Here is a 57,671-nt window from a genome sequence, read left to right as displayed (position 1 = left end):
GCCTGTAATTACAGCGACTTTATTTTTTAACTTATTCATGATTTTTGTGATTTAATTAACATACCCAAAGATGCGGCCTCTTAAGGGGCTGGATCTTGACTTTAGTCATTAAATACACATGATAAAAATCAATTTATTTCAAAGCGTTCTTCCTTATCCTGCTTAAAGTCTCGGGAGATAATCCCAGGTAAGATGCGATCATATTTTGTGGAAACCGCTGTAGAAAATGTGGATATTCATTAATCAATTCCTGGAAACGCTGTTCGCCTGATTGGCTTATAGCAGACTGCATCCTTTTCTGTGCCGCAATAGTATAATTTTGACTAATCACGTTCTGCATTGCCGCAAAAGCTGGAATAGGCTTTATAAACTCATCCACAAGCGCATTCGTTATCTGAAGAATTTCCATGTCCTCCAGTGCCTGGATATTAAACCGACTTGGTGTTAATTGGTAAAAGCTTTCAAAGTCGTTCAGCCACCAATTCTCGACACTTAATTTTAGAATATGTTCGTGCCCTTTTTCATCAACTGTAAAGGTTCTGGCCGATCCTTTTACAACAAACCCTGTATACTTACATACATCTCCTTCTTGTAAAAAATATTGTCGCTTTTTTAGTTTCTTAGACTTGAAGTGCCTCATAAAGATTTGTTTCTCGTCAGCTGAAAGTACTTTACCAGAAAGTTTCTCTACATAATCAAAAAGCGGTGTAAAATCGGACATCATATAAATACCTATAGGAATGAGATCAAAAATAGCCTTTTTTGATCTCATTCCTATAGCATTCTGTCAGGTGTTAAAAACAGTACCCCGAAAAATCATATCCTTGTAGGGTTTGGTAAACATTGAATTCTTTTTAATTATCTTAAAAATCTCCTTTTTCAGTTTAATTACTTCAGTGCTTGCTAAATTTTTATCCTTCTGGCCGTATATAACCAAAGGAGACATGAAAAACAGGAAGAAATGTAAGTGATTACATTTTTTTAGGAAACTCTATAAAAAATGAAGTGCCCACGTCCTCCTTGCTTTCACACCAGATTCTGCCACCGTGCCACTCTACAATTATTTTCACTATCGATAAGCCGAGACCAATAGTTGGTTCGCCCTCTAAACCCGGCCTGCCGGCAACGGTAAACTTATCAAATACATTAGGCAATAAATGCTTAGGAATTCCAATACCATCATCTTGAAAAATCAATCTAAAGAAATCGCCATGATCTTCCAACATTAAAAATATGTTCCCTCCCGCCTTGGTAAATTTAAGTGAATTGGAAACCAGGTTATTCATGATCTGCATAAATTTAGCTTCATCTAAATCTGCAAAAAGTTGCCGTTGTGCAGCATGTAAAACAAAGTTCCTTGCTGCTGTCCGGGATGATAGACGGCATTCCTCCAGATATTCTGTCAGCTTTAATACAACATCAATATTTTTTTTAACTACAGAGGTTTCGAGCGTATCTAAAAATTCTCTTGAAACGAGGTCTGTAATCAGGCCTACACACTGTTCAATAATTGCAGATATATGTTGCGTTTTATTCACAATAGACGCATCAGTAATTCTATCTTCCATAGATCTGATTAACGAACGCGCGATGTTTAAAGGCCCTCTTAAATCATGGGCAAGCATCTGCAATACGGAGTTTTTCTTATTGGCATATTTGGCCACAGCAGTCTGGTTATCCACCTCGTCAGTTATTTCATAAAAACTACCAAAAATGATTTTCCCCTCGGGCTGCATATCTGATAAAAAAGGAGTTACTGAATACCACCGCTGTGCATCCGTGGTACCCAATTTGAATCTAACCACACCAAGAAATTCGCCGTTTAAAAGACGAATGTAACTTTCCTTAATGTGAATTAGATCTTCGGGATAAATTCGTTCCAAAATCGCATCTAAGGAAAAATTTTCAGCTGATAGGCCAAATGATTGCAATATTGTGTCTGCTATAAAATCAAATTTTCCTTCTTTCAGATCATATGCAAAATGAACATTTTTCAAGCTTGCTTTATCCTTAAAATTTATCATAGGATGTACTATTTCGTTTTTTAATATAATCGTCCCTTTATGCTCATAAATTAATATTAACGGATAAATCTTCTTTTTTGTTTTCGCATTACACGGGTAAGTTTTACCACAAAAGCTGGAGCAGATTCATAAACCATGAGCTTAGCTACTTCCGCTTTTACAGGTTCATTAGGACATATAGGAAAGTGATTTATTTAAAACCGCCATAGCGATGCTAGGGCTATTTCCTACAAATCACTCATACGAATTTCACCAAATTTTGTTAACAAGAAAAACAGTTCTTCCAGTTGTTTGGTCAGTGACATCAAGATCACATTACGCATCAATTTTTTCCCAAAGGCAGTATCTTTTTCAGATTTCATTGCAACCAGACTATAAGTTCTTGCTAAAAGGTCACAACATCTTTTTTTAAGTGCAAACTGTTCATCAAGCATCGTATTTGGATCTGCTACCAGGCGCATTCTGATCAAGTTTTTAATCATCGAACTGGACATTTCTATGCGGTCTACTTCCTCATCGGCTTGATAGGGTAAATCTTTTTCTATAACATCTAATAGCGAATCAAAATAATCTAGCTCAGTCATTCGGGTTTAAATTTAGGTAGAAATTGTTGTTAAGTTAAATACGTCACTTTAAGATTGCAAACTTCGCTACATTTTGGCCAGGTTGACTTGCCATTTTTGTATTGAATTCGCTCTTTTACAAAAAATCCAGATAATATCTACACGAATAATTCATTTATTTTCATGTTTTCATTAATCACTTCAATTCTAAAACGCCTGATTAGATGCTGTCAAACTATTTTGTTTCCTATATTTTCTTATTGACCGCTGCAAATAAAAGCAATAAAGCCAAACTGCTAATGATAGCATAAAAGTTGCCACAAGATATTTCACCGGGAAAAGAGGCTTAGTAGTAAGATCAGTGAAATAGTAAATTAAACATATGAAAGAAAATGGAGCAGCAAAGCCGCTCATCCCCATTATTCCCGCAGATATCATTTCTTTGGCCTTCAGATTTTTCATAATGATCAGGTTGGTTTTCTAAAGATAGTAATTATTTAAAACGAACAGTTATAATCCATTAGCATGCCAAGGCCATTATATTCAAGAATGTTACCTGACCAATCAGATTGGTTATGCTTGAACAAAGCATCGGCAACTTCATCTTCCGCCCCATAAAGCCTGGCTGCCGGATATCTGTTGTGCAGGATCTGCTCGCGTGACGATGCATAGAATTTTGCGTACAGGTTAGGCCCAACCAATTTGTCGCAAACCTTTTTTAAACACTTTTTGATGGCGGTTGTTAGTAAGCCTAACCTAAATTAAAAATATCATGGCAGACAACAAAACGAAACAAGATGGCAGAGACGACAGTAAAATCGATGCCAATGACAGTAGCGAAGTCGCTTACGCAGCAAAACAATTCGGTGTAACCAGCGCTGAAATTAAAGCAGCTATTGAAGCTGTAGGAAACTCCAGAGCGGCCGTTAAAAAGCACCTCGGTGGAAAATAAAACTCAGGCCCTGATTTCCAGGGCCTGTTAAAAATGAAACCTGATAAACATATCCTATCCATTTTTGTTAAACCTAAAACAGCTAACGTATGGAACAGTTTAGAATAGAAATCGCAGATGGAACACAGGGTCAATTCTTCGAGATTACAAATTTAGGAAATACACGCTACCAGATCTTTAAAGACGGCGAAAGCCTTGGAACCATACAATTAGATGAGCAAGATCATGCCCATTGCGAAAGCCAGGGTTGCGAACTGGATTTGCCTATACTCAATTCTATACGGGCAGCGATACAAAATTATGAGGATTGGAACCCCAGGGCATAAGGATAAAGCGGTTGTTTTTCGCCATAACAAAGTTCGCTCTCCAGTAAAGTACCCTGGTAGATCTGAAAGCGATAATACAAATCCGGATCTCCGAATTCCCCATATAAATGCCCAATGTGCCTGTCCAATTGTTGAATACTTTCAGCAAAAGGTTGGACATTTTTAAGCCGGATTATAAAATTTGCTGGAGATATGGATTCTAAAGTATCCAATTGCTGGCAGTACAAAGGCAGTACGCGTTTTAAAATTACAGCAAAGTCACGCTTTTTACTCGTTTTCTTCATCTCCTTTTCTGATTCTCCCGATAATATTCAATGACTTTATTCAAAAATGCCTCACCTTTATTGGTCAGTTCATTCAATTCCTGATGATATTGCTCGGTCTTCTGACGGATGGCTTTTTGAAATGCAGTATTTCCACCGCGGGGATCCCGGATGACCATATTTTCAAGCATCTCTCTAATTTCATAATTGTTGTATTCCTTTTCCGCAAATTCTGCCTGAAATTCTTCAGGCGTGTACCAGTTTCCATTTTGCTTATTATAAAGCCAAACCTGGTGCAACATAGCCTCTTTTACAATTGGCATGAGCCTTTTGAAATCTCCGCGCTGCTGGTCAGTATAACTTAAGTTCGGACTTGATCCTGTGTATTTCTTATTCATGATTTCATTTATGCTAGCTCTAACTCTTTCATGATACCTGTATTTATGTTTTACAAAGCTAGTTCAATTCTAAGCGTAAATGCAAATTAATTACTAATATTTTTAGCTTATTTATTTTCGATATTACTAATGTTATTAGCATAATATAAGCATATTATAACCCGTTAAGATGTTTGCCAAATAATGTCATGGAGAGGCGTTCGACTGTTCTTCAATGATTTACATAAAGTTTAAACGGTATTGAAGTTTAAGATGTGTTAAACCAAACGCCTCAATATCCATGTAACATCGACATTTTATTTTCACTTTTTGTCCATAATTTTCTATCTCTAAGCGCATTAAAAAATAAAAAGATGTAGATTGACGGATACCATTTCTAAAATGTGAATAGAATGCCTATATTTCAAATCTGTATATTTATGGAAAGAAACAAAAAAGAATCCTTGGTAAAACTTTTCGCAGGTAACCTGCCCAATCTAAAATTATTCAAATTACTTTTTTTTGGAGCGCTTCTATTCATAACATTTGGTTTTCAAAAAAAAACGGTTATTATTCCAAGCAATATAATTAAAGGGTCGACAGCTAAATTCTCCAGCCCCCCTGAAATTGAGGTTATGACTAGCCAGCAGTTATTTGTAACTGACTTAGTTAAAGTTAATAAAAACAAAGTCAATGTAAAATCAAAGCTCATGGATGCATTTAGAGCTATACGTTACAATACCGACTCAACTAAAGACGATACAGGCTGGCTATTGGTAGATACAGCAAGAAGGTTTACAGCAGGCAGCTACCCTCTTGACCATGAGAACTATGACGAATTAGACTCTTTAATATCAAAAGTAGTTAACATGAAGGCTACATCTTCAAACAAAAAAACTAAGGATCATGATTAGCATAAATTGCTAATCATGATAAGTGTAAGCTGAACTTTTCAAAATCCAAAACCATGAGGTTTTCAAAGCGCCCGAAGTACAAGTATTTATTATGGATGGAGCTAGAGAAAATATTGTATGAAAAAGGACAAGACTTTGATAAATTTTACGATCTGGAAATCGTGGAGAAGTTACCCAATAGAACTTACAAAAAGAATAAAGTTAATTTGTCTATCGTAAATACGGCAATCACATATTAGATTTATGAAGAGATTAGCATCTATATCACTTATTCTCGTCTTTTGCCTATGCACCCAATTAAAAGCGCAAACAGACGAAAAATCTATTGAGCAAACTATTGTCAATTTTTTGCACTGGCATAAAAATCCGGGAATTGATAGTTTAAATAAACACTATGCAATTGTAAAAGAGATTCCGATAAATCAGAAATTAAAACGTCAAACGATAGATAAAAAAGGAGTTGAAAAATACCTGTTATTTTTAAAAAGAAGTAATTATTTATCTGACGCTTATTTAAATAACTTAAGAGGCTATTTTTACAAGATAGGCGAAGGTCTAGATAGGAACCCTGCGATACCGAAAAGTGCTATTGTAAAAATCGATGGTATGGATCTCGATTTCATTCTTCAAACTTTTGAACCGGAGGAAATCTTAGATTTTATAGATCATGGGCTATTTAAGCAAATTGCAATTGTAAGCAATAAAGCAATAGCTCAATTTTATATACCTGATAGTTCAACTAAGTTACTGTTCACATTAACAAAAGTGAATGATAAATGGCTAATTGATGATGTTGGCTACTACATTCAGTTAAAGCGTTCATTATCAGCTTTTTGTTGATCAATTAGCCCATCAAATAGATTCTGGATAATATTGATAAATGTAAAATTGCTGTGCCGAATTGGAACAATTCTAAAGTTCTATGATGTTCTGTTATTACCTCTAATAAAGATTGACCAAATAAAATAAGACAGCCACCCAATTGTTATTTATAGTTTTTCGAAGATGGATGCGAAACTCTTGGTCCATTCTTTTCAATCCATAATTTTAATTCATTAAGTACAATCGGAGAGAATGTCTGATCAATTGTACCATATTCATCAGGTAAACCAGTCACGCTCTCCTGAAAAAGATGGTTTAAATGAGGAATTTCCAAAATATTAAAATTTCGATTTTTAGCTATTGTTAATGAATATTTCTTTACCTAACAGAACGCTGATGGCTGGAAAAGCGAAACCAATGAGTCAGATCAAACAATTATTACGCCTGCACAAACAAGGCCATTCAATTAAAAGCGGTGCCCGTAGCCTGGGTATCAGCAAGAATACGGTAAAGTCGTATTTGATAAAGCTAGCTACTGGTAAACTACCACTTTCAGAGTTGCTGGATCTGGAAGATCCGGTGCTGGAAAACAATATCTTGTGCGTGAGTAATCGAAAATGAGACAGTTGCTACTAGTAACAAGCCCAAAATTATTTTATTCATAGATTCTTTCTTTACTTAACATATTTGTTGTTATCAACTGCGTGATCTTAAATAAGATTCAGTAATTAAAAATGTTAAAATAAGAGTTATAAAAGTAATGCCCAGAAATAATATTGCATTTAGCAATCCCATATTTGGAAAAATAACAATAAATAGTACTTTTTGGATAACTAAAGTCCCGAAGCCTAAAACCATAATTGTTGAAGAAATTCTATTCCCATATTTCCAGGACTCTTCATCTTTCATAGAATTATTTGTTCTATAGCCATAAAATGAATTGATATTTTTTGGCGGAAAAATTCTAAAAATGAGACTAATTACAAAAAGTAATGAAGAAGCGATTAACAACTGAGTATTTCCATCCATAAGGCGATAATTTGATTAATACCCTAATATAGAATAAAATAGAGCTATATTATAATCTGATTGCCCACCCCAGCCTCAATTGATCCAAGCTCCTTTATAAATTCATCTTCGGTTTGGTATGGATTGACGGTAACACTGAAATTGACTTTGGTAAATGAAGTATTTGTATCCTGATCGGTTTCAGATGGTATAAAAACATGGATTACATCATCAATTTTCATTACCCATAACGCTAATGCGATGCCAACAAAAGACAGACCCAACCTTGACAGTGGAGCAATAGCAAGCAAGGGAACATCAAGCGATGCCGCATAAGATTGCTCGGACTGTTGTTCAGGCGTCTTGATCGATATCGTACGCGCTGCACCGCTTTCCTGATCAAAATAATCTTTAAGCAACCCATCATTAAAATCTGCGATCTGCTGCATTGATTTTATAACAGAGTTCCTGGCAGCCATTAGAAAATCATGAAGACTGATCACTTTGCCCATTATTATTACTTTGTTTTTTTGATGTTCTCAAGCTTTTGTACGGCTTTTTCGACAATGGTATTTGACTCAGTGGCTAAACCAATTTTAGAATGGCAGTTCGGACATTCAAAATTCACCCCCAACAACAGTTGGGCGGTATCAAATGGAATTAAGGTTGAGCAATTTGGACAGGGAATTCGTTGTTCTACTTTCATGACATGATACTATTGTGGAAGATTAATCGGCGAAATACTTTGGCTAAAAGCCTCAATCAACGCATTTACACCTCTAGGTAATGGCAATTGCGCAGTATGAATGGCAAATGAAAGTATTGGCCTACCTGCAGCCTTTTCGCCAGACACGATTCCATAAAGTTCTTCTCCACCCTTGCCCCCCTCATTCATTACACCTTTTACTTCTACGTCAAAATTCAAAGTTATTTCATTTACGGCCAAGCTATTCAAAGGAACAATCGTTAGCAACGGTATACTGAACCTGGTGTCTATATTTTGAATGGTTGGTTCAGAATTTTCAGTTGTACCCGCAGCAATTACCCCGCGCGTTAATGTCATTTCAATCATAACAGGTTTATACTGACCCGCATCATCTTTAGTGAAACAAGTTTCAAGCATGAAATCTGTTTGTGCTTTAGCCATTTTGTTATTGGCAGCAATTGCAGCAATAAGCGGTTCAGTTATTAAACCAGATAATTTCTGAGGGCTGTTTTGAAGGTGTTCTTTTTCTTCCATAGTAAAGCGTTATATAAGACGAACATACGGAATTATTAGATCAGTTGGCATTGAATTAGAAGAAGCTTCAACTTGTGCAAAGTTTGCACAAGTTCAAACTGAAGTTTCAAGAACTATTAAAAGAGAAATTAGTCATTACAATCTCGATTTGATCATCTCTGTCGGTTATAGCGTAAATTCGTAGAAAGATTAGAAGAATTAAGAAAGCAAAAAGAAAACCTGCTCAATAACGAGCCCAAGCCCAACGACCAGGTGCTATAAGCCCACTATCAAACCAAAATCACGCTTCACCAAGCTCATTCAGCGGCGGCAGATATTCGGTACCAGGATTCGTTCCATCAGAATTAATACCCAGATCCTCATCTTCATGCCCCTCACTTCCCGCTCTATTTAAGTCCTCATCAAGCGGATACAAATTGGAACTTTTGCGTACACCATCCAGATCAACCTCAGCACCAGATGGACCAGGAATCTGATCAGAAAAGCCAGCCTTTAAATTTGAATTTTGTATTCCCATAACCTATAGATTTTAGTTGCATTGGGAGAACATCAGCAACCATAGAATGTTTTAAAATCAGACTTGTTTTTGAGCAGTATATTCAATCCAACCAGCTGCTAAGAAATAAATTCCATTAAAGAAATAGTAGGTATTATAATCTTTTGAGAAATTGACGAACAGGTTTGAATTGATTGAAATAAGGCTCGCTACAACAATGAGTAAAATGAAGATCAACATCATACAGCCCCCTCTAGTGGTATTTCTTGCAATTTGCTTTTTATCGGCAAAAAGCAAATGATAGGCAAGGTTTATGTAGCTTGCTACAATGATGTATAAAATTTCTGTTGTAGGATTAAAAATATAAAGACCAATTATAAAGACAGAAAAGGCCACAGTTAGAAAAATGGCTCCCAATCTGCCCAAATTTTCATTACTGGCTGCATCAGGGACCAAACGTAAAGTGCTTGAAAAAAATAATATCCCAAAATACGAAAACTGTACCCCATCACCTTTATTCATTGTTGAAAAGCATAGATAAAATTGGATTACTGCCAGGATAATTAAGCTGACTATTACTTTATAATCTACCTTGATTGTTTTTTGTAAGGCTATATCTCTTCGATATTGTTTTTTAACAAGCTCCATAATTAAGTGCTTATCCAATAGCTTTTTTATTCCAACGCCGATAATTACTGCAATGATTATCACAGGAACGAGATAGATCCAATTGCCAATTACCTGTATGATTTTATTTCCTGATAGAAAATTATTCGCTGGTAAAAGAAGGAAAACTATTGCTATAAAAGCCAGGAATCTAAAAATGGTTTTATTCTGCTGATCCAACTTATTTTCTGCTTTTTAATCGTTTTATGAAAATTACTATTTGTATAACCCAATTGCTTCCTGCGGCGCTTTTGCCGTTATTTATTTCCAGTCAGACTTTTATTTTGGATCTCGCTCATTCGTCCTTGTCAATGTCCTCAAGAGAGGTATGCCCGGAGCTTGTCGATTTTTTGATTACCGTAAGTTCACCATTCAGCTCCATGATGACTGCTTCCACCTGATCGACGTCAAGCATTCGGTACTTACGGATTTCTGAGTAAATTTCCTCGCGGGTCAGAACTTCTTTTTTCATAGCCTCCTCTAAAAATTCACCACGATAAAAGACCATTGTTGGAGAGGAATTGATGATTTTTTCCAGGGTACTGGATTCTTTGGCCGTCCAGGCCAAAATATACTGGAGGCCGATGATGATGGCGAGTGCTGCCGCACCTTCGGCTAATGTAACTTTTCCCAATACCATAGAGGACAAAGTGGAGCCTAGCGTGACAGTCACCACAAAATCAAAGGCGGTTAGCTTAGCGAGCGTTCTTTTGCCGGAGATACGGATAAATAAAAATAAAATTAAATAGGCCAAAAGCGCGCAAACAGCTACGTGCCATAAACTTTCCCAATCCTTAAATAGTAATTCTTTCATAGGCTTTTAATATTTGATAAGATCTTTGCCCTGATCTCATCAATATTTATCTTTTGATGTTTTATTGTAGCTGCAGTACATTTGCGCATAAGTACTGAAGGAACAAATCAGCAGCAATAAAAAATAGGTATGTTTCATATCTGTTTATTATTCGGATTTAAGACTTACCCAGCTAATGGCTTCACCGAGTTCGGACAATTCAAATCCCTTCGCATCACCCGGACTCACGTAACTGAAAAGGTCTGTAAATTTTTCTACAGCTTTCTGATCGGTAACAATGGCCATTTTCTTCCAACTAGATAGGTGTTTAATCCCAGCCACCAGATCCTTCCACCAAGCTCCGGCAGTAAAATTTTCCACTGGAGTCTCTAACACCAGCAGGTAATAAATCTCACCATATCGGTCAGTCAAATCTTTCAATCCTGGAAGCAACACATTATCCAGATCATTTTTATCTACTTCGCCGGTAGCGCGAACGCCTAAAACGTATTCAGGCAGGTTATCAATTTTCGTTAACATAGGATGCTCTTTATAAAGGAACAATATTTAGGGACGATGGTTTTAACCCCATCTATTATTGGAGCAGCCCAAATCCCAATCTAAGCTTCAAACAAAAGAAATGGCTAATAAGTAGCGCTGGTTATAGCTCAAAAGGATAGTTAAGCAATAACAGCTCACTGAGCGCATTCAACCTGCTCCGGTACTCCTGCCTAAGCCCTTCACTGATTTCATTTTCCATGTCGTAAATAATATCCAGTTGCTTGTTCAGTTGGGCAAACTGCAACCAGCGTCCAAAATTCAAACCCAGATCTAAAAAATTGTTTCGGCACATTTGCTCCAGGTTATGGTCAAAAAAATAAACTTGATCTTTTTTGTCAAATAACCAAAGATCCCCCTGCCCATTTTGTCCGAACACCCAAAACTCAGCAATTTCCTCAGATGACGACTCTGCTGACCAATAATCCGGATCAGCAAAACCCATCGTTTCGTTATACGACTGCACACTGTCAAACAAAATACACTCCGAAGAAATCTCTACAGTTTTAATGTGCGTAGCAATTTCCCGGTACAGCTCAACAAAAGGAAAATCCAGCAATCTCGGAAAATTCCTAGAAACCTCATGATTTACCAAAAGGTCAATCTTAATATCTGTTATGGGTCGTATGCTAAACATGTTTAAAGATATCATTTAAACACCCCCAACAACAATCAGTTTTGAAAAGTTTAGATTATTCAAGGTGATTTAATTTTGTAATTCTAAGGAAACTAAATGGAGTAAATTTGATTTGCTTTCCATGTCATAAAATTGATGTTGGATAATATAAAAAAAATTGACCTTTTTTGAAAGCTTCCTACGCTTACTGATTAATGATTTTCTTTCTCTGGAAGTAAGGTTAATCTGATGTAGTTCTTGTCATTGAAATAAAGGTTTGCAGCTTCCCGGACAGTTTGAGGGGTAATCTTATCTACGATTGCATTGTTGAAATCTGAAGATGTCAAGCTCAGGTCGTTCTGCAGGTAGGTACTCACTTTAGACAGCCAGTAAATATTGGTCTGCCGCTGTGTTTCCAAAGTGCGACGGAATTCCGCTTTCCACTTATCCACATCGATTTGAGACGGCCCGTCGTTTTTTAACCTTTTAATCTCATCTAGTGCAGAGGAGATCAGTTTATCAACATTTTCCGGAGCACATCCAAAGGTAATTTGACATTGATAAACAGCTTTGGGATATTTGGTTCCGGTGATCGTTACCTGTGGGGAATATACACCGCTCTCTGCTTCACGCAACCTTTCCATTATCCTGATCTGAAGCACCTCTTTCAAAGCGGCCATCTGCACATTTTCCTCAAGCCCATAACTATAGGCTCCTGAGAACAACAGGTTCACAGTGGCCTTTTGTTCCCTACCCTTGTAAATATTTTTGCTGAGCCGACCGGTCACAGGAACAATGCCCCGGTCTTTGAACTGTTCACGAGCATTGGTAGCAGGCAGGCTACCCAGGTATTTTTCCAGCAAGGGTCTTATCGTAACGGTATCGATGCTACCTACGAATATAAAGGTGAAATTAGCGGCATCGGAAAAACGTTCTTTAAAAATAGTATAGGCCCTATCGTTATCAATCTGTAAGAGCTTATGCAGTGTTGGGCCTCCCATCCGGGGATGGTTGGCATAAATGAGCGCAAGGGAACTATCCTGAAAGACACTGTTTGGGTCACTACCCCGATTGACAATTGTAGCCTTACTACGCTCAATTATAGACTCGAATATGGCTTTGTCATTTCGGGCTTCGGTAAAATACGCATGAGTCAGCTTCAGAGCTGTTTCCAGATCTTGATTTCCTGAACTACCGGATATTCCCTGGGTGAGGTAGCTGATATAAGGGACTACCTGCAGTTTTTTGCCTGACAGGTATTTTTGAAGTTCGGAGCTGTTGAGGTTGCCGATACCGGCAGCAGGAATGAGATTTGCGGCATTCGCTGCCGACTGGTAATCCTTAATATCATAAACAGATGTTCCGCCTTTGCCAAATGCAGTAAACAAAATCTCATCATTTTTAAACGCTGTTTTTTTCAAAAATACGGTCAGACCATTTTTCATGGTAATTTTCGTAAATCCAATCTCTTTATTGAATGATTCGCTAACGATGGTTCCAGCAGTTGGTTGCTGAATTAAAAGATCCTTCATGGTAACTCCCTCTGTATAAGCAACCTGTTTTTGAAGTTCAATCGCTTTGATCCAGGAATCCACGCGTTCCTGGCTGGGCAGTCCGGCTTTTTCGCGCTCAGGCGCCATAATCATAATGTCTCGGTTGACGTCTTTGATAGCACGCAGGACAAATTGATGCATTTCTTCCAGAGTGATCTCAGGCAATGCCTTTTTGGTGAGTTCGTATTCTTTTTCAATACCAGGTGCCGCGACATTGTTCAGGAATAACTGTACGTATTCTTTGGCATATTTCTCAGAAGCAGTTTTATCCTGTTCTTTCCATGCAGATTCCATACTCACGAGAAAACTTTTTTTGGCCCTGTCCAGTTCGGGAGCTGTAAAGCCAAATTGCTTCAGTCTGGTAACTTCAACCCATGCTGCCTTAAATCCACTTTCTAGGGCTCCGGGACGGGCGGTAATGCTCAAACTGAAGGCGTCTAATCCGCCAAGAAACGAATTAATTCCCATATTAGCCTGTAGGAATGGTGCATCTGCACGGAGCATAATCTCATCACATCTGCTTTTGAGCATTTGATTGCACAGTGATCGCATAATCAGCTGCCGATAATCCCCTACCGTGCTTACTTTTAAAGCTTGTTGCTTGATAAGAACTTCAATTTGTGTAGAAGTCTGTTCCTTGTCTGTCAATGAAATGAATTGATTTTTGTTATTCAGGGGAATGGAATAGCTTGGCCGTGGTTTTTCCGATACCGGATTTTTAAGACCGGAAAATTCTTTCTTAATGACACTTTCTAAATGCGCTGGATCTATATCTCCCACTACAATGATTGCCTGAAGATTGGGACGGTACCAATCCTGGTAAAAACGTTCAAGGGTTGCAGGCTTGAAGTGCTTCAGGACCTCGTCGGTACCTATCGGTAAGCGAGAGGCATAGCGGGAGCCGTTGAGGATCACAGAGAAATATTGTTCGCGCAGTCGTTCCGCTACGCTTTTTTTAAGCCGTTTTTCCTCCAGGATTACACCTCTTTCTTTATCGATCTCCAAGGGATCAAGTAAAGCACTATTGGCCCAATCACGCATAATCCGGATGCCATTATCCAGCAATCCGGGACGGTCAGTTGGAATGGGCAATTCATAAACCGTCTCCTCAAATCCGGTATAAGCATTCAGGTCGGCACCGAAGCGTACACCAGCCTTTTGAAGGTAGTCTACCAGTTCGTTCTTGGGGAAATGGGTGGTTCCATTGAAACTCATGTGTTCCATAAAATGAGCCAGTCCCAGTTGCTCATCAGTTTCAAGGATTGAACCTACCTTATTTACCAGGTACATCACAACCCTGTTTTCTGGATGCTGATTCTGGCGGATAAAATAAGTGAAGCCATTGGATAATTTTCCAGTTTTAACCTTTGGATCGACGGGGATTAGTTGTTGTCCGAAGGCAACTTGTACAGCCAGCAGAAGGACCACGAGCAGCATATTTCGTAATTTTATGAGATACATCTTCGCTATCTTAATTCAATAATTTGTTCAGTTGTATTTTTAGTGCCGGATTGGAAGGTCGGTCAGCATTGGCTGAAATAATTTTGCCATCCGGTGCAATCAAAATAAATCTTGGGATGGAAACGACTTGAAAAGCTTGGATAAATTCAGAACTAAAATCTTTATCCGCCATGATTTGTATACCAGTCAGCTGGTTTTCCTTCACATAATTTATCCACTTTTGTTTGTCTCCCGGGTTATCCAGGGAGATGCTCACAAAGTGAATGTTCTTGTCGTGATATTCCTTTTCAAGTTGTTGCAAAGCAGGAATTTCGGCTTTACAGGGCATGCACCAGGTCGCCCAAAGATCAATATATACATACTTCCCTCTCAAGCCTTTTAAGGTGACCACCTGATCATCTATTGTTTTATAAGAAAAATCCAGTGCCGAAGGGTCTAACTTAAGCTTCGCGTAATTACTATACTGGACATCAATTTGCGCTTTGACAAAAGGTAATAGCTGCAATTTACTAAGCATTTGGTAGATGGAATCCACACGATGCTTGTCTTTACCTGACTTTAAGTAGATCAGGCCAAAATTTCCCTTCACGAAGTTTTTAATCAGATCACGCTGTATTTTTTCATCTACGATCTTTAACACCTCGATTGCCTCTGCATCTGGCTCCAGCTTCTGTCCGTACTTGTTTTTGGGAATTTCTGAAAGTTTATCGATCAGCTGGTTCCGGTAAGGACTGGCGTCCTTAAACAGCTGTTCATCGTTCCAGCTGAAATCCTTCTCATATGCCGCGTCTATCGTGGCAATATCCGCTGGGGTAAGAAAGTTAGCCCTAATTGTAGCGGCTTGGTACTGCAATAATTTCATTTGATCAGCAACACTTTTATAATATCCAACCTTTCTGGGTTTTGTCATTTTCTGCATGACCAAAGAATCGAAACCGTAATATTTGCGATAGGTGGAAAGCAAACTTTGTGCGGAATTTCTGATCAGTCCATTCATGATCTTCACAAAAAATGTATCGGTAGATTTGGAAACCTTTGCAGCGACATTCTGTTGAAAAGTACTCAGGAGATCCAGAAAATAAGACGGTTTATCGTTCAATGCGGAAAAGCGTATACCAATATCCCCTCCGATGGGCAGAATTTTCCGTTCCTCAGAAAGCGAGGATATGATGGTATTTTCCAGGGATCCCGGTCCCGAAAATTTATACCCTGAAGTATCGGCGGGTGTGATGCGGATGTTGCTGCCCGGCACAAGGTAAAGATCCGCGATCGGACTTAAGTTATATATGCCTTTACCAGGGATAGTTAATGTTGTGCTGAAGGATTTGTCTTTCCGGACAGGGATCTTTATGCTTAGCCCGTTGATCTGATGGCTGAGCGTTAATGTAGTATCGTTGGAGCGGATAGTACCTGATAGTGTTATCTTTTGGGCAAACGCTATATTTGCGAATAGCAGAAATGCCAGGATAAGATTTGATTTTTTCATAATTGTCTTCGTTTCATTTGTAGAAAAGCCCTTTCAATCATAGCTCTGGACTGTGCGGACATGGATACAGATTTCAAAACCTCGTAGGCAGATTCAAAATCTGTCGTGGCCTGCTGGGCCGCATCCAGGTACTCAATGCCCTGCAGCCCGGTGAGGTAATCCGCAAGCGTGGAATCCGGGAATTTCGAAGGAATAGCAGCAAGTCTCCTGAGATAACTTTCCTTCAGATTATTTTCGTCTATTGGTATTTCTGCAAGAGCCATTTGGCTGGAAATGATGGCATACCAGGTCGAGTTTTGCAACAAATTATGGTCATTTGCCCGGAATCCGTCGTTATATAATTTATACACAGCCTGGCGATCTTCCTCGTTCAGAAAACCATCCATAAAAGGCAGCAACAAGGCGCGGTACATTTTGAATCTGAAATTTGGATCCGTTTTTGATTTTGCGTTATTGATGAAATCCAGTGAAGCGATGTAAGATGTGGAATCTGCTTCATGGAACCTGTCAAAATTCATCAGCATGACGCGACAGTAGCTATCCGCATCACCCATGGCAATTTCACGGAAAAAAATATTCTTCGACGCAGACACCAGCTTGGTCACACTGTCTTTATAGCTTTGAATTGTGATGGCAAATTTCTGGACCGGTTGCTGCAGCAAGTTAAAAGACGGGGCATTTTTGATTATCGAGTTTTGCGGCAGCAATGTCGCTCTGACTGCTTTGAGCCTAGATAAGACTTCATTCTCTTTGCTTTGTTTGCCTTTAAACTGGTAGGATTGCCGGGCTGTGGCTATAACCTGCAGCGCATTTCCTGGCTCAAGATAAATTTCCCCGATCTGGTCGATGGCATAGAATCCTCTGCCCGGTAAATCTACTGCGGCTTTGAAATTGCTTTTACTGTCTGAGGGTATTTCAACAGCGAAATTACGTTGCTCATTGGTCAGGTACAAGGCCTTTCCCTCTGCAGTAGGGAGACTGAGCGATACTTTGGTTTGTTGGGCAAAACCACCCATGCCCGGCAGGCAGGATAAAGCGAGGCCCGCAATAATTATTTTTATTGTCATATTGATGTGTTTTAAGAAATAGAAATACCTGGTTTAGTATCCCGGATTTTGCTTGAGGTTTCTGTTGGCAAAGACTTCCTGTGAGGGAATCGGATAAAGTGCCTGATAAGGTTCCCATTTGTAACCCGGCACAGTGCCAGCTTTAGTCACCGGCAATACCGTATGGATGCGGCCTGTCCGTTTCAGGTTCAGCCAGCGGTCTCCATATTCAGTAAACAGTTCCAACCTTCTTTCCCGTTCCAATGCAGTAAGTGCTGTAGGAAGATCTGGCAAGGCCAGCCTGGTACTAAGGCCAGCTCTTTTCCTTACGGTGAATAAATCTTCTTCTGCTTCCGCCAGCCTATCCAGGTTTGCGGCCGCCTCCGCGCGGATCAGGTAAAGCTCTGCCAGGCGAAACATCACAATGTACTCGTTCCCGGAAACTGAAGCGTTGTTTAGCTTGTATTTGGACGGATAGCTATACGATTGAAAGGTATTAAAGTCGAGGAAGTTGGCTATCCACTTGGATTTGCGCAGGTCTCCCGTTTGAAAGGCGGATATCAGGTTGGCATTGGCATAGGAAGTCAGCAATACGCCGGACAAGGGTGCAAAAAATCCCGGTATTTGTGTTACGCCTGTCAAAGCCGTTGCACCACTGTTCACCGTTTGTATTTGAAAAATAGTTTCCCTACTGGTTTTCAAAAATACAGTAGCCAGATCGGACTCCAGGGTATAGTTAGTAGAAGTCAGCAATGTATTGGCTTCAGAATAAGCTGCGGGCCAATTTTGCTGAAAGAAGTAAACCCTGGCCAGCATTGCTGTTACAGCCGCTTTGTTTACTCTTATTTTTTCAGTACTCATATTGGTGGCAGACAGTCTGTTTCTCGCATCTGTCAGGTCTTCGATGATCTGTTTGTAGATTTCTGCGGTCGGGGCATTGGATAAGGTCTTATTGGTTTCCAGAACCGGGCTGAGGTTTAAGGGCACGTTGCCGAATAGGTTCAGCAGATAAAAGTAGCTCCAGGCCCTCCAGAATTTACACTCGCCGATCAATTGGTTTTTATTAGCTACTCCATATGCGTTAGAACTACTTATTCCCGCTATGCAAAGGTTGGCCGTATTGATTTTCTGATACAAGGGTTGGTAAATACGGGCGCCAACGCTGAAACCATTCAGCGCTCCGTCAGCAATTACGCTCAGGGTATTCCCTTGCATATTGGCTGCGTTGAAGAAAGAATTCCAGATACTTGCCGGGGGCATGATCACCTCGTCTGCGGAAAGAGATGGATAAATGTTGAGCACCTCCATCACTTCTCTGTCGTAGAGTTGAAGTACACTGCTTAAGGTAGCTGCCGAATCTGAAAATACCTTATCAGCCTCGAGGCTCATTTTTGGTGCAGGTACATCAATGTATTTCTTGCAGGAACTCAGATGCAGCACAGCAAGTATGCAGCTGAAAAACACAAGATTTAGATATATTTTATTTGCTGGTTTCATGTTCTTTTAAGATTAGGTTATAAAGAAAGGTTCAGCCCGAAGGTGATCATTCTTAAAGGCGGAGTAGCTGAACCCGTTTCCGGATCAAACAGATATTTGGCTTTCGTCCAGGTGTACACATTTTGTGCATTGGCAAAAATCCGGGCATTGGTAACATGCACACTTTTCGTCCACTGTGCCGGCAAGGCATAAGCCAGGCTAATGTTCCTGAGTTTAGCAAAGGTATTGTCGCCAAAACCAAAGTTGGAGCTACCTAAAAACGAATAAGCCGTTAAACCGGTAGAAGCTTTGGGAAAGGTTGCAATATCGCCAGAGTTTTGCCATACACCTGATGCAAACTGGGCAGGCAAATTTGTAGCAGTTCCAATGCTTCCTGGTTTCGGCATTGTCTGGCCATCCTGTTGCATCACCTGAATGAAGAAACTCAGCGTAAATCCCTGATATTGAAAATCATTTCCGATACCGCCGTAGGCTTTCGGCAAGGTGTTTCCGTACCATTGCAGGTCACCCATCGTTGGTGTAGCAGTCGTTCCGCCGGCTGCTGTACGAAACAACGGGATCCCTGTATCCGGATCAATACTATCGAAGATATAACCCTGGAACTGACTCAGGGGATAGCCAATAGGCAGGGTAGCCGCACCGGTGAAATCAGCAGAGACACTCACAATCTTACTGCGTGGGATGGTCAGGTTGAGCGACGTTTTCCAGTTGAAGTTTTTACTTTTTACATTCGTGGTGTTCAGTTCAAATTCTAGTCCCTGCATGTCAATTCTGGCCGGAAAATTAGCCATATACCCGCTATAACCAGTACTGACAGGCAGCGATAGCATCCCCAGTTGATTGTTCGACCGATTATAATAGTAGTTGGCGTTAAGCAGCATTCGGTCATTAAAAAAGCCCAGGTCAATGCCCAGGTCAAGTTTCTGAGTAGTTTCCCAACGGATTTTTTCGTTTGCCGGATTGACTGATGCCAGCGTGGTCTGTCCCTGGTATACATTTGAAGGCTTAAACAGGGGTAAGTACAGGTAATCCGAAATTAAATCATTACCGGTAACGCCCCAGTTGGCCTTCAATTTTCCGAAGGAAAGAAAGGATTTTTTGTTTTTCAGGAAATCCTCGTTGGTGAAAATCCAGGCACCACCGATCGATCCAAAGTTACCAAAACTATAGTCCGATCCGAAACGTGATGATCCATCCCGCCTGAGGATTCCGTTGATGATGTACTTTTGTTGCCAGTTGTAGTTGAGGCGTGTAAACACGGAGTTATACTTGTACACGGTGTTGTTGCCAGTGAGTCTGTAATTTGCTGCTCCGGTAATGGCGCCAAGTAGTTGTCCATTGATGTATTGACGGGCATTGATGCTCGTGGATACGAAAGCGGTATTTTGAAAGGTTGTCCCAATAAGCAGGCTGAGGTCTCCCCCACCAATTTTTCTGTTAAAGTTGAGTTGTGGTTCTACACTATAGAACTGGTTGTCGATAAGACCAAAGTTGGCGTCATTGGTTGGAACAGCATTACGTGGGCTTTCTGAAATGGCCGGACTCTGCTGGTTTTGATTGGTATTACTTTTATTAAACCCGGAATTGACCTGAAGTTCCAATCCTGACATCAGGATGTAACGTAAGTTGAGGCTACTGGTCAGGGAATTCGTGCTGCCCAGGTACCGTTTCAGTAAACTGGCTTCCGGGTTTTGGATCGTTGCCCAGTTTATACTGCCGTCTGCATTATACAATGGTCTGTTTGGCGGCATAAATACAAACTGTGAAAAATCGCTCGTACGCATATCTGAATGGTTGTAGCCATAATTGATATTGGCCACTGCATTGAATTTCTTGTCCAGGGAATTGTGTTCCACATTGAGTCTGGCACTGGCACGCTGGTCGCTTTGCCTGCCGGGGCTAACCGGCGTTTGTCTGTTATAACCCGTACTCAGCAGCATACGCGTTCTGGCATCGCCGCCCTGAAGGGTGGCGTTAATGTTGGTGTATTGTGCGGTGCCGCCCATGTATTTCCTTTGCCAGTCAACGCCTTCGTTTTGGTTCCAGCTCAGGAGGTCAGGCGCATTGGACGCATTGGGAGTCAGACCGTCATTTTTTAAGGCCTGGTGCCTGATGTTCAGGTACTGTTCCAGGTTAAGGATCGGAATAAAGTGAGCTACTTCGCCAAAACCTTGCTGCAGATTGACGCTCAGCTGTGTTTTGCCTTGTTTTGCCCTCTTGGTCGTGATCATCACCGCGCCGTTTGCACCTTTGGTTCCGAAAATAGCTGTCGCATCGGCATCTTTAAGAATGTCAATCCTTTCAATGTCATCGGGGTTGATGATGCTAAAGGGGCTAAGCCTAACGGAGGGCGCAGCTATACCACTCACTTCATTGAAACCTGCACCATTGACCGAAGCCGGGGCACCGGTATTGAAGGGTACACCGTCAATCACAAATAAGGGTGTTGTACCGGACGAAATCGAAGAGGCGCCCCGAATGAGCACATCCACATAACCTCCCGGCAAACCTGAATTCTGGGTAATCACAGCACCAGATACCCTGCCCTGGAGCGCAAGTAAAGGATTCGATACGGGCTGTTTAGCAATCTCTTCCGCCGTGATTGATGAAACTGCACCAGTACTCAGCCTCCGGCTGGTCGTACCGTAGGCGATAACTTGTATTTCGTCCAGAGAACCAACTGCTGACACCATTTTGATAGTGACAGGCTGTTTTAAGCCCGACACCAGATGCTCCTGGGTTTTGTAGCCGATGAAGGAAAATTGGAGCAGATCGTTTTGTTCAACGTTTAAAGTAAATAAGGCTCCGCTGTTGTTTATAAAAAAACTTAACGTTTTTTTGGTCTTGTCTTCTGGTATGATGGTAACTGTCACCCCCGGTAATGGCAGCCCCTGCTCATTTACCACCTTTCCAGACAGGATAGCGGCCAGGTCAGCAGTGGTATTTTTGACTGTCTCTTTTAAGCTTTTTCTGGTGATAACTACCGAGCGGTCCTCAATTTTGAAAGTTAAAGGTTGGTTGGTTAACAACTGATCAAGAACGGTTTTCAGTTCAGCGTCACGAACATTGATGCTTACTGTTTTGGTATCTCTCATCGTTGACCCGGAAAACATAAAATCGTAACCAGTCTGCACCCTTATCTTATTGAAGATATGCTCCAATCGCGCATTTTTTTCTGACAAAGTCACTTTCTGCCCGTAAGAATTCGCGCTTACCTGCATAATAACTGTGATCAATAGAAAAAACGTGAACTTCATAGTTAATAGCATTGTTCTTGTGCAGGCCAGTGGCATGCACAATTTTTCCTTGTAAAATTCGTACATTTGTTTAGTTTGGTTTAGTAAGTTTAGCCTGTAATTTTGCGATGGAGGGCTAAGCTTGGTTGATAATTAATTAATCGATCCAGACTTTTAGTCATCCCGGCTCCAACCAGGATGACTTTTTTTGTCAGGTCGTCTTTATCCTATGCACTAGGGCATAACAGTGACCCTCCTTCCCTCGACTTTAAATTTGACGCCATTTGTATTCTGCAGGATTTTTAGGGCCTGGCCCAGGTTTTTATCACTGGAAACAGTACCCGTGAAAGTTTCATCTGTAGGCGGGCCCAGATAGACGACATCAATGTTATACCACCTGGAAAGCTTAGTCATGATACTGGTGATTTTTTCGCCGTTAAACCTGAAATAGCCATTTTTCCATGCCAGCACTTCCTCCAGATCAGCTTTGATTACTGCTATTTTATTGTTTTGAATGCTCGCTTGTTCGCCAGGAATAATTGTCAGCTCTTTTTCTCCGGCGCTGACCTTCACAGAGCCTTCTTCCAACGTGGTTTTTGTGATGTTCGTATGGTCATCGTCGTAGGCATTAATATTGAACCGGGTTCCAAGAACTTCCACCTGCTGATTCTTTGTTTTGACGATGAAAGGATGCTTTTTGTCTTTAGCGACCTGAAAATAAGCTTCGCCTTTCAAAGATGTTTCCCTGGTACTTAACCCTTTAAAGGTTGTAGGATAGGCTAAAGATGATGCGGCATTCAAAAATACCAGGGTCCCGTCCGGCAGCTTCACCTGAGCCTGCTCACCACAGGCAGTGCTTAGCGTATTAAATTCAGTATTTCCCAATTTTGTACCGGCGATTTCATAAAGGATTTGTCCGTCTGCTGTTTTGGATATTTTTACACCTTGTTGATTGGCAATATCTCCTGCCTTTGCGTCTGTAATCCTAATTTTTTCTCCGTTTGCCAGTGTCAGGGTAGCACCGCCGTAGCGTCCTGGCAGAATATCTTTTTGACTGGCAAATGCTGCTTTTTCCTGCTTATTCTTATTTTGGAAATAAAATAGTCCTGCGCCAAATAGTACGATTGCAATCGTTGCAGCTACAGCCACCACTTGCCATAACTTTCTTGCAGGTTTGCCGTAAATGCGTTGGTTTATGCGTTGCAGTGACGCAGTTGCATCTTCTGGCCTCCAGTCTTTCAACACCCGAAACGTAAAATCTCCTTTTTCGATATCTTTAACCACACGGATATTTTTCTCGTCAGCTTCAAGCCATTCGCTGAGTTCCAGATGTTCGCTTTCAGTCAACTCATTGCTGTGCTTTTTCGCAAGCAAGACCATAATGCGTTCTATATACAGCGCTTCTTCTATCGTCATATGTAACCTGTTATAGAGACAATACAACCATAGGTGTAAAAAGTACCGAAGAATTTGTAATTATTTTCAACTGATCCAGAATGCGAGCAAAAAGAAACTAAATGCACGGCCGGATAATTTGGTTTTCAAGATCTTTAAACCTAAAACTTTGAGGTTTTTCACAGTTTGCTCTGATAAATCCAACTCCTGAGCAATTTCTGTATTGCTAAAGCTTTCCAGAAAACTCATGGCAATGACTTTACTGCATTGCGAAGGAAGTTGATGCACCGCACGGTATATTTCAGCCATGATTTCTGCCTGAATGATGGTACTTAATTGGTCATTATCTTCAACTAGGGTGTTTTCCCCTATCTCCTCAACAGAGACATATTGTCTTTTATTCCACTTCAGGTAATTCAGACATGCATTTCTTGTGGAACGGTATAGAAAGGCTTTGAGGTGCGTATGATTTTCAAATATTTGCTTTTTATCCCAGAGTTTCACGAATAGGTTTTCAATGATATCTTCAGCTTCAGCACCTACAAATTTTGTCGCATAAAAACATAAAGGATGGTAAAAGCCATGGTAAATCAATTCAAATGCGCTGCGTTCACTCAGATGGATTGGATTGCTGGTTCTAACTGGATCTGATTCTGAAGACATATAATTTTACCCCAATGCAATAATAACTAAACGATTTTATTTTTAGGTAATTCCCAAAGTGATTATTAAAATAAAGGGCAAAGCAAGCTAAAGATTTTTCAAGCTTAGGTGTTTTAAGCTTATCCATAAATGGTCATGAAGTCCAAGACGCTCATACGAGCCAATTCGGTTGAATCAATACTTGAAGCTTTGTCAATACAAAAAATGACTGGATATCGTGCCATCATACAGAGTTGAATAAGTGTTCTGGCAGCCCTGCCCGCATCTGCTGAAGGTAATTTCCCAATGCTCATTTGTGTTTCTAAAAAGTTTTCGAGTAACTCCTCAGTAGCTTTAGGCGCGCGTTCATAAAACAACCTTCCCACTTCCGGGAAACGCGCACTCTCACCAACAGCAAGCCGATGCAAATCAATCGATTCTGTCGAGCAAATTTCATCAATATAGTGCTTTGCAAAGTCTCTAAGCGATTGCGCTAAAGGTTTGTCCGATTTTAAGTGTGGTGCTAATTTTCCGCGAAATGATGCCGTAGCATGCTCGATATATGCTGCAAAAAGAACTTCTTTATTAGGGAAGTAGCGCCATAAGGTTTCTTTTGAGCCACCATAAGCTGAAGCAATTGCAGACATCGTAGTAGCACCATAACCGTAATCAAGGAAGTGTTTTCCAGCTATTTCTATGATCATTTTACGACGGGCTTCTTGTTGCAATTCTTTTGACATATTTTTTATTTGCTTTTAACCGTACTATGTAGTACGTTTGTTAAACCGTACCATGTGGTACGGTTTAACAATTTAATGATGAGTTTTACAACAAAGATACAATCCTACGATGGCGTAGGCAAGTTCAACGTCTATGTAGCCGAGCCCGATGGTAGACCCCGGGGCGCAATTATCGTTATCCAGGAAATTTTCGGGGTAGATACAGACATTCGCTGGCGCTGCGATCTTTTAGCCCAGAGCGGTTATCTGGCTATTGCACCCGATCTTTTCTGGCGTCTCGATCCAGGCATGGAATTAGATCCTGACATAACCTCAACCATGAAACGTTCTGTGGATGTGGTGATTCGCTTCAATACAGATAAGGGGGTACATGACGTACAGCGTACAATCAACAAAGCCCGCGAGATTGTAGGCAATAAGGCGAAAATTGGCCTGATCGGATATTGTCTTGGTGGACGAATGGCCGCATTTGCCTCAGCCCGTACTGATATCGATGCAGCAGTTTCTTATTATGGTGTACAAATTGAGCGTATGTTGAGTGAAAAAGATGCCATCAGAAACCCACTCATGTTACATATGCCTGAGTTCGATGAGCATGTTGGTCCGGAAATTCAAGACCAGATCCATGCTGCATTCGATGGCAACGGGCAAATCACAATCTACGACTATCCGGGACAACATCATGGATTTGCATGTGCGCTGGGCAAACGTAGATCGGAAGAGACGGCAAGAATAGCTGACGAACGCACTGCTCAATTTTTAGCGCAACACATTGGTTGAGGTACGCAAAAACCAAATTATCTAAAAAAACAATGAAAATAATAGCTTTAGAAGAACATTTTGTACCTCCCCAGGTAAGCGAAGCCTGGGAGGCAACTGCTACAATTCAAGACTTTACAGTCTCCATGAACGGTCACCAATATGCCAGACAATTGGAAGATCTGGAAGATATTCGCATTCAGGCAATGGACGATGCCGGCATTGACGTGCAGGTATTGTCCCTGCCCTCACCTGGTGTTCAGAATTTTAAACCAGCCGATTCAATAGCAGTTGCGAGAGATTTTAACGATATCCTCACTGGCGCTATTGCAAACCGACCAGATCGCTTCGATGGGTTTGCTACCCTTCCTGTTCCCTCACCAATTGCAGCTGCAAAAGAGTTACAACGCACTGTGCAGGACCTTGGACTCAAGGGTGCACTTTTAAATGGACGTGTCCATGAGCGTAATATGGATCACCGTGACTTTAATCCAATCTATGAAGCTGCAGAGGCACTACACGTGCCGCTTTATATCCATCCCCAGCTTCCCCCACCGGGGGTACGCGATGCTTATTATTCTGGCATAGGTCAGATTGCCGATATCATGCTTTCCATGGGGGCCATTGGCTGGCATTACGAGACTGGTATACAACTCCTGCGCATGGTACTTACCGGAGTCTTTGACCGTTACCCCAACCTTCAGGTAATTGTCGGCCACTGGGGCGAAGTAGTCCTATTCTATCTGGATCGCATTGCACAACTCAACCATGCGGGCCTCAAACTGGAACGGCCCATCGCTGACTACTTCAAACAAAACGTCTACTACACACCAAGCGGTATTTTCAGTCAGCACTACTTTTCCCGAACCATTGAGATTGTAGGCGTCGAACGAATGATGTTTTCCCAAGATTGGCCTTATCAAAGCTGTCGTGAAAAGGGTGCCCGCACATTTTTAGAACAAGCCTCAATATCTCAAGCTGAGAAAGAAGCTATAGCACATGAAAATTGGGAGCGGCTTGTTTTAGAAGGTGGAAATAATTCTTAGTGAGCTGAACAGCTAGTAACTGCACACGAAATCATGTGCAGTTACCATTTTTTATAGAAAACTTATGACAAGCGTTCCCGCCTATCCGGTAAACAGCGGAGTATCTTCTGAAAGACGAATTAATCTAATTGTGGCAATGTGAACCAAAAAGTTGTTCCTACACCTTCAATGCTATCCACGCCAATCTGCCCCCCGTGTCGGTGGACAATATCTGCACTGATATAAAGACCTAAGCCCAGACCGGATACCTGTATCCCCGATTCATCAGCCCTGAAATAACGGTCAAACAAATGCGGCAGTTTATTAGCCGGAATTCCCGGCCCGGTATCCCTCAAGGACAATTTTACCGAATCTCCCAGGTTTTCAATCGTTAAAAAGATCTCCCTGCTGTTTGGTGCGTATTTAACGGCGTTTGTTATAAAGTTACTAATGACCTGCTCGATCCGGTGTTCGTCAGCAATGATTTGCAGATCCCTGACACCCTCAACCACCAACTCCTGCTTTCCAAGCTGCCTTGCATGCGAGCAACAATCGTTTATTAGCCGATCTATACTGAATTTCTTTTTATTCAGCATGACTTGCCCCTCCTTGATTTTGGTCACGTTCAACAGATCGTCGACCAGCTCTGTAATCTTTTCCATGCTCCTGCTACACTGTTCAACCAGTCTGGGCAGTAAGGCTGTTGGATTGGCCTTCATCCTTTCCAGAAGCTGCAAAGAAGCTTTCAAGCTAGTAATCGGCGTTTTGAGTTCGTGACTGGCGATGGAAATAAAATCGTCTTTCTGCTGTTGAAGACGCTTGAATTCTGTAATGTCGATCACTGTACCCAGTAACTTTTTGAGATTACCCTCGCTATCACGATGCACATTCCCTTGCACACGTACCCACTTTATGGAATTATCCGGAAGCAAAAGCCGCGTTTCGTAAAACAATTTACCCGTTTTGCTGGCTACGGCATGAGCCTCTTCACTCAGACCTGCATCCAGTGGATGGTAAGTGGCCAGTACTTGTTTCCTTGATACCGGAGTATCCACCCCGAAGATCTCGTTGAAACGCTCAGAAGCAGTCAGGGACTGATCAATATAACTCAATTCATACGTTCCAATCTCCGCCGCTTCAATTGCAAGACGGCTCCGCTCCTCTACATCCTCTATTTTCCGGCGGGCGATCACTTTATCCGTCACGTCATTCCCCACCACCATAATCGAAGTCACGCTCCCTTTGTGATCAGTAACCGGTTCGTATACGAAATCGATATATAAGGTTTCATCGATGCCTTTTCGAACCAATACCACTTCGTGTTCCTGCGCATGGAAGGCTACACCAGTTTCGATCACCTGCTGCATCACTGGCGCATAAACCTCCGCCGCTTCTGCCACCGCGTCCCAGATGGTATGTGCTTCAAGCTGCTCGCTTGTTTTGCCAACCAATTTTAAATATTCATGATTAACTTCAGTGATCATCAAGTCCCCCGCACGAATGATGCAGATAGCAACCGGGGCTTGTTTAATCAGGTTGCGAAACCTCGATTCGCTGAGGAACAATTCATCATAGGAGGCAGCAAGCTCTTCATTTGTAGTTGCCAGTTCCTCGTTCAGCGCAGCAAACTCTTCGTTGGAAGCCGCCAACTCTTCGTTGAGATCCTGGAGCTTCACTTCATCCAGTTTCCGCTGGGTGATGTCTACACAAGAGCTGATGTACCCGGCAAATGTTCCATCTGACAGAAATCTCGGTGTACCTTTTTTTAACAGCCAGTGGTAAGCTCCCCCCGCTCCCAGAATCCGAAACTCGTCGGTATAGGAGATGCGCTTTTCAAATGCCGCCTGATGAATGGTAAGAAACCTTGACCTGTCCCGCTCATGAATCAGATCATACCATCCTTTTTCGTTGAGCTCGCTTGAAGTTCTCCCGCTGAGTAAAGACCAGGCTTTGTTGAAGTAAAACCGTTTTGCATTTTGATCACTTACGGCCACCAGTATATCGGTGTTATCGGCCATCGACCTGAACCGCTCCTCGCTTTCAGTAAATGCCTTCACGCGATCCTGAACCATCGATTCTAAATCCTGATTCAGCCGCGCCAGGTCTTCCCGGCTGGTCTGGAGTTCTTCATTGATGGCATTGAGTTCTTCGTTAGATGCCGCAAGTTCCTCATTGAGCGCCTGCTCCCGAATGAGCAGCTCACGGTTCTGGGCTGCCATTTCCAGTTCTCGCCTGTTCAGATAACGCTCAGTCACATCCGTAGCCGTATGCAGAACGCCGGTAACCTCACCATGTTCATTCTTGACAGCACGGTATTCGAAATCGAAATAAAAAGTCTTACGCTCGCCATCAATGGAAAGTTCTGCGGGTGTATCATTTCCGGAAATCGTTATTCCCTCACGCCAGACCCGGGCGAACATCTCCCCGAAGGGCTGATCAGTAAGTTCCGGCATGGCTTCCACCAAACCTTTACCGATAACCTCGCGACCTCTGCCCCAAATCCTCAACATGGGTTCATTGGCAAATTCAATCCGGGCCTCCTCACCGTGATGTATAGCGGTTGCAATATTGGTAAATGAAAGTATGTGGTTTAATTGCTCAGCATTCAGGCGCATCACTGGATCATTCATAAGTAAAGTAGATTTCGGAAGGCTAAAATAACGGATTTAAATAAAATACCACAAAAACTTACCTTATAAACTTTATTCTACATTACCTTTTTAGGGGACTTTTCCATCTGAGTACACTACTCTTATTCTGAAGCCTGACCAAAAAAAGGCATGCCCGAACGTGAATCCGGGCACAACCATAATATTTCCAGTCTAATTATACCTGTCAATTAAAGCTGCTGGTATATTGGTCCGTCCGCCCAGGCTATCTATCTTGGCATCTAGCCTATTCCATATTTGCATGTTTTCCAATTCCTGTAAAGTATAATAAAGTTTCAAAGCGTTATAAACCTTACTGGTAGCATGTGCGGTGTTTACCGGTTCCTGGGCACGTTGATAGATCAGGTTATTCGACAGGTTTTTTACACCAAAAGCGGCAATACCAAAACTAGCACTTTTCGATGGGGTCGTCCTAAACCAACTATTGTAGGTTGCCTCATCAATTAAGATATGCTCCAATGATACCAGGGGTGTTATCCGGGAGAAAAAATTGTAAGGATCATCACCATGAGCCATATATAATGCCTCCTTAACAAAATAAGCTTGACTGTGTCTATCTGGGCTCAATACTATTTTTACAGGGATGTTTAACGCCCTCAGGACTATTTTCAGAAACGACGTGGTGCCATGGCAACCTGCAGTGAAGTGTCCGAACTGGTTATTATTTTGTACAGTGGTACCGTTAATTATCCTGCTGGGCAAAACCCCACCATACTGCCAATGGTTATACATATTACTGAGCTCCAATGCGCCACCGAAATGGTACAGATCTTTACTCCAGTTTAAGAGTGCGCCAATAGTGGCCAACCTGGTACTCTTTATGGCACCGATTTCCTTCATAAAAGAACGCAAATAAGTTCCGGGTTCAGGTATTGTAGAATTATACACAGCTTCCGGCATTAATATCGCGTAGAGATTGCGACCATTCGTAAGTGGCGTATAAAATACATTCCCGTCAAAGATCAGCTTCAGTTCAGCAGCATTATAATCCAGAACACTCCAGCTGACAATGTGATCCATTTCCAAATGGAGACTCGTGGCAATATTGTCCAGATAAAGCAACCACGTTTCCCTTGGACTATAGAGTACAACTATATTCGTACCCGTATGATGGTCTTCAGGTGGGGTTGGAACATTCACCACTGTCGTCCAGTCTCGTCTGGCTTTCTCAAAAAACCAGTACAATTCAGTTTTTTGCGTGGCATTCCATTGGTTGTACGGCAAATTTGTACGCTGTTGTGTGGGCCATATGATTGCATTTGCCACCTGTGCATGGTCGGCCAGCCAATCATCAATTTCAGTACTACTGACCACTTTTGTAGAGAAACTCACTTTAACGCCCGGAAATAATTTTAAACTTGCCGAGACCGTATTGTGGCTTCCAGTACTCATACTTCCAATAGCCAGCTGGATTTTTAAATTGCCATCCTGATCGCTAACGCCTTCCGTAGCAGAAATGACACTGTTACTATCCAGCTTATTAAAAATTACCTGGGTGCCTGCAACGGGGTTGTTGGCCTGGTCTACTACCTTAACCGTAAGTGAATCAAAAAGCGTTGCTCCAGGCAAGGCGGTTTGATTGTTGCCACCAACTATGACTAATTTCAAGTTCGTTGTCGAACTACTAATGATCTCGACTCCGGGAGTTGAACCAAATTTGCTACAGGCTACAACCTGAAAAAGCAGGAAGGCACCGAATATCAGAAGATATCCCTTTCTAGTTACTAATAATTGCTTTTTAAATATCATATTTTAAATGTTTAGGTGGTGTATTGTGATTTTGTCAATGGTTACCTGGTCAGTTCTTTTTAAAATATCTAACGTTCCATGAGCATCTCTAAGAGTATCAATAACAAGGAAAGATGGTCTTTCATATGCTTGCGTAATGCCCGCATCGCCTTGTTCATGTGATCTTTCACCGTACTCAGCGATATACCCATTTCCACCGCGGTAGCGTCATAACTCCTGCCTTCCATTTTGCAACTGATGAATATTTTTTTGCGTTGTGGCGGGAGCTGTGCGATGGCTTTTTGCAGGGCTTCCGTGGCAGAATTAAAATTGATATGTTCATCCAAATGATGGTAATGTGCTGTGCCCTGGCTAATTAAATGTGCTTTCAGTTTTTCATCACGGGCTGCTTTCCAGTAGTAGTTGATGGCTAGGTTTTTGGCGGTTTGGAATACGATAGCTTTAAAAGGGATACCTATGTCCAACCTGTCGCGTTGCTGCCATATTTTCAAGAAAACATCTTGATGTAGTTCTTCGGCGACTGTATGACTGATGACTATTTTTTTGATGCGGAGGAAAACTTCCTGCGCATATTGAAGGTACAAACGATCGAAGGCCCGGTAATCACCTTCGATCATTTGCTTAACAAGCGTATTTTCGTCTATCAGTGTACTCAATTCTGATTATTTTTAACAGTTGCCTGGAATGATATCTATTGTTATTGCTTCGCCGAAAAATATTTGTCGAGCTTATCGTTCAGATCCTCACTGATTCCTAAGCTTCTATACAAAATGGTACCGTCCGGACCAACCAGTATCGTGGTAGGAAAACCGGTCACATTCAGTTGAGCCACGTAGTCGTATATCCCGCTACCGCTCATGATGTGATACCAATCCAATCCTTTTTCGGCAATTGCAGTTTTCCATTTCTCTTCCGTGTCCCCTTTATCAATCCCCAATATTTCGAGTTTCCCAGCATACTTTTTCTTAAGATCCAAGAGATGGGGCATGCCCGCCATACAGGGTACACACCATGTACCCCAAAAATCAATCAGATAATATTTCCCGCTTAAGGATGTATTTGAAAATGCTTTTCCGTTTGGCAAGGTGCCTGTGATGGTCAACATTTTAGCGCCAACTACGTATTTCCCTGCACTAATTCTGCTTGCCACCAATTTATAAAACTCAGTTTTTTTATAGCTGTTGTCGACCGTTTTAATAAGATTTGCTGCCTCTGGAATCGATAGCTGCCCCCTTAACATGAAGTCATTGATCAAATACAAGCCCATAATTGAGGAGCTATTTTGACTCACCATTTTTTTTAAGGCATCAAGAGCAGCCTGACTTGCTGCATCAAATTCCTTTTTTAGCTCAGCCTGATCAGCAGCGGATGAAGAAGCTCTGGCCAACTTGACCTGAAGGTTCATCTGTTTGTTTAAAAGAGGGAAATAGGATTTAAGAATTTTGTTACAAACTTCATTCTCAGCACCACCTACAGCGGAGGTTTCTGCATAATCTGTAAGTCTGCCTATCAACTTCACTTTTTCACCAGGTTGTACCACACACCACATCGAAGCCGCCTTGGTCGGATAAGCTCCTGTTTTATCGGGATCAGGCTTTTTTAAAACACCTGGATTGGTTGCACTCACTCTGATTACCAAAGGAGAAGCTGTCGTTTCGCTATAATTGAACTGACCATCCACAACAGGAATGGTCTTATTTTTCATCGTGGAAGTACCATCCCAGATGGTTACATAGACCACTTTTCCCTCAAGGTTATCAATCTGACTGCTCAACACAAAGGCGGTCTCCTGCGCAAAAGTGCATATGCTGAGCAGTAACATGGACACCGTAGTTATGATTTCTTTATACATCTTTTTTGATTTAGATCTGATTATTCCTCAAGTTTATGGACTACATAGGCCGTTGGTGAAGCCCCTGCATAACTAGGAGACGTATACAGGATATTTTTCACATAGATCACCGCTATTTTGCCATCTTTATTTAAAAAGGCATATCCATGCCCCCTGATCAACTGCACCTTTGCTGCTCCAGCTGTGCCAATTTGCCTGTTCCTCAAATCACTCAATTTCAGATTATTGAAATCGATCTCTCCCAGATCCAAGTACTTTACGTCACGCATCTGCGCCGTAGGATAGGTTCCGGAGAACTTGTTAAGAACCCTTAGAGAATCGGCTATCCAACTCGCGTTTGGAGAAACCAGGTACATGGGACGCTTATCAAAATCGGACAAGTCCGTGTAGATATGGCCGTAGACATTTGGTCTGTTGGTTGCTGTTATCGCAGTTGTCACTGCTGCTGCAGCCATCGCAACGGCTGTAGGTACTGACTTTACAACCGGAGGGTTGACTGAATTATCGGTAACATTAGTAAAGGTGGTCACGCTATACAAAAAGGAAGTTGCGCCAACCGCATACACCCTTTTACTATTGGCAACCTGTCCGTTATAAAACGTCCCTCCATTTAAAGAGGTCAGAAAATTTGATGCCTGAAGTTTAACCACTATCGATTTGGTTTCGCCTTTTCCAGAGGTCACATTTAGCTTTACACTATATTCGCCCTCGGTAAACGTATTGGGTATCTTCACCGTGAATTCGAAAACAACATCCGCGAGTTTACGGCTCAATCTACCCTGGGCATCAACACTAACAGGTTTTCTGGTATCAATCATCTTAAACACCAGTGGAGCGATTTCAAAGTTCTTACTGGCTTCCGAACTGGTAAAAGCGGCGATGCTATCTGTAGGATTCGAGGCAAAAATGGAAAATGTTTTTGTAGCTCCCGTTACTTTGCTAACCTGCACCTGGGGTATTTCGAGAGGATCCATGTTCTTCACCATAAATGACTCTGATTTTACGAGCAAAAGTTCATCTGGCGAACAGGAAGAAAGCCCCATGATCGCAAGGCAGATGAATAATGTGGTTTGTATTTTCATATTCTTTTCAACTAAAGCTTAATAATTTGGGTTCTGTATCACCACGCCTTTATTGGCAGCCACTTCATCTTGAGGAATTGGCAGGCACAGCTGCCAGTCGCTCAGGAAGGAAGGATTGAATCTGGCAACGAACCTATTTCCAGCTTCGTCCTTTAAGCGGGCCATGGCAAACCATTCAGAAGCATTTTCTACCCCCAACTCCAGCACATATTCGTTAACGATGGCTTCGAACTGCCTGGCTTTACTGACATAGTCGCTGGCGTTTAACAGTGTATTGCCAGAGCGGGTGCGCAAAAAATTTAAAGGAGCCAGGACATCCGTTGCCGAAGCGCCTGTTTTTGCCAAAGCTTCAGCTTTGATGAGATAAAGTTGTGCAAGGCGCATGATATAAGATGGACAATTACCATTGAAGCGGAAGACCTTTCTAAAACTAACACCTGTCTTGGTTACTGGCGGGTTACCCGAAGTGAAACTATCTTCGGCCCAGGTATAAGGGTACCTTGCATCAGCCCTGATCAAGGTACTATAATAGGTGTTCTCACTTTCAGAATACACGCTTGCAATGTTTCCGACAGCATAACTGAAAACACCATAAGGACTTTGTGCCAGTGGATTGGCTACAGTGCTTGCAATAGTCTGCGCATTGATGAACCTGGAAAACAGCAGTTCCCTGTTGGGCAGATAATCGTTAGCTGGCAAAAATACATCGGCAAAAGAAGTTTCCATCTTGAACTCGGTACCGCTGATCACTTCGTTGGCCAATTTTAGGGCTTCGGAGAAATCTGTTGCTAATCCACGCATGATCAAAGCTTCAGCCTTGAATGCTTTTGCGGTGCTGCGACATGTTCTATATACAGATGTATGTGTTTTAGGCCCATTCTCAATACAGTATTGGTAATCGGCCAAAATGCTTTCGTAAGTAGCTTTTACGGTAGCGCGCGAAGTAAGCAAGTTGTTGATGCTGGTTGGCGCTAAACGTAGTACGGGACCGTAGGGACTCTCGTTGTCCCAAAAATAGCCATGATATTTTAAGGCCCAGAGATGTCCGAAAGCCCGTAAAAACTTAGCTTCAGCAATAATTTCGGCGCGCTTTTCACTTCCGATTTTATCGGCGGGCAATTTTTCTGTATAAAAAATAACATTGTTCGCGGCGTTGACGATACGGTATACCAAACGATAAAAACCCGGGATGATATTATCTGAGGATACCACACTAAAAGTACTGAGGCTAACGTCAAATGTAAAGCGTTGTCCACCTTTAAGCAAACCTGCCATTTGCGCCCCGTTTACGGCATAGTCATACGAGAACCCGGTGGTGAATGTAGGTGATATTGCTGTATACAGCGGCGGTGTAAAATTATACTGCAGATAGCTGTAAGCACCGTTAAGCGCTACGGTTGCTGATTTCTCATCCACAATAGCCACCTCGGCAGCAAGTTCATGCTCAGGCAATTCCTTTTCAAGTATTTTCTTGCATGAGCTTTGCATCATCAATGCAGCTGCCAGTATGATATAAATGATCTTGTTCATATTTATTGTTTAAATGATGCATTTAAAGTGAAACTGAAAGTCCGTGTCATCGGATAGGTTGAGTTGTCCATGGCGGGCCCCGCAATTCGATCGTCCCGATTAAATGATTCCGGGTTTACGCCTGGATATTTGGTAAAGGTGACTACGTTATTTACGCTTAGGCCAAGATTTAGGTTAGAAATAACCTTCAACCTACTCAACATTTTTTGAGGTAGGTTATACGATGCGGATATGTTGTTGATACGTACATATGAAGCATCGTAAAGATTAAAGTCGGTAAAATATTGGGTGAGCGGCCGGATTCTTCCAAAGCCCCTGGAGTCATTTAAGGGATTTACCAGCATCTTTGGGTATACTGCCTCCACATTGTCCGGTGTCCATCTGTTCAGGTTCAGTTTCAGCAGGTTTTTGGGATTGGTGGAGGCAAACTGGAATTGTGTTTCCATGACCGACCAGTTTTTCATGGCACCAATACTGTAGCTACCCTGTACACTTAGCGCAAAACCTTTCCAGTTTAACCGGCCATTGAAACCGCCGTAAAAATCTGGAAAAGAATTACCCAACACAACTTTATCCGCTTCTGTGTAATTTGCAGTCGCCGTCCCGAAATCTACCCAGCCGTTTCCATTCACATCCACCAATCGGACCTCGCCTGCAGCCACATGTGTAACCTGATATTGCTGGCCTGGGTTGAGGTTTCTATAATACGCAGCCTCTTCTGCCGTACGGAACAAACCATCCGTTTTAAAACCATAAAATAAGCCAATCGGGCTTCCTACCCGTAACACAGTAGCATCATAGGCGGAATTGCGCTTCATCGTAGCATCCATTCTTACCAATTTGTTCGTGTTCCTTGCGATATTGAACCCCAATACCAAACTTGTATTTTTTGTTCTCAGCAAGTTGGCATTCAGATCTAACTCTATTCCCTGGTTATCAATGTCAATCAAATTGGCCATGGTACTTGTAGTGATCAGTCCGGTACTCATGGGTAATGTATAATTGAATAGCGCACCCCTGGTCATCTTTTTATAATAACCTATGCTACCGTTCAGGTTTACCTTTTTAAATAAACTAAAATCAAGGCCAAGATCATATTGCGTAGATACCTCCCACTTCAGGTTTTCGTTGGGAATCTGTTTGGGTATTGTAGCCACGCTATTGTTGTAATTGGCAGCTTCAAAAGTACTCATCCAACCATAGGCGGCTACTGCAGTGTTGGCCATGGTACCAACGCTTGCCCTTAATTTGAGCATTTCTATTGCTTTTACTTTTTTAAGTAATCTGGTATCGCCAATGTTCCAGCCAAGCGCCGCCGACGGAAAATTAGCAAAGCGCGTTGAAGGTGCCATTCTGCTGGTCCCGTCTCTTCGAATAGAGAACGAAGCCAAATAGCGTCCGCTATAAGAATTGTAGTTTGCCCTGAATATACCTGACACCAGCGCTGCCCCATAAGCCGTTCCGCTGGGCGGTTGGGGATTAAGGGCTTGATAAGGGGCATTCAGATAATCATCCTCAGGGAAATCATACAAGATCATGCTCTCGTTGTAAAACGTATTTTTCGTATAGGCAAATGCAGCAGTGAAATCTACATTGTGATTGGTAAAAAACGTTCTGGAATAATTAAGCCGCGTATCGGCTTCATACTTGCGCGTCTCTGTCAACGATTTGTCCATTCTGCCATTTCTAGGCAAAACGGTGCTATAATTATTACTTCCTATTACGGTGGTCCGATCGTAATAATTTTCGGCTTTGTTTGAAAAATTGTTCGTAGATAGAATGGAGGTCCATTTCAGGCCCTTCATAACATTCACCTGAACATTCGCAGCCAAAGTATAGTTAAAAATCTTTGAGTCCCTGTCTACCCCTTCCAATTCAACTAAGGGGTTTCGATAACCCGTATTTGCGGCGGGCACGAAAATCGATCCGTCCGGATTATAGGGTGACATATCCGGTCGCATCAGGAGTGCATCACTTAAGTTACCTACGGGCTGAGATACATCTTGTTGGTAGCCATTTACAGAGAGCGCAAATTGCACACGTTTGTTTTGGCGTGAATCAATCCTGATGTCTATATTCTTTCGGTCTGAGCCGGTCTTTTTTATCTGGCCTACAGTTTTGTCCAGGCCCAGGCCAATATTATAACCCAATTCGCCGCTTCTTCCCGTTAGGCTCAGATTGTGGTTAACTTTGGTGCCGTCCTGGTAAAGTACATCCATCCAATTGGTTTCTGCCTCACCAAAGTACCCCGTATTAAAAAAGTTATTATAGTATGTATGGGTATTGAAATTGATAGGTGCACCGTTACCATAATCGTTTTCATCCCGAATGCGGTTGGTAATTGATTCCGCAAGGAGCATCTTAAACTCGCTCGCATTAAGCACCTCTAAAGATTTCATTAATTTATCAACTCCATAATTCATCCTGTAGCTGATCATGGGCGTACTGGTTAAGCCTGTCTTGGTTTTGATCATGAAAACCCCTGCGGCACCGCGTGAGCCGTAAATGGAAATGGCGGATGCCCCTTTCAGCACATCTAAAGAAATAATATCATTGGGATTGATGCTTGACAACCTGAAAGTTTCGTCCATGGGAACATCATTGATCACTACCAATGGTGTCAGGTTTCCTGTTAGACTGGACACCCCCCTTAATATGATCATCGGCTCCTGTCCAGGCTCACCGGTCCCCATCATCGTCATCATCCCCGGTACCTGCCCCTGTATAACTTCAATGAGATTGCCCGATGGGTTTTCCTGTATCAGTTTCATGTCTAACCTTGAAGTGGCATCTGGATTATTCTTTAAAGTGGTTGCCCCTCCGTATCCGGTAATTACGAGTTCATTTAAGCGGTTACTATCTTCCTTAAGTGCTACGTTGATGGTACTGCGGTTGTTAATTCTGATCATCTGAGTTAACATACCCACATAGCTGAATTCGAGCGTAACTGCATCATCCTCCACCCTAATGCTGTAAAAGCCTTTGTCATCGGTAACCGTGACATTGCCTTTCTTTCCAGTTTTGATACTAACCCCTGGTATAGGCATGTTAAGGGTATCGGTCACCCTGCCCACGATGGTTCTGACAACCTTCTGATTTTGTTTTTTTACCCATTCTGGTTCATTAATTTCTGTAACCATATTGTAAACAGGCTGTTCCTTCCGGTTAATGATAATCTCCCTGCCTTCTATACTGTATTCAAGTGAATGGTTGTTCAGAACGTTTTTCAGCACCGCTTCTAGTGGTTCTTGTTTAAAGTTGGCTGGAAATTTTCTAGTATTTTCTATCAATTCGGAACGGACCAAAATTTGAAAACCTGTTTGTTTCCTGATTTCATTGAACAGCTCCTTGAGATTGGTTTCGTTCTTGTTGAAGGTTATTTTTTGTGAGTAGCCATAGGTGACGGCTACCATAAAAAAAATGATCGTTAAATAAATTCGTATAAATTTATCCATCTGTTAGTGGTTGTTTAGGTTTATAGTTGATGCTTGGTTTGGCTTTAGCAATTGTTGATTTGGAGATTATTTAGTCACAATTACCCTCCTTCCTGCCAATTTAAAATGAACGCCGCCAGTCTTCTCAAGACGGTTTAAAACGGTCTGCAAGTTGTCATACTGAGAAATCCCACCAAAAAAACGTGCGTTTTGATCTACATTCTGGTAGATGATCTCCACATCGTACCACCTGGAGATCTTGTTCATAATGCTGAATAGGGATTCATCATCAAAACTAAAATTACCGTCGATCCATGCTATAGCCTGTGTCGGATCAACCTTTCTGGCACTAAAATTTTGATTTTTCAAGGTAGCCTCCTGGGCCGGCGATAGTTTAATAACATGCTTTGAGTTGGACAGCTCTACAGAGCCCCTGATCAGCGTGGTGCGCGTCTCTGGATCGGTGCTAAAAGCACTTACGTTGAATGCAGTGCCTAAAACTTTGATCTGCTGACCTTTTGAACGGATGAGGAATGGACGGGACTTTTCTTCAGCAACCTCAAAATAAGCTTCGCCATCAAGCTCCACCAGGCGTTGTTTACTGCTAAACTTCATTGGATACCGTAATACGGTTGCCGTGTTGAGCCATACTTTAGATCCATCTGACAATACCAAACGGTAAAGGCCACCCCTGGGGGTCGTTAAGGTAACAAGTTGAGATGGCCGGACATCTGTAAAATTGCCAACCTCAGATCCGTCTTTATAGCGAATGGTGTTATCTCGTAATGATATTTCTTTCTTTTCACTGCTTAAATCAATTTTCTCACCATTTGGCAGGGTAAGCACGGCTTTGCTACTTGCAGACAAGATCGGCTCATCAATGTCCATGTAATTGCGCACCCAAAAAAAAGAAACCGTCACAAGCATGAATATTACAGCGGCATAGCTCAATACTTGAAATGGAAATGACTTGCTTTCCAGGATGATATTTCTGAGCTTTGTCCTGTTGCTTTTGACACTACGTATAGTTGCCTTATCTGCCGGGCTATAGGCTGGCATGTTCTCAAATTCATCGGTCGCCATATTTGCCAGATGTTCTTTTCCACCTGGAGTGGAGAAGTACTCCATGAGCCATTCTGCCTCCTCTATTGAGCACTGCTGCATTAAAAATTTCTGATACAGTATATTTATGTGTGGTTTCATACGATTGTTTAATAGATCAAAGCTTTGATGGTTTTAACCGGAACAATACCCCTCAATATCATTTGCAGATGCATCGGTTCCTTGGCAGAAGTATAAAGCGGGCGGGTGGTAGATACAATGCCTACTAAATTTCCATTGTTATCTAAAATAGGACCACCACTAGAACCCACAGCATATTCGCAACTCACGTACATGCGTTCCCTCAACGGGTTCTTCGCATCAGTGCTGTTCCGGGCAACTGTGCCCTTGCTGTAATAATAAAGCTCCTTTCCTTTGGGATGACTAATGGCGTGGACCGTAGAGGCCACCATTGCATCTTCGCCGAGGGGGATGGGACTAAGTCTGATATTTTTAGGATTGATCTTGAATATCGCCACATCGCCTGTTTCGCTATAAGTCAGAACTTCCTGGATGGGAAATATGTTGCCGTCAATGTCTGAAATGTACACATGTTTCTTGAGCATTGTGGTATCTGCGGCCCCTCCCAATCCTGTCGACGCGAATACGTGGTAATTAGTGAGACATAGTCCATCTTCGGTGAGTACGATTGCAGTCGCATTAATCGCTGTGTGCATATTATCGCATTTTCCACAATCATAAAAACTTCCAACCATCAGGACACCACGGCTTCGAAGCTTGTAAAGCTCTTGTGCTGAAAGTTCTTCCTGAGGCGAATCAGGCAGCTTCACGCTAATTCTTTCTTCTGCCCTGACTTTGCTGATATCAGACAAAAACATGTCAAACTCGGTCATCTCGGTGTGAAGTGTTTGTTTTTCTATTTTTTTGATCAGAAGGTCATAATCAGAAGAAATATTGAAGACTTCACGCTCGTTCACTTGTGCATGAACAGAACAGGAAACGGCAGACAGAAACAATATAGCGACACATTTTACAGTAAGAAGTTGGTCATAAAACATAGAGACAGTTTGGGTTTATCAGGTTCCTTTTTTCTATATACAATTGAGTACAACGAAATCTCTGCTCACTATTATTTTTTTTTTAGAGATCATATCAAAACTGATCTAAAGCGGCTATTTTTATAGATAGGGAATAAACAGAATTGGCCAGGAACTTCCTGGCCAATAAACCGTTAATATTCAGAAAGGAGCAGTAGAACCTGATCTATTAGAAAACTGAAAACAAATGGTATTTATTTTTCTTTAGCCTTAAATTTCTGAAATTGCAAAACTAAAAGGTCAACAGCATTCTCGAGTTCCTTTTCATCCATAGAGGCGAATCCAAATCGAAATGCATTTTGCGCTATACTAATCCTTTTTATTTTTAATCCGTTCATTACCTCTAAATGGCCGATGGGATATTGAGGAAGTAACTTGATCCAAATAGCCATACCACCAGTAGGCAACCAATAGGTTATATACTCACCCAGCTTCTCTCTTAGCAAGGTATCTAGATGATCTCGCCTGCTATGATATATTTTCTTTGCCTTTTTAATATGTCTTTTCAACTCTCCATCTTTTATCATCATAGCAAGTGCATTTTGCATATATCCATCACCTCCCACATCAATAGCATTGCGTAAAGCTGTGCATTGGGTTACAAAATTTTGCGGAGCTACCATAAAACCAATTCGTATTGCAGGGTCTAACATCTTTGAAAATGAACCTATATATATTACATTACCGTTATGGTCTGCACTTGCAAGTGGCAGATAAGGCGATGAGCTATAATGATAGTCATAATCGTAATCATCTTCTATGATAGTGAATAAAAACTCATTGGAAAGTTCCAATAATTTCATCCTTCTCTCCACACTAAGCATGACTGTTGTGGGGTAATGATGATGAGGAATGACATATACAGCGTCTATTTTGATTTTCTTACACAATTCTTCAATGGCATAAACATCAATACCATCGTTATCCACATCTACCTCAATGATATTGGTACCAGTTTCTTTAAAAGCATTATTAGCAATCAGATAATTTGGTTTGCCAATGATAATCTTTGTGGAATTATTTAACAAGAGTTGTGATGAAAGGTAAATGCTCATCTGTGCTCCATGCGTAATCAAAATATTTTCTGCAGTGATATTTAGTCCTCTGGTCTCAGATAAGTAACTAACCAGTTCTTTTCTTAGCTTTAATGTACCTTGTTCAGTACCAATATGTGCATCCTTTACGGAATGTTTACGTGAAGCAAGTGTGCGATAAGTTTTTAGTAGATCATCTATCGGTGATAACCCTACATCTGGATGTCCATCGTCAATAATAATATCAAATACCGAGGTAATGCCAACTGATAATCCACTTTTTTCGACAGTTCTAAACGGTAAACTAAACTCATTTTTGTAAGATTTCTTCAGCTGTGATTGGCTCCAATCCTGAGGCTTTAATACAGGTATATGCTCAGCTACTGAAACCTGTTTTCTTGGAACAATAACAATCCAGTCTTGCGCATTCAACTCCTCGTAAGCCGCTATTACCGTTTTTCGGTGAACGCCAAGAATTTTTGCAAGCTCCCGGCTTCCTGGCAAATGAGTTCCGGCTTTTAACACGCTATTCCTTATTGCATTGATTATAGCCACCGCTATTTGTCTGTAAACAGGAATGTTAAGGTCTTTGTCAATCTTTACAATTCGGTCAAAAGGTATCATCTGGACTACAATATATATCAAATCTGGACTATAAAGGTAGTCCAACTTTCATATAGATTTGCAGCGTAAAACAAAATAACTTTATAAATGGATTTCAAAATTAAAAAAGCAGGTCTTGAAGATTTACACACAGTCACCGAATTGTTTAATCTTTATCGAATTTTTTATCGTCAGGCAGACGACTACGAAAAATGCAAAACATTCATCAATGACAGGTTGAGCAACGAACAGTCCACCGTCTTCTTAATTTTCGTGGATAACAAAGCGGTCGGATTTGTGCAATTGTACAAACTGTATCACTATATTAAACTGGCAAAGCAGTATCTGTTGAGCGATTTGTTTGTCCATCCCAATTATCGGGGCAAAGGACTTTCAGTAGCCTTGATAGACAGTGCCAAACAGTGGTGCGATGAAACAGGTGCGTGCGGACTGATGCTTGAAACAGAAAAGACAAATGATATTGGTAATAAGCTGTATCCCCGTTGCGGATTTGAATATGACGGATTGCACAACTATTACTATTGGTGGAAATAAATTAAAACAATCTCTTTAACTAATTATAGAATATTATCGCAGTACTATCTGATGTAAATTGCATTTTAAAGTCAACAGCCCTGGCAATGCCAGGGCTGTGATTACATATTAATGATATTTTTGCTTACAGATACCCCTACTTCAAACGGAATATAATCTGCCCTGTTCCTCTTAAACCATCTTTCTTTCTCGTTTTTCCGGTACTTTCAACTCTGGCTTTAAGTTTCCCTGTTTTAAAAAGATGAGTTATTCTATTTGCTTGTGTTTTTGCTCTTACTTCATCGGGGAAAGCCTGTAAAACATCTTCCGATGTAAATTCATCTTGCAATATCCCAGAAGATAAAACACTATTAACGTGTACGGTAAGGTTTTCTTGCATTGGCTCATAACCTTTTTCTTTACGATCCAGAAGGACTTGTTGTGTTTCGGCTGGCAATTTATCAAAATCAGGGAAAGCAAAATCGGGATTGCCAAATTCAAAATATCTCAAACCAAACACATTAGCTATCTGTTCGGCTTTTTTGAAACCAATAACTCTGTTAAACTTAAAAATATTCTTAATATCCGTTATCCCAGTAAGTATAAGTTTGCCCAAATCAGCTTCCTGCATTTTATAGTGCATTAGATAGGCTTTTATTTGATCGGTGAACTCTTTTACTGCATTTATTTTCTCCATAGTCTTTTTAATTCCAAATATATGTATCGAAAGGGAATATCTGATATAGGGACTAAATTCAGCATATAAAGTTATGATGCAGTTGGTATATTTCACCAGGAATTTGATCTATAATGGAAATACCAATAAAGTTGACCGCTCCCCGCCAACATTCCTAGCTCCATCGTGGATAGATTAGTATATGGTATCCAACGCTGAAATTCATCAGGCAAATCCTCAAGAAAAGCAAAAAAATAATCCTATAATTGCTGTCCAGGTATCAACAATATAGACAAGTTATACTATGAAAACAATTCACGCAACAATTATCATTCTATTTAGCCTGATTTCTTTAGGATGCAATTCACAAAATAAAGAAACTTATTGGCGAATCGAGACTATTTACAGAGCAGATAAAAAACCATTCATTGGTTTTACTGGGGTATATATGGATGAAATTATTGATTACAATTTTCATTTTATCAAGAAGAATGATACAATCCAATTTGATCTGCCTGAAAAATTTCAGGTGAACCTTAAAAACTTTAAAAGTTTGAGGCAAATGAGGTTATTAGATAAAGATTATTATGAAATGTATGATTTTGAATTTTCCGGGGATACATTTTTAATAAAATTTAAGGACAATGCGACCACCTCAAATTCCAAAAATACCATTATAGAATTTAAAGAAATTACTAAGGAAGCGTACACGAAAGACATTGTAGAGGAAATTGCCCATCAAAAAGATATCACTTCTAAAATTGCTGCTTTAAAACTTGATCTCGAAAAGCATCCTCAGATTGTTCTAAATCCAACTAAAAAAATGCCCACTAAAATAGATAGTTTAATGGCCAATACTGGTGAGGAAGTATTGCTTCGTACCCCCACAGGAATTCAACTGAGAGAATCGGGCGATTTAAAGAATGAAGTTTTTGGAAACATTAAAATAGGTACGTTGAAAGATCATTCGTTAATCTATGATGTGCTACATAAAGGAGAGGATTATGGGTTAAAACAACTTACGCTTTGGCTTTCGACAGATTCTTCAGCTTTTAGTATTGATGATTTCCTTGCCAAAAAACTAAATACTTATACTTTTAAAAGAGAAAAAAATAGTGTTGTAGGTTATGATATTGGCTTTGATGAAAAAACCAACCAGGCCGTTATCAACTCCTTTTTTACGCTTAAGTACATCAAGTCGGGTGATACGCATATTTTTATTTATGGAAACGTTGATCGCTCTGAAATGAAAAATTACCCAAATGCAGCTGAGATGAATAAGATACTAAACTTCAATTATCAATTGTCTGAAAACATTTCCCTTAAAAATAATTAGCGAGATGAAACGATTGCTCGTCTGTCTGTTTTCTTTTTTAACACTTGGGTGTACAGCAGATTTATGTGCTCAGGTAGTAAAAGATAAAGATTTTTACCATGAAATCAGCAATTATGATTTATCAAAAATCATTGCAGCAGAACATATTATAGCAGAAGATGCCGAACTTTTACATCCATTTCACTTCTATAACAAAAGATTCTAATAATCCTTATCAATATCTGGTTACAGGAAAAACGAAAGTTAGAGAAACCATTAGAACTTTTTCCGGCAAACTTAAGGTGATAAGGGCTGTAATTCAAAAAAACAAAACCTACCCAGAATATCAGCTTGGTTACGCTATGGGAAATTTTCAGCTATATGAAGATAAAAATTTTAGCGCTACGGGATCACTAATTGGAAGTTTTACTACCCGATTTATCATTGATCATCAAAAGAACTTTCGCTATGATGCCTTGAAATTTAATAGTGATGGCTTCAGAAACAATCAGTTCCAAGGTATTTGGACCAGTTACCGCACAAAAGTTGCCAAAAAATGTAACTGGGGCGATTACCGGATTCCAGAAAGTAAAAAATTAGATATCGGTGCAGGAGAATTTACTCCAGATTTTAAATATTCCAACAAAGGGTGGAAATATTTAATTCTTACCAGATTTGGAGAAACTGAAGAAGATGTCGATTTGGGCAAGAAGAAAGAAAATGAAAAGTGGTGGGAATAGGAAAGTTACCCATTAGAACCTATAAAAAGAATATAGTTAATTTATCTATCGTAAATCTGGCAATCACATATTAGATTTAAGAAGAAGTTTGTATCTATATCACTCATTCTTGTTTTTTGCTTATAGTCATCATAATGATCATGTAGCATACCGTGTAATGAGTAATGATTTAATCTATAAAAGGTATAGCAATAAACAAGGAAAGTATATCTGGAGTGATATTCATGAACGAAGCCTACCACCCATTTTACGATCTTAATAAGTATTTTAAAATTCCAAGTGTTAAGGATAGTTTATATCATGCGCCAGTCCAAAAAATGAATTAGTTATTTAATTTGATCGAATTGACATTTGGTTACAGTAATAGGCCGTTATCACATAGATATAATTTATTTCAGATTAAACACAGCTGTAGACTCTGTGGAATATAAAAAAGAAGCGGTGAACGATCCTCCGACCACTCACCGCTTATCTAAATTAACGCCTTTAGATTTGTATCAAGCTAAGTAAAGAGATAAAGCAATACCCTACTATGACTTTTAAGTATCAGGAACAAGTTGGCGGTTTTGTTACTGAACTGGGATATAAAGCGCAGAAAACATCAACCCTTATTCCAAGTGACACTGTAAATGACACTGTAAATGGCACTCTAAATGACACTGTAAATAAGGATAGATTAAGCGTGATTTTAGAGGAGATTTTCAAAAATAATCACGTGTCAATTGATGATTTGGCAAAGACAATTGATGTAAGCAGGAGAACCTTGATCCGTGACCTTGATAAATTAAAGGAACAAGGCCGTATTAGTAGAGTTGGATCAGACAAAACAGGATATTGGCAAGTTAGCATATAATTTGTAATACCATTTGATCTTGGAAAATAGTGGTTTATCCTACTACTCAACAGCACTATGTCAATCCAATATGAAATCATTTGAGGAACTCGTTAATACAGATGACCCAGGCTGGCCCCTGGTGTCAGAATGGATTAAAACAGCTAAAGGTAAGAACCTAGGCAACATATATTATTTTTCGCCGGATGGTTTGGAATATGAAGCCTTGGACATCACCTATTCGCAGTTTCTAGACTTTTGCTTTAACAAAGACCTTAATGTTTTTTACAAAGGCCTGAGGTGGGATAATTGGAAAGCGGATGTGAAAAAGATTGATGGCAATCAGGTGTTCAATTTCGTACCCGCTCTTTGGACTATTGTGTTTGCGAAAATGAAAGTGGCGAAAAACCAGTTTTGCCTTAATTCTCAAATTATTACTTCTTCTTAAAGTTATCAAGCAGAGTCAAGTTTGTGTTATATATCATCTGATAATGGTCGAACAAACTTTTTTCAACTGGTGTGAAAGGAGAATAATTATAGCGTACCGTTGTTTTAGAACCATTTTCGGCTAGAAAAGTTACGTAGACAATAGCACCACCTCCAAATTGTTGGACAATCTTTTCACTAATAAAAGGAAAATCATAAGATTTAAGAGATGGATTGATTGCTATCCGAACCTGCAAAATCTTTTCAGTTGCTCCTTTATTCCCCACCGCAGTTACTACTCTATTATTTTTTATAAGGAAACATTTTGTCCCATTGATAATGGTGTCCTTATCTTTTGTTAAGTCTGAAATACTTAAGCCATTGCTAAGATAAGGTTCATTAAAAAAGCGAATCCCAAGTTTATTATCAGATGCCTTGTAGGTTCGGATTGATTTAGCAGTTACTTTTTTCTCAAGGTCAAAACTCATTCCGATCATCTCCCGGTAATTGGTCAGATTATAGTATTGAAGTCTTTTACCTGCCGAAAGCTCTCTCGTAACCCCGGTTCCTAGATCAGTTTCGCTATTAGAATATAGCGTCCTGATTGACTCCAGGATAAAGTCATTCCGCACCAAAAAGGTATCTACTTTGTTAAAAACTGGCCTGTCTGGATGTCCAGCCTCCATTTGCATTGTTACGATGGCCTCTCTGGTATCGCTTTGGGCTTTGCTCACCAAAAAGCAAAATATACATGCAAGTGTTAATAAAGTCTTGTTTTTAAACATCTGATCTACCAATTTATAACAGTAACATAGGTGTGGTGGTTCATTTGTAAGTTGTTAATGTAATATAGGATTAGAAAGTAACAAATACAATTTTATTACGCCAATGCGTCACTTGCTAACTCCAATTACTGTTCTCGCCTGGTTAAATATTCTTTGAAAAAAGAGCCACAGTCCCAAAACGGAATTCAGGATGCTGGTGATGCATTGTGGTATATCATGGATACCGATGCCTGGCTAGAATTGCAAACCATAGCATCTAAGCCCGCACTTGTGGGAAGAAGCTATTATAAAACTTATTTTACTTGCTTTATAAGTGATGAAATTGCTAAAAAAATAGTAAGCGGCGAAGCCCTCACCTTAATTTAACATTCTAATATAGAATAAAATATAGCTATATAGAAATATTGCTATTTTAAAATAATAAGTGCGACATTAGAACATTATCTATAATTAACGACTCCTATGGCTACCCCTGTTTGCCCCAATTGCAATAGAAAATTAGATGGCTTGCTAACCTCCAGATATCTCATTTCTGACGCTGCTACCGCATTTATCAATAATTTGAAGGAAGATAAGGCTAAGGCGTATTGCAACAGTTGCGCCACCCCGCTTATTCAACAATATCTGGCGGCGGTAAAAATGGAAATAGAGATGCTAAATAATAAATTACAGCCTAAACTGCATTTGGTTCCTATTTTAACGACACATCAGCCTACAAATTGGGAATATGATCCGATTGGCATTGTTAGTGCTCAATCAGTAAGTGGCACAGGTTTATTATCAGAAATATCTTCTTCATGGGCCGATTTCTTAGGTAGCCAATCAGATGCATTGAGCAATAAACTTCTAAATGGTGAGAACCTTTGTAAAAACAAATTGAGGTTTAGCGCATTACAGTTGGGCGGAAACGCGGTAATAGCGACAGATATTGATTACTCGGAAGTTGGTGGCGGAAAAGGTATGTTGATGGTTTGTATGGCAGGCACTGCAGTTGTTGTAAAATCGTGGTCGGACAATTTTGCCTTTGTTAAAGAAGAAATTGACGAATTGAGTATTCAAGCCTTACGGCTTGCGGAATTGAACCGGATTAAGGTTCCGCCGTTGAGTTGAATTCATAAAAAAGTTAGACAAAAAATTAATATTATATTTAGTATAATGACAGATGCTCCCGTTTCTAAACTATCCAAGGCCCTGCTTTGGGACTACTTCATTTTGATTGCCCGAATATGGCTGGCTATTACATTGATTAAATACGGTTATTCTAAGCTCATAGACGGGCAATTTGGCGTGACAGATGCGACTATGCAGCTGAAGCTGAAAGATGTTGGTTTATTTAATTTGTCCTGGTACCTTGCAGGCCATGAACCATTCAAATCATTTGTCGGTATTTCTCAAATAATTTCGGGAGGTTTTCTCATCTACAATCGGACGGTAATCCTGGGTGCATTTATGTCAATTCCAATCTGGTTAAATATCTTGGTATTTGACATGACCTTTATGGGACTATATACCCCATTTACCATACGGATTCCTTTCTATATCATCTTAACCATTTTGATCTTATGGCATCATAAACAGAAAGTGATACCCGCAATCATGAGTTTGATCAATGGTACCACAACCCGATTCCGTTATCCGTGGTGGGCATACCTACTATTGCCTATTTTTGGGGCGATTCTGGAGCTTGTCGGTGCGATTCCGATCGTAATCATTAATCTACTTTCCAGATATCTTTAAATATTGTATTGTCATTGCCAATTAGCTTATACTTTTACTTTATGAAATACCTATTTTTAATTTTATTCTCATTTTTATCTTCGAGCCTATGTTTTGGCCAGGATACAAAGCAAAAAGTCTATTATCTGGCAGATACAATTAATGTTGGACCTTCCAATAGAATCCTTAACATTGAAAAAGAAGCTATATTCGTTTGCTACGTTTTTTATTGCAGGAGCATTGAAGCGAACCAATATAAATATCCTGCATTTATTTATAGTGTAAATCGATCCAAAACCATGAGGTTTTCAAAGCGTCCGAAGTACAAGTATTTATCATGGATGGAGCTAGAGAAAATGTTGTATGACAAAGGACAAGACTTTGATAAATTTTACGATCTGGAAATCGTGGAGAAGTTACCCAATAGAACTTATAAAAAGAATAAAGTTAATTTATCTATCGTAAATCCGGCAATCACATATTAGATTCAGCGCTTCCCTTATATTTAGAACGCTATTGTTGCAGAAAAAAGAAGCGGTGAACGATCTTCCGACCACTCACCGCTTATCTAAATTAACGCTCTCATTTATAAAGACGCTTTTTTAATGATTATATTGTGTGGTGGCTGGTATTTTAAGCCGCTAATTACATGGGAGACTACCGGTATTAAAAAATTTTCACCTAAAATTCCTTCCACCATGAAAAGCATCCTTAGGCACCTCTTCCCGAACTTGGGTCCGCTTATTCTGAGCCGGGTAAGGCGCACTTTTTTCATCAGCCCTGGCTAAAGTCAACACCGGCAGATCATCCTGTTCATGCTGAACCAGCTTACCGAGCATCTTGGTCAGGTCGACACATTTACTCACAATCACATGCACCACCAGTCCCTCACGTTGTAAACGTCCCTCCACCATCAAGAGCCGGGAATTCAGAATTTCCTTGCGATAGGTCTCAAATAATTTTTCAAAAACCACCAGGTTAGTATAACCCGTTTCATCTTCAATGGTAATGAAACAAACGCCACCCGCAGTTCCTGGTCGCTGCCGTACCAGCACCAATCCCGCCACCTTCACCAATTGCCCATTTGTTGATTCATTATTGATGAAATGGGTAGACAAAATACGCAGCATCTCCAGTTGCGGCCGGACAAAACTCACCGGATGGGCCTTCAACGAAAGACCCACCGTCGCATAATCCTGCACCACATGTTCACCCTCAGTCATTAAAGGCAATTCAACCTGAGCCTCTAATACACTCTCTGAAGGCTGACCTTTAAAAATCTCTACCGGCATATCCTGCAAAGCCGAAACTTCCCAAAGCGCTTTCCTGCGGTCCATCCCCATAGAACGAAAAGCATCCGCATCCGCCAGGCGTTCCAAAGTAGCCATGCCGATACCAGCATCCCGTAAAGCCGTAACCGTTTTGTATCCCTCTCCCCTGCGATCCACTAAAATATCCATTTCCTCCTGCCTGATCCCCTTGATCTCCCGGAAACCCAACCGCAGCGAAAAATACTTACCAGACTGCTCCTCCAGTGAATTGTTCCAGGTCGAAAAATTAACATCCGCCGGGCGAACCTCCACCCCATGCTTTTGCGCATCGATCACAATCTGTGCCGGCTGATAAAAACCCATCGGCATACTGTTAAGTAAACCAGCTGCAAACACATCCGGGTAATAATGCTTCAGCCAACAGGAAACATACACCAGCAGCGCAAAACTAGCCGCATGGCTTTCCGGAAAACCATAACTCCCAAAACCCTCCAGCTGCCTGAAAATCCGCTTGGCAAATTCCTCGGTATAACCCTTATGCATCATTCCATCAATCAGCTTTTGTTCATACTGGTTCACCATCCCTTTAAACTTAAAAGTTGCCATGCTACGCCGCAAACCATCCGCTTCAGCCGGCGTAAAGCCAGCGGCAACGATCGCAATCTTCATCGCCTGTTCCTGGAATAAAGGCACCCCTAAAGTCCTCCCCAGAATCTCCTTGAGTTCCGGTGAAGGATAATCCACAGGCTCTTCTCCATTACGTCTACGCAAATACGGATGCACCATATCCCCCTGGATTGGCCCAGGTCTGACAATAGCCACTTCAATCACCAGGTCATAAAACTCACGTGGTTTTAGACGCGGCAGCATCGACATCTGCGCGCGGCTTTCAATCTGAAAAACACCCAACGTATCGGCCAGGCAGATCATATCATATACCGCCGGATCATCCTGGGGAACATTAGCCAGGGTCAGGTTTAAACCGTAATGCTGCTTACAAAGATCAAAATTTTTACGGATGCAGGTCAGCATACCCAAAGCCAGCACATCCACTTTCAAAAAACCAAGCGCATCGATATCATCCTTGTTCCATTCAATATTCGTCCGGTGCTCCATCCGGGCATTTAGTATCGGGCACAAATCGGTCAGCTTGCCATTGGTCACCACAAATCCACCGGTATGCTGCCCAAGCTGCCTTGGAAAACCCATCATCTGCCCGGTAAGTTCCAGCGTCTTTTTCAAATGCGAATCCTGGGGATTCAAGCCTTGTTCAGTAACCCTTTTCCCTTCAAACCATTCATCAGTAAACTCCCAAATTGAATCGGACAACCTATTGATCGTATCCACGGATAAGCCCATCGCCTTACCTACATCTCGGATCGCGCCCCGCTGATGCAGCTGCGTTACCGTAGCCACAATAGCCGCCCGGTCACGCCCGTATTTATCATAAATATATTGAATGATCTCTTCCCTTCTTTCGTGCTCGAAATCCACATCAATATCCGGCGGCTCATTTCGTTCTGAAGAAATGAAACGCTCAAACAACAAATCAAATTTCATGGGATTGACCGAGGTAATACCCAGGCAGAAACAAACCGCCGAGTTTGCGGCAGATCCACGACCCTGGCATAAAATACCACGACTGCGGGCTTCTCGCACGATATCCTCTACAAAAAGAAAGTAATTGGCATAGTCCATTTTTTTAACGAACTCCATTTCATGCGCAATCATGTTCACCACTTTTTCTGGTACGGTCTGCCCATAAAATTCATGGGCGCCTTTCCAGCAGAGGTATTCCAGTTCCTGCTGCGGCTCTCGTCCACTGCTGTTAATTTCCTCCGGGTAAACATATTTCAGCTCATCCAAAGAAAAGCCGCAGGCCTCAGCTATTTCCATCGTGCTGCGCAAAGCCTGGGGATACTTACGGAAAAGCCGGTGCATCTCCGCTACCGGTTTCATATACCGTTCCGCATTCATGTGCAAACGGAAACCTGCTTCCTGGATGGTGCATTTCTCGCGTACACAAGTCAGCACATCCTGCAACTCCCTGCGTGAAGGATCATGATAATGCACATCTCCGGTAGCCGCTAATGGAATTCCAAAACGATCAGAGAGCTGCTGCAACCTAAACAGGAGTTTATCATCATACCCAGAATAAGACCTGCTGGCAGAAAGATACAACTGACCAGCCAAAGCCTCCCGATATTGGGCCAGGGCCGTCACAAAATCATCCTCAAACTTAAACCTGCGGTTCAGCCGGTCTGGCGTCACCACCGTAAACAACATCCCCTTGCTGTGTTCATAAACATCAGCCCGGGAAAGGTGACAATCGCCCTTTTCCGCCCGCAAATTACCTTTAGTCAATAAAGCAGATAGCCTGCCATAAGCTTCCCGGTCAGTCGGATAAGCCAGTAAACTCGGGCCGTCCAGCAAATCCAGTCTGCAAGCCGGAATGAAGCCTATTCCTTTTTCTTTTGCCGCGGCATGTGCCCGCACTATCCCAGCAAGCGTATTCCGGTCGGTCACTGCAATCTTCCGGTAGCCCAAAGCTGCTGCCTGAGCCACCAGCTCATGCGCATGTGAAGCGCCTCTAAGAAAACTAAAATTCGAGGTAATCTGTAACTCACTATACTCCATAACCCATTATGCAAAAAATCCATGAACAAACCATTGAAAAGACTGACTGGCACCATAATGTCCCGAGCGGTATAACCAGTACCTTCTGCCAGTGGCGTCTTCCACCCGGTAATAATCCCTGTGTTCACCAGGATCCAGCCACCACTCCCGTTCAATACGCTCAGGACCATCAGCTTTAACCACCTGATGATGTTCCCCCTTATAAATAAAAAACTTAGGCGGATGATCAGGAATCAGCGCCATCACCTGGATCGCCTCCGGTCGGGGTAAAAGTTCGGTAGGTCTGGGCTTATCCGTACTCCAGTCCCGCAAGCGAAGCTCAGTCAGGGAACGCGCCTGGCTCGCCGACCGCTCCGGCCAATAATGCGCTTCGGGTATATACCGGTGAACAGCAGCGGGGCCCAGCTTCCCGCTGACCCGGTCAATCAGTTCCAACACACTTTTATTATTCAGCCCAGGCTTACTGTTCCAAAGCGCCTCCTGCGGTACTTCAACCGGATTCACCTTCAGCGCCTCGAGTTCAAAAAGTTCAATGCCCAGCCCAGGTTTAATCTGTTCAATCTTCAACTGAAAAAGCTTAAACAAATGTTCCACGCTGTGCGAAGCTACATTGGTACCTATAGCAATCTGAACCAACTTGCTATCAATCCGGTAACCCGTCAATATCCCAGAACGTAAACCTAGGCCTTCATGCTGCAGCCGTTTACACAACACCTCCAGCAATCTGGTAATCGCAATCTCAATTCCTGTTTTGGTTTTGATCGGCTCCAGAACAGCCAGTCGTTCCCGAAAAGGGACAGGCTGGCGAAGTGCTTGTAAGGGTTCATCTTCTGTTCCCAAAGCTTGCCCAAGCCGCAATAGAAAATTTTCCCCAAAGCGCCTGCGTAAGACCGATCTGGGCATATTCATAAAACTCCTGATCTGGTAAAAGCCCAGCTTTTTCAATTTAGCCAGGATATGTGCTTCAATACGCAAAGCCTCGGGCGGCAATACCTGCAGGGTTTCCACATGCGCACCAACAGCAACCAACGGCGTTACTTTTCCAAAACGTGATACCGCCCATGCAGCGCCAGGCGTATCGGCTATGGCCAGCCGTACCGTATATCCTTTCCCCTTAAATCTGGAGACAATCTCTTTGACATAAGCAAGCTCCCCACCCCACAGGTGCGCGCAACCCGTCACCTCCAGGATCAGACCATCCATACTGAACTCATCGATCGACACAATCGGCGCATAACGAATACAATACTCACCCAATCCTTTCAGTAATTTTCCTGCACGCCCAGCTTTATCATCCAAAACTTCTACTCCCGGACAAATTGCTTTGGCATCCGCTGCAGGCATTCCCGGCACAACATCATGACCAGCCGCCAGCGGGCTCACCGCCGTAACCAGCATCCGGCCATGATCAGGCGCAGCAAAAACAAAAGGCACTTCTTTCAGTTCCGGCCTGCGGATCACCTGCCAGTCCGAGAGTAGATGAACAAACCATATGGAAATATACCTGCGTTGCATCGCTAGCCAACTTTTTCGTGCACCGTTTGAAAAGGCACCTGCTCCTTGGTAACCTGTAAAAATCTGTCCGCCTCCCATTCCAGCGTCCAGCTACCTGGATTACCACTCCGCACTTTCAACAATTGTACCTGCCAGCGCGGAAAACCCACGCCCGGCATCCCATCCTCATCCCCGCTGGGCAAAGGAGCAATCTTCCAGCGTGCAGTAGACACCCCTGCAACCAGTTTTTGGGGATCTTTACGGATAATCAGACCAGGAATCCCTTGCCGCTCCACAGCCAGCTGCAACCTTCGTGATTCTACTAAACTCAGACCATCCACTTCTGCTACCACAGCAGCCAGTCCATCACAGCGCAGCGCTTCCTCCATAACCCACAAAGCCTCGCGGTCACTGCGTACATCCACAAAAATAATCTGGTCGGTTTCTACATTAAAAGCAGCGAGCGAAGGGGGAAAAAGACGCCTGGAAGTACTGATCCAAACACAACCTGTTCCCTCAGCCATCAGTACAGAAAGCAGTCCGGCAACAAAGCCATCGGTAGCAGCGACCTGGTCCGGCGTCTCGCAGATGAACTCATGGATCCCCTTTCGCGGAAACACTCCGCCAGGAAAAGCTGCCTCAATTTCCCCCAATCCCACTCGCGCAGCGACTTCACCCTCGGCAGGTTTAAATCCTTGCCACAACAGCATATCCTGCCGCAGTTTGTTTAGCATTTCCAGTTTAGTTTCCATTACCTCGCAAATTACAATGACCAAAAAATTGTACCCTATTGAACAAGCAAAACTAATGCTAAAATAATTAGTATTTTAATAAATGTGGATAAAAGCCAGTTTATTGTTAATAATAATCATTTAAACACAAATACAATAAAAATAAATTACTAATATTTTTAGCTAATCATATAAAAACTTAAATTTGAATCATGAACTTATTTGGAGAGACAGCCCTGTTTGATGGCGGTATTGAGCGGTACACCGACTTCCAATTGCCCGATGCTGAACTGCGGTTATGGCAGCACCTTTTTGACAAAACAACCGCAGATCATTATTACAAAGTTCTTTTAATAGAGAGCCCATGGCAACAGCGCATGCGCAAGATGTACGATAAAGTGATCGCTGATCCCAGGCTAACCGCCTATTATGGCGGAAAAAATGGTCACCATTGGACACCGACATTACTTGAAATCAAGCAAGCCATAGAAGCACTCACTAAAATCAGGTTCGACCGCGTCCTGTTAAACCTATACCGCAACGGCAGAGACTCAGTCGCCTGGCACAGCGATACCCTACCCGCAGACGGCAAACACCAATACATCGCCTCGGTCACCTTCGGGGACACCAGAATTTTTAAGGTTCGTCATAAATCCAGGAATGACATCCGTGGATTGGATATCCCGTTGACCCATGGTAGTTTACTCCTGATGGGTGATACCATGCAGGACCATTATGAGCACCACGTGCCCAAAACAGCCAGAGCAGTAGGTCCCAGAATTAATCTTACCTTTCGCATATCTGAATCAATCAAACCTTTTTATTTCATGCCGGTTACACATGCGTCCTGAATTCCCTGAATCACTGCTGGATAATCATTCATAAAGTCATTATTTCAATAGCTGCATAATTTAGCCAATAATCTACACCTGTTTTACCTGCACCGTTAGGGTCAATGCTCAGAAAATCTGGAAATATATCAAAGCCCCGCCGGGATTTCTTTTCCTTTAGGAAATGAGTTAAACATTGAAGCATTTTGCCAAAAAAAGAAAAAATAACGTCTCCCAACCCATCGATTTGACCATTTTAATCAAAATTAAGGTGGTGTTAGGCATTGTTTTCCGATTCGCCTGTATTTACAGATTCGGGTTTAGCAAAAAAAAGCGAGGGTGCCAGAGATATCAGAATCATGCCGTTATTGATGGTTATTCAAAACTTGTTTTTCCGCATCACTGAATAATTGTTTCAGTGTAACCCGGTCCACCTTACTTAGTTCTGGATATTTTGTCACCAATTGCAATGTTTTCATTTTAAACGAATTCTGATCGGCCATATAATTTTCCGGATTTTCAATTCCCATTAGACGTAGCTGCTCTTTAGGCGTAAGATTCTTACTACTTTCACGAAGTTTATTCCGTTGTTCTTGCGTTCTACTTCCAGCAGCCTGCATCATTTCAGTCACCATTTTTTTTTGCAACCTATTGATTTCACCCACTAGTGGTTCATTGCGAAGTTTTTTGACAAGCACCTGTTTGAAAAAAAATTGTTGCTCCTTACTCATATCACTGAAATTTTTAACTTTTAATTCATCGTAACTAAATTTCTGTTGTGAAAAGGAGTATGATGTATTTATTGCAAAAAACATCGTCAACAAAAGCAGGAATTTTCTTTGTTTCATATTATTCAAATTGAAATGCCCATCTCATTTTTAACGAGACGGGCTATTATTTTAGTTACTTTTAATCATTTTCATTCGTTACATTTCTCTTATTTAAATAGTATAGAAGTGCACCAAATACAGGTAAAAACAGTACAATATTCGTCCAGTAACGCTTATACCTGTGATCTTTCGCTGGTAATTTTGAAAGTTCAAATACAGTGAAAAGATTAAATATTGCACTAGCAATGATAACTATAAAGAACAAGACGCTCAGATCGTTCATA

At 41.4% G+C, this 57,671-nt stretch carries 60 protein-coding genes (1 of these 60 only partly in view); 19 read left to right on the top strand and 41 right to left on the bottom strand.

Going from position 1 to position 57,671, the window contains the following annotated elements:
- The 5 genes from IM797_RS21785 to IM797_RS21765 all read right to left on the bottom strand — a co-directional run.
- Positions 1-39: the 5' portion of an SDR family NAD(P)-dependent oxidoreductase gene (locus IM797_RS21785; protein ID WP_194129308.1), read on the bottom strand. The gene continues 714 nt to the left of window position 1, outside the view; the window shows 39 of its 753 coding nt (coding positions 1-39); it begins with the start codon at positions 37-39; the stop codon falls past the left edge of the window.
- A gap of 94 nt (positions 40-133) precedes the next feature.
- The gene (locus IM797_RS21780; RefSeq protein WP_228099030.1) at positions 134-772 is read right to left on the bottom strand and encodes a Crp/Fnr family transcriptional regulator; all 639 of its coding nucleotides are present in this window, start codon (positions 770-772) and stop codon (positions 134-136) included.
- Between the two features lie 199 nt (positions 773-971).
- A complete protein-coding gene (locus IM797_RS21775) occupies positions 972-2,024 on the bottom strand; it encodes a sensor histidine kinase KdpD (protein WP_194129307.1) in 1,053 nt (350 codons plus the stop codon).
- 227 nt (positions 2,025-2,251) lie between these two features.
- Entirely contained in the window at positions 2,252-2,608 is a 357-nt protein-coding gene (locus IM797_RS21770; protein ID WP_194129306.1) for a hypothetical protein, read from the bottom strand.
- Between the two features lie 186 nt (positions 2,609-2,794).
- Entirely contained in the window at positions 2,795-3,049 is a 255-nt protein-coding gene (locus IM797_RS21765; protein WP_194129305.1) for a hypothetical protein, read from the bottom strand.
- 310 nt (positions 3,050-3,359) lie between these two features.
- On the opposite strand from IM797_RS21765, the gene IM797_RS21760 reads away from it, so the two are divergent.
- Both IM797_RS21760 and IM797_RS21755 read left to right on the top strand, forming a co-directional pair.
- Positions 3,360-3,539: a DUF3606 domain-containing protein gene (locus IM797_RS21760; protein ID WP_194129304.1), complete on the top strand. Its 180-nt coding sequence runs from the start codon at positions 3,360-3,362 to the stop codon at positions 3,537-3,539.
- An 89-nt stretch (positions 3,540-3,628) separates the two neighbouring features.
- Positions 3,629-3,865, top strand: a complete 237-nt coding sequence (locus tag IM797_RS21755; RefSeq protein WP_194129303.1) for a hypothetical protein — start codon at positions 3,629-3,631, stop codon at positions 3,863-3,865.
- Here IM797_RS21755 and IM797_RS21750 read toward each other — a convergent pair.
- Positions 3,838-4,149: a hypothetical protein gene (locus tag IM797_RS21750; protein WP_194129302.1), complete on the bottom strand. Its 312-nt coding sequence runs from the start codon at positions 4,147-4,149 to the stop codon at positions 3,838-3,840. The two genes, IM797_RS21755 and IM797_RS21750, sit on opposite strands and share 28 nt — an antisense overlap.
- Positions 4,146-4,526: a hypothetical protein gene (locus tag IM797_RS21745; protein ID WP_194129301.1), complete on the bottom strand. Its 381-nt coding sequence runs from the start codon at positions 4,524-4,526 to the stop codon at positions 4,146-4,148. Before IM797_RS21745 ends, IM797_RS21750 begins: the two co-directional genes overlap by 4 nt.
- Positions 4,527-4,945: 419 nt before the next feature.
- Between IM797_RS21745 and IM797_RS21740 the strand changes: the two genes are divergently transcribed.
- The 4 genes from IM797_RS21740 to IM797_RS28460 all read left to right on the top strand — a co-directional run bounded on the left by IM797_RS21740 (position 4,946) and on the right by IM797_RS28460 (position 6,862).
- On the top strand, positions 4,946-5,419 hold the full coding sequence (locus IM797_RS21740) for a hypothetical protein (RefSeq protein WP_194129300.1): 474 nt from the start codon (positions 4,946-4,948) through the stop codon (positions 5,417-5,419).
- A gap of 53 nt (positions 5,420-5,472) precedes the next feature.
- A complete protein-coding gene (locus IM797_RS21735) occupies positions 5,473-5,658 on the top strand; it encodes a hypothetical protein (protein WP_194129299.1) in 186 nt (61 codons plus the stop codon).
- A 4-nt stretch (positions 5,659-5,662) separates the two neighbouring features.
- A complete protein-coding gene (locus IM797_RS21730) occupies positions 5,663-6,259 on the top strand; it encodes a hypothetical protein (RefSeq protein ID WP_194129298.1) in 597 nt (198 codons plus the stop codon).
- 348 nt (positions 6,260-6,607) lie between these two features.
- The gene (locus tag IM797_RS28460; RefSeq protein ID WP_228099029.1) at positions 6,608-6,862 is read left to right on the top strand and encodes a helix-turn-helix domain-containing protein; all 255 of its coding nucleotides are present in this window, start codon (positions 6,608-6,610) and stop codon (positions 6,860-6,862) included.
- 75 nt (positions 6,863-6,937) lie between these two features.
- On the opposite strand, the gene IM797_RS21720 is transcribed toward IM797_RS28460, so the two are convergent.
- From IM797_RS21720 to IM797_RS21705, 4 genes are all read right to left on the bottom strand, one after another.
- Complete coding sequence (locus IM797_RS21720; RefSeq protein ID WP_194129297.1) at positions 6,938-7,270, bottom strand: SdpI family protein; 333 nt, start codon at positions 7,268-7,270, stop codon at positions 6,938-6,940.
- 44 nt (positions 7,271-7,314) lie between these two features.
- Positions 7,315-7,698: a hypothetical protein gene (locus tag IM797_RS21715; protein WP_194129296.1), complete on the bottom strand. Its 384-nt coding sequence runs from the start codon at positions 7,696-7,698 to the stop codon at positions 7,315-7,317.
- A 68-nt stretch (positions 7,699-7,766) separates the two neighbouring features.
- Positions 7,767-7,955 (bottom strand): hypothetical protein, encoded by a 189-nt coding sequence (locus IM797_RS21710; RefSeq protein WP_194129295.1) that lies wholly within the window; start codon positions 7,953-7,955, stop codon positions 7,767-7,769.
- A gap of 9 nt (positions 7,956-7,964) precedes the next feature.
- Complete coding sequence (locus IM797_RS21705; RefSeq protein WP_194129294.1) at positions 7,965-8,489, bottom strand: DUF2589 domain-containing protein; 525 nt, start codon at positions 8,487-8,489, stop codon at positions 7,965-7,967.
- Here IM797_RS21705 and rhuM point away from each other — a divergent pair.
- Entirely contained in the window at positions 8,488-8,673 is a 186-nt protein-coding gene (rhuM, locus tag IM797_RS28790) for a RhuM family protein (protein ID WP_194129341.1), read from the top strand. The two genes, IM797_RS21705 and rhuM, sit on opposite strands and share 2 nt — an antisense overlap.
- Before the next feature lie 96 nt (positions 8,674-8,769).
- On the opposite strand, the gene IM797_RS21695 is transcribed toward rhuM, so the two are convergent.
- The 13 genes from IM797_RS21695 to IM797_RS21635 form a co-directional block, all read right to left on the bottom strand.
- Positions 8,770-9,006, bottom strand: a complete 237-nt coding sequence (locus tag IM797_RS21695) for a hypothetical protein (RefSeq protein ID WP_194129293.1) — start codon at positions 9,004-9,006, stop codon at positions 8,770-8,772.
- 57 nt (positions 9,007-9,063) lie between these two features.
- The gene (locus IM797_RS21690) at positions 9,064-9,831 is read right to left on the bottom strand and encodes a hypothetical protein (protein ID WP_194129292.1); all 768 of its coding nucleotides are present in this window, start codon (positions 9,829-9,831) and stop codon (positions 9,064-9,066) included.
- A gap of 115 nt (positions 9,832-9,946) precedes the next feature.
- Positions 9,947-10,465 (bottom strand): DUF421 domain-containing protein, encoded by a 519-nt coding sequence (locus IM797_RS21685; protein WP_194129291.1) that lies wholly within the window; start codon positions 10,463-10,465, stop codon positions 9,947-9,949.
- Between the two features lie 147 nt (positions 10,466-10,612).
- Positions 10,613-10,984: an STAS/SEC14 domain-containing protein gene (locus IM797_RS21680; RefSeq protein WP_194129290.1), complete on the bottom strand. Its 372-nt coding sequence runs from the start codon at positions 10,982-10,984 to the stop codon at positions 10,613-10,615.
- Between the two features lie 121 nt (positions 10,985-11,105).
- Positions 11,106-11,639, bottom strand: coding sequence for a hypothetical protein (locus tag IM797_RS21675; RefSeq protein ID WP_194129289.1), 534 nt, complete (start codon positions 11,637-11,639; stop codon positions 11,106-11,108).
- A gap of 191 nt (positions 11,640-11,830) precedes the next feature.
- Positions 11,831-14,632: a pitrilysin family protein gene (locus IM797_RS21670; protein WP_228099028.1), complete on the bottom strand. Its 2,802-nt coding sequence runs from the start codon at positions 14,630-14,632 to the stop codon at positions 11,831-11,833.
- A 10-nt stretch (positions 14,633-14,642) separates the two neighbouring features.
- Positions 14,643-16,118, bottom strand: a complete 1,476-nt coding sequence (locus tag IM797_RS21665) for a TlpA disulfide reductase family protein (RefSeq protein ID WP_194129288.1) — start codon at positions 16,116-16,118, stop codon at positions 14,643-14,645.
- Positions 16,115-17,185 carry a hypothetical protein gene (locus IM797_RS21660; RefSeq protein WP_194129287.1) on the bottom strand — a complete coding sequence of 357 codons (1,071 nt, stop codon included), beginning with the start codon at positions 17,183-17,185 and terminating at the stop codon, positions 16,115-16,117. The genes IM797_RS21665 and IM797_RS21660 overlap by 4 nt, the downstream gene beginning before the upstream one ends.
- A gap of 33 nt (positions 17,186-17,218) precedes the next feature.
- The gene (locus IM797_RS21655; protein WP_194129286.1) at positions 17,219-18,661 is read right to left on the bottom strand and encodes a RagB/SusD family nutrient uptake outer membrane protein; all 1,443 of its coding nucleotides are present in this window, start codon (positions 18,659-18,661) and stop codon (positions 17,219-17,221) included.
- A 17-nt stretch (positions 18,662-18,678) separates the two neighbouring features.
- The gene (locus tag IM797_RS21650; protein ID WP_194129285.1) at positions 18,679-21,918 is read right to left on the bottom strand and encodes a SusC/RagA family TonB-linked outer membrane protein; all 3,240 of its coding nucleotides are present in this window, start codon (positions 21,916-21,918) and stop codon (positions 18,679-18,681) included.
- A gap of 213 nt (positions 21,919-22,131) precedes the next feature.
- Positions 22,132-23,313: a FecR family protein gene (locus tag IM797_RS21645; protein WP_194129284.1), complete on the bottom strand. Its 1,182-nt coding sequence runs from the start codon at positions 23,311-23,313 to the stop codon at positions 22,132-22,134.
- Between the two features lie 66 nt (positions 23,314-23,379).
- Positions 23,380-23,955, bottom strand: coding sequence for an RNA polymerase sigma-70 factor (locus IM797_RS21640; protein ID WP_194129283.1), 576 nt, complete (start codon positions 23,953-23,955; stop codon positions 23,380-23,382).
- A gap of 119 nt (positions 23,956-24,074) precedes the next feature.
- Positions 24,075-24,674, bottom strand: coding sequence for a TetR/AcrR family transcriptional regulator (locus IM797_RS21635; RefSeq protein ID WP_194129282.1), 600 nt, complete (start codon positions 24,672-24,674; stop codon positions 24,075-24,077).
- Between the two features lie 75 nt (positions 24,675-24,749).
- Here IM797_RS21635 and IM797_RS21630 point away from each other — a divergent pair, with 75 nt between their 5' ends.
- Both IM797_RS21630 and IM797_RS21625 read left to right on the top strand, forming a co-directional pair.
- Complete coding sequence (locus tag IM797_RS21630; RefSeq protein ID WP_228099027.1) at positions 24,750-25,454, top strand: dienelactone hydrolase family protein; 705 nt, start codon at positions 24,750-24,752, stop codon at positions 25,452-25,454.
- Between the two features lie 32 nt (positions 25,455-25,486).
- Entirely contained in the window at positions 25,487-26,479 is a 993-nt protein-coding gene (locus tag IM797_RS21625) for an amidohydrolase family protein (RefSeq protein WP_194129281.1), read from the top strand.
- 119 nt (positions 26,480-26,598) lie between these two features.
- On the opposite strand, the gene IM797_RS21620 is transcribed toward IM797_RS21625, so the two are convergent.
- The 10 genes from IM797_RS21620 to IM797_RS21575 all read right to left on the bottom strand — a co-directional run bounded on the left by IM797_RS21620 (position 26,599) and on the right by IM797_RS21575 (position 42,591).
- The gene (locus IM797_RS21620) at positions 26,599-29,088 is read right to left on the bottom strand and encodes a PAS domain S-box protein (protein ID WP_194129280.1); all 2,490 of its coding nucleotides are present in this window, start codon (positions 29,086-29,088) and stop codon (positions 26,599-26,601) included.
- Between the two features lie 192 nt (positions 29,089-29,280).
- Positions 29,281-30,876, bottom strand: coding sequence for an Ig-like domain-containing protein (locus tag IM797_RS21615; protein WP_194129279.1), 1,596 nt, complete (start codon positions 30,874-30,876; stop codon positions 29,281-29,283).
- A 68-nt stretch (positions 30,877-30,944) separates the two neighbouring features.
- A complete protein-coding gene (locus IM797_RS21610; protein WP_194129278.1) occupies positions 30,945-31,532 on the bottom strand; it encodes an RNA polymerase sigma factor in 588 nt (195 codons plus the stop codon).
- Between the two features lie 41 nt (positions 31,533-31,573).
- Positions 31,574-32,728: a TlpA disulfide reductase family protein gene (locus tag IM797_RS21605; RefSeq protein WP_194129277.1), complete on the bottom strand. Its 1,155-nt coding sequence runs from the start codon at positions 32,726-32,728 to the stop codon at positions 31,574-31,576.
- 20 nt (positions 32,729-32,748) lie between these two features.
- Positions 32,749-33,810, bottom strand: coding sequence for a hypothetical protein (locus IM797_RS21600; RefSeq protein ID WP_194129276.1), 1,062 nt, complete (start codon positions 33,808-33,810; stop codon positions 32,749-32,751).
- An 18-nt stretch (positions 33,811-33,828) separates the two neighbouring features.
- Entirely contained in the window at positions 33,829-35,340 is a 1,512-nt protein-coding gene (locus tag IM797_RS21595; protein WP_194129275.1) for a RagB/SusD family nutrient uptake outer membrane protein, read from the bottom strand.
- 2 nt (positions 35,341-35,342) lie between these two features.
- Entirely contained in the window at positions 35,343-38,795 is a 3,453-nt protein-coding gene (locus IM797_RS21590; protein WP_194129274.1) for a SusC/RagA family TonB-linked outer membrane protein, read from the bottom strand.
- 66 nt (positions 38,796-38,861) lie between these two features.
- Positions 38,862-39,977: a FecR family protein gene (locus IM797_RS21585; RefSeq protein WP_194129273.1), complete on the bottom strand. Its 1,116-nt coding sequence runs from the start codon at positions 39,975-39,977 to the stop codon at positions 38,862-38,864.
- An 8-nt stretch (positions 39,978-39,985) separates the two neighbouring features.
- The gene (locus tag IM797_RS21580) at positions 39,986-40,852 is read right to left on the bottom strand and encodes a serine protease (RefSeq protein ID WP_194129272.1); all 867 of its coding nucleotides are present in this window, start codon (positions 40,850-40,852) and stop codon (positions 39,986-39,988) included.
- 275 nt (positions 40,853-41,127) lie between these two features.
- Complete coding sequence (locus IM797_RS21575; protein WP_194129271.1) at positions 41,128-42,591, bottom strand: PLP-dependent aminotransferase family protein; 1,464 nt, start codon at positions 42,589-42,591, stop codon at positions 41,128-41,130.
- An 87-nt stretch (positions 42,592-42,678) separates the two neighbouring features.
- On the opposite strand from IM797_RS21575, the gene IM797_RS21570 reads away from it, so the two are divergent.
- Entirely contained in the window at positions 42,679-43,125 is a 447-nt protein-coding gene (locus tag IM797_RS21570) for a GNAT family N-acetyltransferase (protein ID WP_194129270.1), read from the top strand.
- A gap of 136 nt (positions 43,126-43,261) precedes the next feature.
- On the opposite strand, the gene IM797_RS21565 is transcribed toward IM797_RS21570, so the two are convergent.
- Positions 43,262-43,801 (bottom strand): hypothetical protein, encoded by a 540-nt coding sequence (locus IM797_RS21565; protein ID WP_194129269.1) that lies wholly within the window; start codon positions 43,799-43,801, stop codon positions 43,262-43,264.
- Positions 43,802-44,084: 283 nt separating this feature from the next.
- On the opposite strand from IM797_RS21565, the gene IM797_RS21560 reads away from it, so the two are divergent.
- The 4 genes from IM797_RS21560 to IM797_RS21545 all read left to right on the top strand — a co-directional run bounded on the left by IM797_RS21560 (position 44,085) and on the right by IM797_RS21545 (position 47,115).
- Positions 44,085-45,116: a hypothetical protein gene (locus IM797_RS21560; protein ID WP_194129268.1), complete on the top strand. Its 1,032-nt coding sequence runs from the start codon at positions 44,085-44,087 to the stop codon at positions 45,114-45,116.
- A gap of 158 nt (positions 45,117-45,274) precedes the next feature.
- On the top strand, positions 45,275-45,835 hold the full coding sequence (locus IM797_RS21555) for a hypothetical protein (RefSeq protein ID WP_194129267.1): 561 nt from the start codon (positions 45,275-45,277) through the stop codon (positions 45,833-45,835).
- A gap of 532 nt (positions 45,836-46,367) precedes the next feature.
- Positions 46,368-46,688 carry an HTH domain-containing protein gene (locus tag IM797_RS21550; protein ID WP_194129266.1) on the top strand — a complete coding sequence of 107 codons (321 nt, stop codon included), beginning with the start codon at positions 46,368-46,370 and terminating at the stop codon, positions 46,686-46,688.
- A gap of 70 nt (positions 46,689-46,758) precedes the next feature.
- Complete coding sequence (locus tag IM797_RS21545) at positions 46,759-47,115, top strand: DUF2625 family protein (RefSeq protein WP_194129265.1); 357 nt, start codon at positions 46,759-46,761, stop codon at positions 47,113-47,115.
- On the opposite strand, the gene IM797_RS21540 is transcribed toward IM797_RS21545, so the two are convergent.
- On the bottom strand, positions 47,102-47,878 hold the full coding sequence (locus IM797_RS21540) for a hypothetical protein (RefSeq protein ID WP_194129264.1): 777 nt from the start codon (positions 47,876-47,878) through the stop codon (positions 47,102-47,104). The two genes, IM797_RS21545 and IM797_RS21540, sit on opposite strands and share 14 nt — an antisense overlap.
- Positions 47,879-48,031: 153 nt before the next feature.
- Between IM797_RS21540 and IM797_RS21535 the strand changes: the two genes are divergently transcribed.
- From IM797_RS21535 to IM797_RS21520, 4 genes are all read left to right on the top strand, one after another.
- The gene (locus tag IM797_RS21535) at positions 48,032-48,244 is read left to right on the top strand and encodes a hypothetical protein (protein WP_194129263.1); all 213 of its coding nucleotides are present in this window, start codon (positions 48,032-48,034) and stop codon (positions 48,242-48,244) included.
- Between the two features lie 96 nt (positions 48,245-48,340).
- Complete coding sequence (locus IM797_RS21530) at positions 48,341-48,988, top strand: heavy metal-binding domain-containing protein (protein WP_194129262.1); 648 nt, start codon at positions 48,341-48,343, stop codon at positions 48,986-48,988.
- 45 nt (positions 48,989-49,033) lie between these two features.
- Positions 49,034-49,615: a DoxX family membrane protein gene (locus IM797_RS21525; RefSeq protein WP_194129261.1), complete on the top strand. Its 582-nt coding sequence runs from the start codon at positions 49,034-49,036 to the stop codon at positions 49,613-49,615.
- 278 nt (positions 49,616-49,893) lie between these two features.
- Complete coding sequence (locus IM797_RS21520) at positions 49,894-50,079, top strand: hypothetical protein (RefSeq protein WP_194129260.1); 186 nt, start codon at positions 49,894-49,896, stop codon at positions 50,077-50,079.
- 192 nt (positions 50,080-50,271) lie between these two features.
- Here IM797_RS21520 and IM797_RS21515 read toward each other — a convergent pair whose 3' ends face one another.
- Genes IM797_RS21515 through IM797_RS21505 form a run of 3 tightly spaced genes read right to left on the bottom strand, consistent with a single transcriptional unit; the run spans position 50,272 to position 55,748 of the window.
- Entirely contained in the window at positions 50,272-53,502 is a 3,231-nt protein-coding gene (locus IM797_RS21515; protein WP_194129259.1) for an error-prone DNA polymerase, read from the bottom strand.
- Positions 53,503-53,508: 6 nt separating this feature from the next.
- Positions 53,509-55,017, bottom strand: a complete 1,509-nt coding sequence (locus tag IM797_RS21510; RefSeq protein WP_194129258.1) for a DNA polymerase Y family protein — start codon at positions 55,015-55,017, stop codon at positions 53,509-53,511.
- Positions 55,018-55,019: 2 nt separating this feature from the next.
- Positions 55,020-55,748, bottom strand: a complete 729-nt coding sequence (locus IM797_RS21505) for an ImuA family protein (RefSeq protein ID WP_194129257.1) — start codon at positions 55,746-55,748, stop codon at positions 55,020-55,022.
- A 191-nt stretch (positions 55,749-55,939) separates the two neighbouring features.
- Between IM797_RS21505 and IM797_RS21500 the strand changes: the two genes are divergently transcribed.
- A complete protein-coding gene (locus IM797_RS21500; protein ID WP_194129256.1) occupies positions 55,940-56,578 on the top strand; it encodes an alpha-ketoglutarate-dependent dioxygenase AlkB in 639 nt (212 codons plus the stop codon).
- Positions 56,579-56,922: 344 nt separating this feature from the next.
- On the opposite strand, the gene IM797_RS21495 is transcribed toward IM797_RS21500, so the two are convergent.
- Both IM797_RS21495 and IM797_RS21490 read right to left on the bottom strand, forming a co-directional pair.
- Entirely contained in the window at positions 56,923-57,405 is a 483-nt protein-coding gene (locus tag IM797_RS21495) for a hypothetical protein (protein WP_194129255.1), read from the bottom strand.
- Positions 57,406-57,466: 61 nt separating this feature from the next.
- The gene (locus tag IM797_RS21490; RefSeq protein ID WP_194129254.1) at positions 57,467-57,670 is read right to left on the bottom strand and encodes a PLDc N-terminal domain-containing protein; all 204 of its coding nucleotides are present in this window, start codon (positions 57,668-57,670) and stop codon (positions 57,467-57,469) included.
- Position 57,671 lies beyond the last annotated feature (1 nt).

Source organism: Pedobacter sp. MC2016-24 (assembly GCF_015223055.1).
Lineage (GTDB): Bacteria > Bacteroidota > Bacteroidia > Sphingobacteriales > Sphingobacteriaceae > Pedobacter.
The sequence above is the reverse complement of the archived record's forward strand: the minus strand, read 5'-3'. Positions and strand labels throughout refer to the sequence as shown.

What these genes read in the sequence shown, in the direction of transcription:
- IM797_RS21630 (WP_228099027.1), top strand. Translation starts at nt 24,750, where the DNA reads ATGATGAGTTTTACAACAAAGATACAATCCTACGATGGCGTAGGCAAG.
- IM797_RS21685 (WP_194129291.1), bottom strand. Translation starts at nt 10,465, where the DNA reads ATGAAAGAATTACTATTTAAGGATTGGGAAAGTTTATGGCACGTAGCT.
- IM797_RS21615 (WP_194129279.1), bottom strand. Translation starts at nt 30,876, where the DNA reads ATGATATTTAAAAAGCAATTATTAGTAACTAGAAAGGGATATCTTCTG.
- IM797_RS21605 (WP_194129277.1), bottom strand. Translation starts at nt 32,728, where the DNA reads ATGTATAAAGAAATCATAACTACGGTGTCCATGTTACTGCTCAGCATA.
- IM797_RS21655 (WP_194129286.1), bottom strand. Translation starts at nt 18,661, where the DNA reads ATGAAACCAGCAAATAAAATATATCTAAATCTTGTGTTTTTCAGCTGC.
- IM797_RS21780 (WP_228099030.1), bottom strand. Translation starts at nt 772, where the DNA reads ATGAGATCAAAAAAGGCTATTTTTGATCTCATTCCTATAGGTATTTAT.
- IM797_RS21720 (WP_194129297.1), bottom strand. Translation starts at nt 7,270, where the DNA reads ATGGATGGAAATACTCAGTTGTTAATCGCTTCTTCATTACTTTTTGTA.
- IM797_RS21770 (WP_194129306.1), bottom strand. Translation starts at nt 2,608, where the DNA reads ATGACTGAGCTAGATTATTTTGATTCGCTATTAGATGTTATAGAAAAA.
- IM797_RS21490 (WP_194129254.1), bottom strand. Translation starts at nt 57,670, where the DNA reads ATGAACGATCTGAGCGTCTTGTTCTTTATAGTTATCATTGCTAGTGCA.
- IM797_RS21755 (WP_194129303.1), top strand. Translation starts at nt 3,629, where the DNA reads ATGGAACAGTTTAGAATAGAAATCGCAGATGGAACACAGGGTCAATTC.
- IM797_RS21760 (WP_194129304.1), top strand. Translation starts at nt 3,360, where the DNA reads ATGGCAGACAACAAAACGAAACAAGATGGCAGAGACGACAGTAAAATC.
- IM797_RS21525 (WP_194129261.1), top strand. Translation starts at nt 49,034, where the DNA reads ATGACAGATGCTCCCGTTTCTAAACTATCCAAGGCCCTGCTTTGGGAC.
- IM797_RS21710 (WP_194129295.1), bottom strand. Translation starts at nt 7,955, where the DNA reads ATGAAAGTAGAACAACGAATTCCCTGTCCAAATTGCTCAACCTTAATT.
- IM797_RS21680 (WP_194129290.1), bottom strand. Translation starts at nt 10,984, where the DNA reads ATGTTAACGAAAATTGATAACCTGCCTGAATACGTTTTAGGCGTTCGC.
- IM797_RS21500 (WP_194129256.1), top strand. Translation starts at nt 55,940, where the DNA reads ATGAACTTATTTGGAGAGACAGCCCTGTTTGATGGCGGTATTGAGCGG.
- IM797_RS21620 (WP_194129280.1), bottom strand. Translation starts at nt 29,088, where the DNA reads ATGAATGATCCAGTGATGCGCCTGAATGCTGAGCAATTAAACCACATA.
- IM797_RS21740 (WP_194129300.1), top strand. Translation starts at nt 4,946, where the DNA reads ATGGAAAGAAACAAAAAAGAATCCTTGGTAAAACTTTTCGCAGGTAAC.
- IM797_RS21575 (WP_194129271.1), bottom strand. Translation starts at nt 42,591, where the DNA reads ATGATACCTTTTGACCGAATTGTAAAGATTGACAAAGACCTTAACATT.
- IM797_RS21745 (WP_194129301.1), bottom strand. Translation starts at nt 4,526, where the DNA reads ATGAATAAGAAATACACAGGATCAAGTCCGAACTTAAGTTATACTGAC.
- IM797_RS21645 (WP_194129284.1), bottom strand. Translation starts at nt 23,313, where the DNA reads ATGACGATAGAAGAAGCGCTGTATATAGAACGCATTATGGTCTTGCTT.
- IM797_RS21590 (WP_194129274.1), bottom strand. Translation starts at nt 38,795, where the DNA reads ATGGATAAATTTATACGAATTTATTTAACGATCATTTTTTTTATGGTA.
- IM797_RS21540 (WP_194129264.1), bottom strand. Translation starts at nt 47,878, where the DNA reads ATGTTTAAAAACAAGACTTTATTAACACTTGCATGTATATTTTGCTTT.
- IM797_RS21560 (WP_194129268.1), top strand. Translation starts at nt 44,085, where the DNA reads ATGAAAACAATTCACGCAACAATTATCATTCTATTTAGCCTGATTTCT.
- IM797_RS21510 (WP_194129258.1), bottom strand. Translation starts at nt 55,017, where the DNA reads ATGCAACGCAGGTATATTTCCATATGGTTTGTTCATCTACTCTCGGAC.
- IM797_RS21670 (WP_228099028.1), bottom strand. Translation starts at nt 14,632, where the DNA reads ATGTATCTCATAAAATTACGAAATATGCTGCTCGTGGTCCTTCTGCTG.
- IM797_RS21545 (WP_194129265.1), top strand. Translation starts at nt 46,759, where the DNA reads ATGAAATCATTTGAGGAACTCGTTAATACAGATGACCCAGGCTGGCCC.
- IM797_RS28460 (WP_228099029.1), top strand. Translation starts at nt 6,608, where the DNA reads ATGAATATTTCTTTACCTAACAGAACGCTGATGGCTGGAAAAGCGAAA.
- IM797_RS21595 (WP_194129275.1), bottom strand. Translation starts at nt 35,340, where the DNA reads ATGAACAAGATCATTTATATCATACTGGCAGCTGCATTGATGATGCAA.
- IM797_RS21695 (WP_194129293.1), bottom strand. Translation starts at nt 9,006, where the DNA reads ATGGGAATACAAAATTCAAATTTAAAGGCTGGCTTTTCTGATCAGATT.
- IM797_RS21715 (WP_194129296.1), bottom strand. Translation starts at nt 7,698, where the DNA reads ATGCAGCAGATCGCAGATTTTAATGATGGGTTGCTTAAAGATTATTTT.
- IM797_RS21635 (WP_194129282.1), bottom strand. Translation starts at nt 24,674, where the DNA reads ATGTCAAAAGAATTGCAACAAGAAGCCCGTCGTAAAATGATCATAGAA.
- IM797_RS21550 (WP_194129266.1), top strand. Translation starts at nt 46,368, where the DNA reads ATGACTTTTAAGTATCAGGAACAAGTTGGCGGTTTTGTTACTGAACTG.
- IM797_RS21520 (WP_194129260.1), top strand. Translation starts at nt 49,894, where the DNA reads ATGAGGTTTTCAAAGCGTCCGAAGTACAAGTATTTATCATGGATGGAG.
- IM797_RS21765 (WP_194129305.1), bottom strand. Translation starts at nt 3,049, where the DNA reads ATGAAAAATCTGAAGGCCAAAGAAATGATATCTGCGGGAATAATGGGG.
- IM797_RS21555 (WP_194129267.1), top strand. Translation starts at nt 45,275, where the DNA reads ATGCCGAACTTTTACATCCATTTCACTTCTATAACAAAAGATTCTAAT.
- IM797_RS21775 (WP_194129307.1), bottom strand. Translation starts at nt 2,024, where the DNA reads ATGATAAATTTTAAGGATAAAGCAAGCTTGAAAAATGTTCATTTTGCA.
- IM797_RS21660 (WP_194129287.1), bottom strand. Translation starts at nt 17,185, where the DNA reads ATGACAATAAAAATAATTATTGCGGGCCTCGCTTTATCCTGCCTGCCG.
- IM797_RS21570 (WP_194129270.1), top strand. Translation starts at nt 42,679, where the DNA reads ATGGATTTCAAAATTAAAAAAGCAGGTCTTGAAGATTTACACACAGTC.
- IM797_RS21600 (WP_194129276.1), bottom strand. Translation starts at nt 33,810, where the DNA reads ATGAAAATACAAACCACATTATTCATCTGCCTTGCGATCATGGGGCTT.
- IM797_RS21650 (WP_194129285.1), bottom strand. Translation starts at nt 21,918, where the DNA reads ATGAAGTTCACGTTTTTTCTATTGATCACAGTTATTATGCAGGTAAGC.
- IM797_RS21675 (WP_194129289.1), bottom strand. Translation starts at nt 11,639, where the DNA reads ATGTTTAGCATACGACCCATAACAGATATTAAGATTGACCTTTTGGTA.
- IM797_RS21640 (WP_194129283.1), bottom strand. Translation starts at nt 23,955, where the DNA reads ATGTCTTCAGAATCAGATCCAGTTAGAACCAGCAATCCAATCCATCTG.
- IM797_RS21515 (WP_194129259.1), bottom strand. Translation starts at nt 53,502, where the DNA reads ATGGAGTATAGTGAGTTACAGATTACCTCGAATTTTAGTTTTCTTAGA.
- IM797_RS21565 (WP_194129269.1), bottom strand. Translation starts at nt 43,801, where the DNA reads ATGGAGAAAATAAATGCAGTAAAAGAGTTCACCGATCAAATAAAAGCC.
- IM797_RS21750 (WP_194129302.1), bottom strand. Translation starts at nt 4,149, where the DNA reads ATGAAGAAAACGAGTAAAAAGCGTGACTTTGCTGTAATTTTAAAACGC.
- IM797_RS21625 (WP_194129281.1), top strand. Translation starts at nt 25,487, where the DNA reads ATGAAAATAATAGCTTTAGAAGAACATTTTGTACCTCCCCAGGTAAGC.
- IM797_RS21735 (WP_194129299.1), top strand. Translation starts at nt 5,473, where the DNA reads ATGAGGTTTTCAAAGCGCCCGAAGTACAAGTATTTATTATGGATGGAG.
- IM797_RS21585 (WP_194129273.1), bottom strand. Translation starts at nt 39,977, where the DNA reads ATGAAACCACACATAAATATACTGTATCAGAAATTTTTAATGCAGCAG.
- IM797_RS21730 (WP_194129298.1), top strand. Translation starts at nt 5,663, where the DNA reads ATGAAGAGATTAGCATCTATATCACTTATTCTCGTCTTTTGCCTATGC.
- IM797_RS21495 (WP_194129255.1), bottom strand. Translation starts at nt 57,405, where the DNA reads ATGAAACAAAGAAAATTCCTGCTTTTGTTGACGATGTTTTTTGCAATA.
- IM797_RS21530 (WP_194129262.1), top strand. Translation starts at nt 48,341, where the DNA reads ATGGCTACCCCTGTTTGCCCCAATTGCAATAGAAAATTAGATGGCTTG.
- IM797_RS21505 (WP_194129257.1), bottom strand. Translation starts at nt 55,748, where the DNA reads ATGGAAACTAAACTGGAAATGCTAAACAAACTGCGGCAGGATATGCTG.
- IM797_RS21705 (WP_194129294.1), bottom strand. Translation starts at nt 8,489, where the DNA reads ATGGAAGAAAAAGAACACCTTCAAAACAGCCCTCAGAAATTATCTGGT.
- IM797_RS21665 (WP_194129288.1), bottom strand. Translation starts at nt 16,118, where the DNA reads ATGAAAAAATCAAATCTTATCCTGGCATTTCTGCTATTCGCAAATATA.